This is a genomic window from Pararhodobacter sp. (assembly GCF_034676075.1).
In the GTDB taxonomy this organism is placed as follows: Bacteria; Pseudomonadota; Alphaproteobacteria; order Rhodobacterales; family Rhodobacteraceae; genus Pararhodobacter.
Map to the genome: position 1 here is coordinate 1 of NZ_JAUCCQ010000018.1, position 47,036 is coordinate 47,036.

At 64.8% G+C, this 47,036-nt stretch carries 42 protein-coding genes and 5 pseudogenes; 13 read left to right on the plus strand and 34 right to left on the minus strand.

The genetic code is table 11. From position 1 onward, the window contains the following. The 12 genes from VDQ18_RS08165 to VDQ18_RS08220 form a co-directional block, all read right to left on the minus strand. Nucleotides 1–946: ATPase, T2SS/T4P/T4SS family (locus tag VDQ18_RS08165; protein ID WP_323020482.1), on the minus strand; the 946-nt coding region annotated here is incomplete at its 3' end. Between the two features lies 1 nt (nt 947). Next, nucleotides 948–2,276 carry a TrbI/VirB10 family protein gene (locus VDQ18_RS08170; protein ID WP_323020483.1) on the minus strand — a complete coding sequence of 443 codons (1,329 nt, stop codon included), beginning with the start codon at nt 2,274–2,276 and terminating at the stop codon, nt 948–950. Beyond that, the gene (locus tag VDQ18_RS08175) at nt 2,273–2,968 is read right to left on the minus strand and encodes a TrbG/VirB9 family P-type conjugative transfer protein (RefSeq protein WP_323020484.1); all 696 of its coding nucleotides are present in this window, start codon (nt 2,966–2,968) and stop codon (nt 2,273–2,275) included. The genes VDQ18_RS08170 and VDQ18_RS08175 overlap by 4 nt, the downstream gene beginning before the upstream one ends. Then, complete coding sequence (locus tag VDQ18_RS08180; RefSeq protein ID WP_323020485.1) at nt 2,965–3,624, minus strand: type IV secretion system protein; 660 nt, start codon at nt 3,622–3,624, stop codon at nt 2,965–2,967. The genes VDQ18_RS08175 and VDQ18_RS08180 overlap by 4 nt, the downstream gene beginning before the upstream one ends. Before the next feature lie 14 nt (nt 3,625–3,638). Next, nucleotides 3,639–4,436 (minus strand): type IV secretion system protein, encoded by a 798-nt coding sequence (locus VDQ18_RS08185; RefSeq protein ID WP_323020486.1) that lies wholly within the window; start codon nt 4,434–4,436, stop codon nt 3,639–3,641. After that, entirely contained in the window at nt 4,433–5,626 is a 1,194-nt protein-coding gene (locus VDQ18_RS08190; protein WP_323020487.1) for a lytic transglycosylase domain-containing protein, read from the minus strand. Before VDQ18_RS08190 ends, VDQ18_RS08185 begins: the two co-directional genes overlap by 4 nt. Before the next feature lie 4 nt (nt 5,627–5,630). Continuing rightward, nucleotides 5,631–5,843, minus strand: coding sequence for a hypothetical protein (locus VDQ18_RS08195; RefSeq protein WP_323020488.1), 213 nt, complete (start codon nt 5,841–5,843; stop codon nt 5,631–5,633). Next, on the minus strand, nt 5,840–8,224 hold the full coding sequence (locus tag VDQ18_RS08200) for a type IV secretion system protein B4 (RefSeq protein WP_323020489.1): 2,385 nt from the start codon (nt 8,222–8,224) through the stop codon (nt 5,840–5,842). Before VDQ18_RS08200 ends, VDQ18_RS08195 begins: the two co-directional genes overlap by 4 nt. Continuing rightward, the gene (locus tag VDQ18_RS08205) at nt 8,214–8,492 is read right to left on the minus strand and encodes a type IV secretion system protein VirB3 (protein WP_018065947.1); all 279 of its coding nucleotides are present in this window, start codon (nt 8,490–8,492) and stop codon (nt 8,214–8,216) included. The genes VDQ18_RS08200 and VDQ18_RS08205 overlap by 11 nt, the downstream gene beginning before the upstream one ends. Nucleotides 8,493–8,517: 25 nt before the next feature. Then, nucleotides 8,518–8,796: a TrbC/VirB2 family protein gene (locus tag VDQ18_RS08210; RefSeq protein ID WP_394352146.1), complete on the minus strand. Its 279-nt coding sequence runs from the start codon at nt 8,794–8,796 to the stop codon at nt 8,518–8,520. A 32-nt stretch (nt 8,797–8,828) separates the two neighbouring features. Beyond that, entirely contained in the window at nt 8,829–9,482 is a 654-nt protein-coding gene (locus VDQ18_RS08215; protein ID WP_416235093.1) for a lytic transglycosylase domain-containing protein, read from the minus strand. A gap of 52 nt (nt 9,483–9,534) precedes the next feature. Continuing rightward, nucleotides 9,535–9,894 carry a hypothetical protein gene (locus VDQ18_RS08220; protein ID WP_323020490.1) on the minus strand — a complete coding sequence of 120 codons (360 nt, stop codon included), beginning with the start codon at nt 9,892–9,894 and terminating at the stop codon, nt 9,535–9,537. A 256-nt stretch (nt 9,895–10,150) separates the two neighbouring features. On the opposite strand from VDQ18_RS08220, the gene VDQ18_RS08225 reads away from it, so the two are divergent. The 5 genes from VDQ18_RS08225 to VDQ18_RS08245 all read left to right on the plus strand — a co-directional run bounded on the left by VDQ18_RS08225 (nt 10,151) and on the right by VDQ18_RS08245 (nt 14,449). After that, nucleotides 10,151–10,366, plus strand: a complete 216-nt coding sequence (locus VDQ18_RS08225) for a hypothetical protein (protein WP_416235094.1) — start codon at nt 10,151–10,153, stop codon at nt 10,364–10,366. A gap of 327 nt (nt 10,367–10,693) precedes the next feature. Continuing rightward, entirely contained in the window at nt 10,694–11,203 is a 510-nt protein-coding gene (locus VDQ18_RS08230; protein WP_026173653.1) for a TRAP transporter small permease, read from the plus strand. Then, nucleotides 11,200–12,543, plus strand: a complete 1,344-nt coding sequence (locus VDQ18_RS08235) for a TRAP transporter large permease (protein ID WP_323020491.1) — start codon at nt 11,200–11,202, stop codon at nt 12,541–12,543. The genes VDQ18_RS08230 and VDQ18_RS08235 overlap by 4 nt, the downstream gene beginning before the upstream one ends. Nucleotides 12,544–12,987: 444 nt before the next feature. Beyond that, nucleotides 12,988–13,815, plus strand: coding sequence for an IclR family transcriptional regulator (locus VDQ18_RS08240; protein WP_111772988.1), 828 nt, complete (start codon nt 12,988–12,990; stop codon nt 13,813–13,815). Between the two features lie 10 nt (nt 13,816–13,825). Beyond that, nucleotides 13,826–14,449, plus strand: a complete 624-nt coding sequence (locus VDQ18_RS08245) for an isochorismatase family protein (RefSeq protein ID WP_018065867.1) — start codon at nt 13,826–13,828, stop codon at nt 14,447–14,449. A 36-nt stretch (nt 14,450–14,485) separates the two neighbouring features. Here the strand turns inward: VDQ18_RS08245 and VDQ18_RS08250 are convergent, their stop codons facing one another. The 7 genes from VDQ18_RS08250 to VDQ18_RS08280 all read right to left on the minus strand — a co-directional run bounded on the left by VDQ18_RS08250 (nt 14,486) and on the right by VDQ18_RS08280 (nt 21,503). After that, nucleotides 14,486–15,007 carry a MarR family winged helix-turn-helix transcriptional regulator gene (locus tag VDQ18_RS08250; protein WP_018065868.1) on the minus strand — a complete coding sequence of 174 codons (522 nt, stop codon included), beginning with the start codon at nt 15,005–15,007 and terminating at the stop codon, nt 14,486–14,488. 171 nt (nt 15,008–15,178) lie between these two features. Beyond that, complete coding sequence (locus VDQ18_RS08255) at nt 15,179–16,939, minus strand: thiamine pyrophosphate-binding protein (protein WP_018065869.1); 1,761 nt, start codon at nt 16,937–16,939, stop codon at nt 15,179–15,181. A gap of 35 nt (nt 16,940–16,974) precedes the next feature. After that, nucleotides 16,975–17,904 (minus strand): DMT family transporter, encoded by a 930-nt coding sequence (locus VDQ18_RS08260; RefSeq protein ID WP_018065870.1) that lies wholly within the window; start codon nt 17,902–17,904, stop codon nt 16,975–16,977. A 22-nt stretch (nt 17,905–17,926) separates the two neighbouring features. Beyond that, entirely contained in the window at nt 17,927–18,370 is a 444-nt protein-coding gene (locus VDQ18_RS08265) for a hypothetical protein (protein WP_018065871.1), read from the minus strand. Nucleotides 18,371–18,383: 13 nt separating this feature from the next. Beyond that, nucleotides 18,384–19,376, minus strand: a complete 993-nt coding sequence (locus tag VDQ18_RS08270) for an ABC transporter substrate-binding protein (RefSeq protein WP_018065872.1) — start codon at nt 19,374–19,376, stop codon at nt 18,384–18,386. Between the two features lie 11 nt (nt 19,377–19,387). Then, a complete protein-coding gene (locus VDQ18_RS08275; protein ID WP_018065873.1) occupies nt 19,388–20,551 on the minus strand; it encodes a Gfo/Idh/MocA family oxidoreductase in 1,164 nt (387 codons plus the stop codon). 10 nt (nt 20,552–20,561) lie between these two features. Continuing rightward, nucleotides 20,562–21,503 (minus strand): PDR/VanB family oxidoreductase, encoded by a 942-nt coding sequence (locus VDQ18_RS08280; protein WP_323020492.1) that lies wholly within the window; start codon nt 21,501–21,503, stop codon nt 20,562–20,564. Nucleotides 21,504–21,615: 112 nt separating this feature from the next. Between VDQ18_RS08280 and VDQ18_RS08285 the strand changes: the two genes are divergently transcribed. Next, complete coding sequence (locus tag VDQ18_RS08285) at nt 21,616–22,893, plus strand: Rieske 2Fe-2S domain-containing protein (protein WP_018065875.1); 1,278 nt, start codon at nt 21,616–21,618, stop codon at nt 22,891–22,893. A gap of 100 nt (nt 22,894–22,993) precedes the next feature. Here the strand turns inward: VDQ18_RS08285 and VDQ18_RS08290 are convergent, their stop codons facing one another. Then, entirely contained in the window at nt 22,994–23,785 is a 792-nt protein-coding gene (locus tag VDQ18_RS08290) for an IclR family transcriptional regulator (protein WP_323020493.1), read from the minus strand. Between the two features lie 338 nt (nt 23,786–24,123). Between VDQ18_RS08290 and VDQ18_RS08295 the strand changes: the two genes are divergently transcribed. Next, nucleotides 24,124–25,110 (plus strand): 3-hydroxyacyl-CoA dehydrogenase family protein, encoded by a 987-nt coding sequence (locus VDQ18_RS08295; protein WP_018065877.1) that lies wholly within the window; start codon nt 24,124–24,126, stop codon nt 25,108–25,110. Nucleotides 25,111–25,171: 61 nt separating this feature from the next. Here the strand turns inward: VDQ18_RS08295 and VDQ18_RS08300 are convergent, their stop codons facing one another. From VDQ18_RS08300 to VDQ18_RS08330, 7 genes are all read right to left on the minus strand, one after another. Next, nucleotides 25,172–26,632: an aldehyde dehydrogenase family protein gene (locus tag VDQ18_RS08300; protein ID WP_323020494.1), complete on the minus strand. Its 1,461-nt coding sequence runs from the start codon at nt 26,630–26,632 to the stop codon at nt 25,172–25,174. A gap of 70 nt (nt 26,633–26,702) precedes the next feature. Then, the gene (locus VDQ18_RS08305) at nt 26,703–28,013 is read right to left on the minus strand and encodes a TRAP transporter large permease (RefSeq protein ID WP_018065879.1); all 1,311 of its coding nucleotides are present in this window, start codon (nt 28,011–28,013) and stop codon (nt 26,703–26,705) included. Continuing rightward, a complete protein-coding gene (locus tag VDQ18_RS08310) occupies nt 28,006–28,515 on the minus strand; it encodes a TRAP transporter small permease (protein ID WP_018065880.1) in 510 nt (169 codons plus the stop codon). Before VDQ18_RS08310 ends, VDQ18_RS08305 begins: the two co-directional genes overlap by 8 nt. Nucleotides 28,516–28,629: 114 nt before the next feature. Continuing rightward, entirely contained in the window at nt 28,630–29,631 is a 1,002-nt protein-coding gene (dctP, locus tag VDQ18_RS08315; RefSeq protein WP_018065881.1) for a TRAP transporter substrate-binding protein DctP, read from the minus strand. A gap of 189 nt (nt 29,632–29,820) precedes the next feature. After that, nucleotides 29,821–30,096 (minus strand): hypothetical protein, encoded by a 276-nt coding sequence (locus VDQ18_RS08320; protein WP_018065882.1) that lies wholly within the window; start codon nt 30,094–30,096, stop codon nt 29,821–29,823. 78 nt (nt 30,097–30,174) lie between these two features. Next, nucleotides 30,175–32,082 carry a TRAP transporter permease gene (locus tag VDQ18_RS08325; RefSeq protein ID WP_127109475.1) on the minus strand — a complete coding sequence of 636 codons (1,908 nt, stop codon included), beginning with the start codon at nt 32,080–32,082 and terminating at the stop codon, nt 30,175–30,177. Next, nucleotides 32,079–33,062: a TAXI family TRAP transporter solute-binding subunit gene (locus VDQ18_RS08330; protein WP_018065884.1), complete on the minus strand. Its 984-nt coding sequence runs from the start codon at nt 33,060–33,062 to the stop codon at nt 32,079–32,081. The genes VDQ18_RS08325 and VDQ18_RS08330 overlap by 4 nt, the downstream gene beginning before the upstream one ends. Nucleotides 33,063–33,495: 433 nt before the next feature. Here VDQ18_RS08330 and VDQ18_RS08335 point away from each other — a divergent pair. The 5 genes and pseudogenes from VDQ18_RS08335 to VDQ18_RS08355 form a co-directional block, all read left to right on the plus strand. After that, a pseudogene (locus VDQ18_RS08335) lies at nt 33,496–33,758 on the plus strand (IS110 family transposase); the annotation flags it as partial. A gap of 85 nt (nt 33,759–33,843) precedes the next feature. Further along, complete coding sequence (locus VDQ18_RS08340; RefSeq protein WP_107754761.1) at nt 33,844–34,872, plus strand: IS110 family transposase; 1,029 nt, start codon at nt 33,844–33,846, stop codon at nt 34,870–34,872. Nucleotides 34,873–35,145: 273 nt separating this feature from the next. Beyond that, nucleotides 35,146–35,916, plus strand: a pseudogene (locus VDQ18_RS08345) (IS110 family transposase); the annotation flags it as partial. A 312-nt stretch (nt 35,917–36,228) separates the two neighbouring features. Beyond that, nucleotides 36,229–37,160, plus strand: a pseudogene (locus VDQ18_RS08350) (IS5 family transposase). 194 nt (nt 37,161–37,354) lie between these two features. Then, the gene (locus VDQ18_RS08355; RefSeq protein ID WP_008335470.1) at nt 37,355–38,749 is read left to right on the plus strand and encodes a membrane protein; all 1,395 of its coding nucleotides are present in this window, start codon (nt 37,355–37,357) and stop codon (nt 38,747–38,749) included. A gap of 346 nt (nt 38,750–39,095) precedes the next feature. Here the strand turns inward: VDQ18_RS08355 and VDQ18_RS08360 are convergent. The 3 genes and pseudogenes from VDQ18_RS08360 to VDQ18_RS08370 form a co-directional block, all read right to left on the minus strand. Then, nucleotides 39,096–39,620 (minus strand): annotated as a pseudogene (locus VDQ18_RS08360) (IS110 family transposase); the annotation flags it as partial. 59 nt (nt 39,621–39,679) lie between these two features. Beyond that, nucleotides 39,680–40,531, minus strand: a complete 852-nt coding sequence (locus VDQ18_RS08365) for a TniQ family protein (protein ID WP_081731462.1) — start codon at nt 40,529–40,531, stop codon at nt 39,680–39,682. Beyond that, the gene (locus VDQ18_RS08370) at nt 40,468–41,346 is read right to left on the minus strand and encodes a TniB family NTP-binding protein (RefSeq protein WP_007803215.1); all 879 of its coding nucleotides are present in this window, start codon (nt 41,344–41,346) and stop codon (nt 40,468–40,470) included. The genes VDQ18_RS08365 and VDQ18_RS08370 overlap by 64 nt, the downstream gene beginning before the upstream one ends. Before the next feature lie 115 nt (nt 41,347–41,461). Here VDQ18_RS08370 and VDQ18_RS08375 point away from each other — a divergent pair, with 115 nt between their 5' ends. Next, entirely contained in the window at nt 41,462–42,490 is a 1,029-nt protein-coding gene (locus tag VDQ18_RS08375) for an IS110 family transposase (protein ID WP_323020495.1), read from the plus strand. A 308-nt stretch (nt 42,491–42,798) separates the two neighbouring features. Here VDQ18_RS08375 and VDQ18_RS08380 read toward each other — a convergent pair. The 4 genes and pseudogenes from VDQ18_RS08380 to VDQ18_RS08395 all read right to left on the minus strand — a co-directional run. Then, nucleotides 42,799–43,404: pseudogene (locus VDQ18_RS08380) on the minus strand (IS5 family transposase); the annotation flags it as partial. Between the two features lie 200 nt (nt 43,405–43,604). After that, on the minus strand, nt 43,605–44,384 hold the full coding sequence (locus VDQ18_RS08385) for a TniQ family protein (protein ID WP_323020496.1): 780 nt from the start codon (nt 44,382–44,384) through the stop codon (nt 43,605–43,607). Next, entirely contained in the window at nt 44,381–45,304 is a 924-nt protein-coding gene (locus tag VDQ18_RS08390) for a TniB family NTP-binding protein (RefSeq protein ID WP_416235095.1), read from the minus strand. Before VDQ18_RS08390 ends, VDQ18_RS08385 begins: the two co-directional genes overlap by 4 nt. After that, on the minus strand, nt 45,264–46,898 hold the full coding sequence (locus VDQ18_RS08395; RefSeq protein WP_323020498.1) for a Mu transposase C-terminal domain-containing protein: 1,635 nt from the start codon (nt 46,896–46,898) through the stop codon (nt 45,264–45,266). Before VDQ18_RS08395 ends, VDQ18_RS08390 begins: the two co-directional genes overlap by 41 nt. Nucleotides 46,899–47,036 lie beyond the last annotated feature (138 nt).

Sequence of the window (47,036 nt, forward strand, 5' to 3'; positions counted from 1 at the left end):
CGGTGATGCCGCGCGCGCCATCGTGGCGCCCAGCTTGGATGATCACGTCGATGGAGCCCTCGATGTAATCGACCATGTCCGCATAGGTCATCGGCACATCGGTCTTGAGCGCGGCAATGGCGAGGCGGCGGACCGCGAGTTGCGGGGTCTCGGCGTGCAGGGTCGTGAGCGAGCCGCCATGGCCGGTGTTGATCGCCTCGAGGAAGGTCATGGCCTCGCGTCCCCGGACCTCGCCCAGCACGATCCGGTCGGGCCGCATGCGCAGCGTCGAGGCCAGAAGCACATCGGCGCTGCGGGCGTCGGTATCCCGGTCGGCGATCAGCGTTACGGCATTGGGCTGTTCGGGGCGCAGTTCAGCCGCCTCCTCGATGGTGATGATCCGCTCTTCGGGTGGGATCAAGGAGAGGATCTTGCGCGCCGCGACGGTCTTGCCGGTCGATGTGCCGCCCGAGACGATCATGTTGAGCTTGTTTTCGACGCAAAACCGCAGGGCGGCGTCAATGTCGCCAGAGGCCACTACATCGCGCAAGGCGGCGTTTCGCTCAAAGCGCAGGCCTTCGAGGCTGCGCTCCTTGCCATAGAGGAACCCGAGCTTGATCGCCTCGAGCGGTAGGGAGGAAAAGAACCGCAGCGAGATGGAGAACCCGCCCTCGACGGCCGGGGGCTGGATCACCTGCGCCCGGATCGGACGATCCCGGTAGAGGATTGAGACCGAAACGATTGGCTTCTTGGTGCTGAGCGTGGTTGAGGCGGCCGAGGCGATCTGGTTGCCGAGGTCCTTGATCTCGGTCTGTGTCAGCGGCGTGCCGAGGCCCCGCATGAAATGATCGCCCTGGAACTCGCCCCAGACGTGGCCGTCGGGGTTGATGCAGACCTCGATCGTGTCATCGCGCTGCACTGTCGCGCCCAGCCGGTCGAGCGAGTCTTCAAGATAACTCGCCGCCATGTCAGAAAATCTCCAGATCGCGGTCGACCATGACGGTGATCCGGGTGCCCTGATCGACATGGATCACAGGCCGGATTGCGAGATAGTCCTGCATCACGCCTTGCGTCGCGTCGCGCAGATCGCCCGAGACATCGCGCGCGGCACCCGCAGTTGTTGTGTCCTCGATCTGGCCTGCGGCGACCGAAGGCAGCGCGCCGATGAGAGAAATCAGCGCGGCCGATCCAAAGCGCTGCGCGAAGCGCGTGTCGACAAAGCCGGTGGTGCCGGTGCGGCCGAGCTCGTCTCCGCCGAAAGCGCTGATCTCCACGGTCTGGTTGTCAGGCAGGATGATGCGATCCCAAGCTACCATGACGCGCGATTGTGCCAGCGCCACATCAGAGCGGTAGCGCCCGATCAGCCGTGCCCCGCGCGGGATCAGGATGCGGCTGCCGTCGAAGGAATGGACATCCTCAGAGACAATGGCCCGGATCGCGCCGGGCAACGTGCTGTCGAGGGCTGTTTCTGTCACAGCCTGGATCATCGTGCCCTGCACCACCGTGTGCGAAGGGTTCACGATCACCTCGGCCCTTGTGACCGGTGCCGGCCGTGCGCCTGCGCGCACGAAGGCCTCGTCCGCGCTGAGCCGCGCTTGCTCCTGCGCATCGCCGCGATCACCGGCCTGTCCGGCTCCGGACCAGGCGATCATCGGCGAGGCCACGCGGGCGGCCTGCGCTTCGGCCTCGGCCAGGCGACGGCGCTCAAGTTCGGCCAGACGCAGTTCCTCCTCGTCAGGTCCGATCCGGGCGGGGGTGGGCGGTGTCAGGCGCGCGACCTCAAGCTCCATGCGCAACTGGTCAAGCTGACGGTCGCGTTCGGTCAGCTGGCGTTCCAGCGCGCGCTGCGCATCGGTCGATGCCGATTGGAGCGCCGCGATCTGGGCTGTGAGATCCGCGATTGCGGCCTCGGTGCGATCATCGGGCACCTCGGTCGGGCGCGCGCGCAGCTCCTCGAGCTCAGCCCGCAGGGTTGCGAGGCTCTCCATCAGGGCAAGCTCGGCGCTTGACGGGCCGGTCTCGACCGGGTCCGGGGCGGGTGGCGGATCGGGCTGGCGCATCGGTGCCAGATCGCCGAAGCCTGAGCCGAGGGTCTGGAACTCGTCCGGGGCAGCGGTCACCAGCATGGCCTCGGGCTTGGGCTGCAGCGCGATCCACATCACACCGCCAAGCGTGGCGATCCCGCCGACCCCGAGAAGGGCCGTCAGAACGCTGGCACTGCCGCGCGCGCGGCGCTTGCCGGTCGCACCTTCCAGGGCTGCAAGGCGGGTGGCGAGGTCTTCGGTGTCCTGGCTCATGACGTGGGCGCCCCCATGTCCTGCACGCAGACTTCGTCATCGCCCAAGCGCAGAACCCATTGGGGGTTGACGCCGGAGACCCGGATCACACCATCGCTGAGGACGGTGCTGTTCACCGCGCGCTCGCCGCCATTGGTGTAGCGGAAGATCGCAGGGACGGGAGCGTTCCGCGCAAAGCGGAAATAAGTGAAGGTGCCGTCATCCCAGATGGCCGTGGGCGTGAACTCCCGGCTGCTGCTGACGGCATAGTTTGCGTTCGGGGCATCGGCCGCCACGGCGCGGGCGGGCTGGACCCGGGCCTCGGGGTAGCGGAACTGCACGACATAATGCGGCGTCTCGCGCGCCTCGACGACATGGAAATAGTAGGATCGGCGGTTGGTATAGACCGTGATGTTGGTGGCAACCCCCGAGGCCGCAGGCTTGATCGCGAATGCCCGCCCGCCGGGAACGCCGTCGAACTGGAAGCCCACCGTGTCGCCGGCGATGATCGAGCGGATGGTCTCGCCCTCGCCGAACTCGACTGTGGTCACGCGGGTGAGACTGGTCACCACGCGGTAGACCTGTCCCTCGGTCCAGGTTGCGATCCGGACGCGGTTGTCATGGGCACCGGGGTGCGGGGTCACTTCGGCGAGGGCTGCGGAGGCTGAAATCGCACTGGCGATGAGCACGGCGGGCAAAAGGGCACGGGTCATTCGGAACGGTCCGATCGGATGGCATATTGGGTGACGGTGAAGCCGAAGGGGTTCTGCCAGACATCATCGATCGAGCGGGTCCGTTCGGGGCGGAAGGCAAACATCAGCGTGGCCGTGAACATGCCAGCCTGCGCGCCCTGCGGGCTTGTCAGGCGCTTGCGCAAGCGAACCTGGGCGCGGTTGTCGCCGATCAGCGTGATCGAGGCGATCTCGACGGCCATCTCGGCCGAAGGGCCATAGCGCGTCGGGGGATAGCTCTCCTGACCCGAGGTCCACATGGCGCGCATGCTGGCTTCAGCCGCTCCGGTGGACTGGGCCAGCACCCGGCGCACGCGCAGGTCGTTGTCGAGTTGGTTATAGGCTTCGCGGTCGAGGATGTAGCGGTAGATCTGCGCCTCGATCACGGCGGGCCGCTCGGCGAGCGAGACGGCAGCGACCGTGGCATTCGGGAGCGCCATGCCCGTTTCCGGGTCATAGGGCACAACCACGGGCGGCGGGGTCTCGATCATCAGGGCGACGGCGGCGGCGGCGAGGCAGCCGATTACGCCGAACCCCGCGCCGCCGATCCCGATCATCTGCCAGAGCCGCTCGCGGCGCAGCGCGCCGTGGATCAGCTCCTCTTCCACGAGTTCGCGGGTGCTCAGGCCAGTGGTCATGTCAGGTGCCCCGCTCATGGCCGCAAACTCGGCAGGGTGAAGTCCATGTAGCGGCGTTCCTCGGCGATGGTGGCGGCATCGACCACCCCGGCATTGCCTGCGCCGAGCGTCTGGATCGCTTCAAGCTCCCACATCCGCGTCATGGCGATGGCGAGTTCTGCGGTGACGCGGGTGTTGTGGTCCATCGCGGCCTTCAGATCCTCCATCTGCGGGATCATCGTGACGAGCCGCTCGACGCGTTCGAGGGATTGGGCGGCCTCGGCATGGCTGTTCTGGGCCGCGGCCGACATGACGGCGCCGGTCGTGGCGCGCGTGGCGACACCTTCCGCGCCGGGATTGCCGCTGGTCGCGATCTCGCGCAGCGAGTCCTCGTCAAAGCCTGCACGTGCGAGCACCTGCTCCATCTGCGTGCGCATGGGGCCCGCAGTGATGCCCAGAAGGTTGCTCCAATCCCCGGTCTGGATGCCCCGGATCAGGCCGGGCAGATCGCGGAACTTGGCCTCGAGAAGGCCGTCGAGGCCGTCGCCCATGACCATGCCGAGGATGCTGCGCGGACCGGTGAGCGAGGCATACATCTCTTGCAACTGATCGAGCTGGTTCTGGACGACCTCGAGCTGCTCGAGCGCGTTGTCTAGAAGGTCAGTCTGGATCCCGAAATCCTGCAGCATCTGCTGCAACTGGCGGATTTCCTGGGCAATGTTCTGCGTGTCGACCGTGGGCACACCTTGCGCGCTCACAGGACCCGCAAGGGCGGTGGCCAGCGCGAGCGTTGCCGCACCGATGGCAAGGGAACGGGAAAAGCGCCTGATCATCGCAAACTCTCCAGGGTGAAATTCATGAACTGCCGCTCGGCGGCCTGGGCTGCGGCCATGGCGAGTTGCTCCTCGCTCAGCGGCTGGGTCTGGGCGGCCTTGATCCGGGTGCGGATCGCGACCAGCCGGGCAAGCTCGGCGCGCGCATAGGTGTTGAGCGCGATGGCCTCGTGGATGTCTTCGGTCTCACTGACGCGGCGGATGATGTCCTGAACCCGCAGGGCGGCGGCCTGGACCGAGACCAGCGAATAGTCGCCATAGACGCCTGCGCCATGGGCCGAGAGGCTGAAGCTCGCATTCGCCAGAAGAACCGGATCAATCGTGCCCAAGGCATCGATGCCCCCGACCGCGGCGAGGTAGCGGTTGTATTGCTGCGGGATCACCACGACGTAGTGTTGGGTTTCCGCGAAAGGAGGCACGCCGCCATATTGCTGCACCCGTCCCGGGCCTGCGTTATAGGCCGCGAGCGCGTGGATGATGTTGCCATCGAACATGTTCAGCATCTGCGCGAGGTAGCGCGCGCCGCCCGTGACCTGCAGCCAGGGGTCGCCGTAATAGGCCGGATAAATCCCGAGATCGCCCGCCGTGCCGGGCATGATCTGGGTGAGACCAAACGCCCCCACGGGCGAGCGCGCCCCCACCTGGAACCGGCTTTCCTGCCAGATCAGCGCCTGCAGCAGGCAACGCCATTGCACGAGCGTGAGACCTGCGCGGCTCACCCCGGGCAGGCTATGGGTGTGGCGTGCGGCGCGGATGATCAGCTCCTCCACCCCTTCCCGGGCATCGCCGAACATCCGTGCTGCCGCCGGGTTGTTGTCCTCGGGCGCATAGAGGCTGGCCGCGGCCGTGCTGACGCCCTCGGCCTCCCCCTGCCCTGCCTCAAGACCCGCGACCGTGCCTGCGACATCACCGGCGCGCAGGGTCATGGCGTCCATGATCCCGTTCAGCGCCGCGAGTTGCTGGCGCTCGATTTCGGCCAGTTCCTCCTCGCGGGTGAGGCGATCTTGCTGCAGCGCCAGATCCTGTTCGCGCTGATCGATGATCGCCTGCCGCCCCGCGAAAAGCCGCGCGTCAAAAGTCGGCACGCCCTGAGCGCTGGCCGTGGCTCCGAGCCAGACGCCGCAGGCGCCGACGGTCGCCCCTGTCAGGAGTGCGGCGCTTGCCAGGTTTCGGATGCGGGCGGTGGTCATCGGATCAGCCGCCCGCCCCCAGCAGCACGAAATCGCAGGACGTATCGCGCCGGGTCGCGATCTCGCCGCTGGTCGAGACCGTCACCGCGGAGGCGGAGCGGGCAGGCGCATCGCGGAAGTTGAAGCAATTGGCCTGTGCGGGATTGTGTTGCGCGCAGGCTGTCAGGGTCAGGCCGAGGCCAAGCAGCACGGCGCTGCGGGTGAGGATACGGGTCATGTCACTCTCCAGAAATCAGGGCGGTCACGGTAGTCAGGGCCGACAAGGGCCTCGCCTTTCTCCATGCCGCCAAGGATGGTCACGAGGGTGCCGAGTGCGCTGAGATCGGCGTCGATCACGACCGAACCCCGGTCATCGCGCATAAGCGCGAGCCGCGAGGCGGAGCCGACGCCCAGAAGCACATCGAGCTCCTTCTCGCTGAGGCCGAGCATCGCGTAATCCGCAGCCGAGGCGCGGATGTTGGGCAGAAGCACCTGGGTTGGCACCGCTTCCACGATGGTTTTGCCGGTCCGGGTGCGCTCGAGCTGACTGGCATATTGGGTCATCATCACGACGACAGCGTTTTGCTTGCGGGCGGTCACCAGCCAGTTCGAGAGCCGCTCGGCGAAATAGGCGTTGTCGAGGGCTTTCCAGGCCTCATCGATCACGATGATCGTCGGCTTGCGGTCCTCGATCACCCGCTCGACCCGGCGAAAAAGGTACGACAGCACCGCCATGCGTTCCCGCTCGCTCTCGGAGTCGAGGATGCCGGTCAAATCGAAGCCTGCGACGTCGCCATCGATGCTGAAACTGTCCTCGGCATTGGCCCCGAAGATCCACCCATAGCGGCCATCAGCGGTCCATTCCTGCATCCGCTCGAAAAGATCGCCCTCGTCATCGGTGGAGACGAGAAGCGAGGCGAAGTCCGACCAGTTCCTGAGCCCCGCATTCCCGGCGCTGGCGTTCTGGCGCACGACCTCCTGCAGGCGGTTGGTTTGCACCGGGGTCAGGGGCCGATCGCGGCGCTCGAGGAGGCTTGCGAGCCAGTCGGCCAGCCAGGCCTGTCCGCGCGGGTCGATCTCTGTCTGCAGGGGATTGAGGCCCGTGGGCCGTCCGGCCCGCACCGTCGAATAGCTGCCGCCAAGCGCGCGGACGGCCATTTCCATACCGGCACGATAATCGAAGACGAAAAGCCGCGCGCCTGCCCGCTTTGCCATGGTCATAAGGAACGCCGCCAGCACAGATTTTCCGGACCCGGGGCGGCCGAGGATCAGGGTGTGGCCACCCGTGGGCTCGCGATCCGGCGCGCCCTGTTCGTGGAAGTTGAAGCGGAACCCGCTGCGCTCCGGCGTCGGAAAAAGCGTGATCGGCACGCCCCAGGGCACTTCCTGACCAGTCTTGCCGAGCGGGGTGCGGTGGAAAGTGGCGAGATCGGCGAAATTGTGGTTCGTGATCGCGGCCTTGCGGCTGCGCGCCCCGGTATTGCCGGGATGCTGCGCCATGAAATGCGCCCGCGCGCCGAAGGCTTCCGAGATCAGGTTGATGCCGGAGGTGGCCGAGATGTTGCGGATCTCGGCCGCGATGTCGTCGAGCGCCGCTTTGCTGCGCGCATAGACAGCCACTGTCATGTGGTGTTCCCCGAAGATCAGGCGCTTGGATTCCAGATCGTCCTGGGCGAGTTCCAACTCCTGCGCGAGGCTGACGGCCCCGTCATTGGCCGCCTGCATGAGGCGCAGCTGCCGCTTGATGCGGCCTGCCATGATATTGGCGTTGATCGGCACGAAGGAGTGGGTGACCACCATGTCGACGGGCAGGTTCAGCTCGTCGAGCATCAGGCTGTCGGTCTTCGCGGGGTAGTTTTTCACCGCAAAGATCGCGCCGAGCTTGTCGCCCACAGCACCGTCGGACAGCCCGACGGTCGTACCCCGGAAGGTGACGCGGGTATTGGCAACATCTTCGGCGATCACGCCCAGGCGCGAGCGCGGGAAGAGCGGGTGTTCCTCGCCCGTGTTGAGTGAACCGAGGAAGCCCAGAAGCTCGCCGGTGCTGGCAGCAAGCAGGCGGGGCTTCAGCTCATCGAAAGACGACAGCAGAAACCCCACGACCTCGTCGAGCTTGCGCAAGCGCCGGGTCGTATCCGCCGCATGCCGGGCGCGGGATGCCCCCAGACCGAACGGCAAGCGGCTGCCGGTCTCTGGGCGCTTCAGGACCGTCAGGGTCAGTGTCTTGTCACGCAGGCCCGCTTGACCCAGATGCGCGCGCCAGCGCTGGTCGATGGCGGCGGCGAACCCTTCGCCCGGGATGGGCGGCAGGGTCACGTCGACCGCCTTTGACACCTTGTGCAGGTAGAAGGAGAACTCGGTCCCCACCTGCGCGACGATGCCTGCCAGGAGCCCGCCGATCCGGTCGAGATGCCCATCCTCGCTCGTGATGCTGTTCACCCCTTCGAGCCGGATGCACTGCATCAGCTCGTTGCCGCGCGTCCGGATCGTTCGGTCGGTCACGAGGCTGACGTAAGGCAGCATGGACGAGAGCCGCTTCTCGCCCTTGACCCATGCCGGCAGCGCGGTGAGCGGATCGAGACCCTCCGCCACCTCATCGGCAATTCCATCACGGGGCATAGCTGTCACCTCCGTGAAGCTTGCGGTTCGTCGTGGGCGGGGTTTCCTGCAAGGTGATGACCAGGACGTCGAGGAAGTTCGGATCCCAGTCCGCGGCTTTCCAAAGCGCCGGCCAGGCCAGCCCCGCGAAGACGGCCACCACCCAGCTCTGGACCCAGAGGAACAGGAGCGTCGAGCCGAAGAGCCAGACCATGGCATACATGATCGGCAAGCCCATCAGCTTGGGCGGCCTGAGAAGGCCGATGAACACGCGGGACTGGTCGGACATGTCCGAGACCTCCGGAAGCTCTGGCTCAGGTTGTCCAGATGGCGGCGACGATGGTGGGGGCTGCAGCGATGCCCGCGATCGCGACCACGACCCAGAGCGCCTGGCGGAAATCGAGGATGCCGAAGAGCCAGGAGAGGAACACACCGATCAGCGCCAACGTGCCGATCACGATGCCCAAGGGGCCGGTGATGGCGTTCACGATGCCCTGCAGCAAGGTCTGGACCGGCGAGAGATCGATACTCTGCGCCAGTGCGGGATCTGCGAGCACGATGAGGGCCATCGCGCCCATGAGCGTGCAAGTCACCGCGCGGGCGGCAACGGGGGAAAGTCTGGATGTCACGAGAGATCTCCTCTGAGCCGTTGGAACACGGCAGTCACACGGGCCACATGGCCCTGGGTTTCGCGGAAAGGGGGAATGCCGCCATGGCGGGTGACCGCCTCGGGTCCGGCATTGTAGGCGGCCAACGCCAGCGCAGGATCGCCGAAGCGCTCCAGCATCATCAGAAGGTACCGGGCCGAGCCGTCGAGGTTCTGCGCAATGTCATGAGGATCGACGCCAAGATCGCGCGCGGTTCCGGGCATGAGCTGGCCAAGCCCGATGGCCCCGACCGGGCTCAGCGCGCGCGGGTCATAAGCACTCTCAACCTCGATATTGGCGCGGTAGAACAGCGTCCAGTCGGTGACCGACAGACCTGCCTGACGCAGGGCGTCATGGCTGCCATAGCGCAGCGCCGTGGTCTCGATGGCGTGGAGGATTTCGGGGGAGGCGCGGATCGCGCGTGGTGTCGGGGCAAGTGCCGCAAGCTGCGCCAAGGGCGCTTGGGTGTCAGCGGTCTGTGGTCTTGCGAAAAGAAAGAGGCGGTCCGTCTGCGTCCCGTCGGGAGCGGCGTCCGAACTGTCGAACGCCCGCAGCGACTGCGTGCCGTTCGCGATATCGATCAGCTGTCCGTCGGGGCTGACCTGGAAGATGAAACCGTCTGCTAGGGCCAAGGGTGCGGAACAAACACCTGTACCCAATGCAACGACGAGCGCGAACGCGCGGTCAGTCGTCCTTGACCAGAACCGGGCCAGTCCGCAGCTGTGCCACGCGGCCGGGGGCGGCGTGACGCTCGCGTCCGCCTTCTTCAAGGGGAATGCTGGCGGTTGTGCAGCCCATTTCGGCGAGGAAGCTGACAAGACCGACGATGGTCTTGAACTCGCGCACCTTGAGGTAACTGCGGCTAGTGACAAGCATCTTGTCGGCCCGACCGTCTTCCGCGACGGCGCGCGCAACCCATGTGCCGTACCAGCTGTTGTGCCGTTTCTCGCCAGCTTCCTTGCAAACCACCTCGAGGAGGTAGCCATCTGCAAGCAGGCTTCGCAGTCCGTCTTCTGTAACCACATTCGGGGCTTCTTCTATCATGGCCTTCCCTTGGGTCCTTTCCTGCCTGGGGTGCAGCATCGGCCCGCGGGGTCGCAACACCGCGGTCGATACGAGACAACATGAACGATAGCAAGACAATAATAACGACTTGACGAAAATCGCCTTGCTCTGATAACGGTGCTACAGGACGAGATTGCAACATTAAAGGCGCAAAAGGAGTTTTGCCCTGCACATGTCATGTGCACGCAACGCTATTCTTGCGCTGATGATCGTGGCGACACCAGCGCAAGCCGCTGTGGCTGCACCCTGTCTCGCACCCGAACGCCCCTTCCTGCCGCAATCACGCGAGGACATGCGCCGCTACGCCGATCTGCTGCGCGCGGACTTCGAGACCTACATCGCCGAGGTCCAGACTTATTTCCGCTGCCTTGACGAGGAACGCGCGCGCGCCTTTGTCGAGGCGCGTGAGGTGGTCGAGCAGTACGGACAGTTCCAGCACGCTCTCGAATAGCGTCTGAAATCCGGTAAAGTCTGGCCCGGGCGCGGTTTTTCCGGTAACATGTCTGCAGTTTGCCCGTCTTGCGCTACCCGGATGCCCGTTGCGGATCGAGGCTAGGAAATCTGTTGCCTCTCAGGCCTCAACGGGAAAGTTCATGCGATTTCTTTTGCTCATCACGCTTCTGATCGCTCCGCTACTTGCACATGCAGAGACGCTACGGATCGCAAGCTGGAACATCGAGCATCTGGTCGCTGATACCGATCGTGGATGCCGACCGCGAAGTGAGGCGGACTTCCAGCGCGTACGTGATGTGATCGCGCAGGTGGATGCTGACATCTGGTGGTGGCGCGTCAGGGGGTCGACCTTCTGGTCACCCTCTCGGCCTGGGTCGGCGGCCTGGGATTGGCCGCAGGCCTCGGCGTCGTGCTATATGACGTGATCGCCCGGGCCTTCGGGCATCCGCTGTCCGGCTCGCCCGACATCGTGCAGATGTGCTTCGTGGTCATCGTCTTCGGCTGTGTGCCGCTGTGCGAACGCACCGCGGGCAATGTGCGGCTGGATCTGCTGGAAACCCTGTTCCCGCCCGCCCTGAACCGCGTCTTCGACCTGATCGCCACGGCGCTGGGGGCCGCGCTTTTCGTGCTGATCGGCTGGAAATGCTGGGAGGCGGCGCAGATTTCGCGGATGCTGAACCTCGGCACCAATGTGCTGCGCATCCCCAAGGCGCCGTTCCAGATCGCCATCACCCTGGCCTCGGGCATCGTCGCGCTGTCGATGGTGCTGCACCTGATCGAAATCGCGTTGGGTCGGGCCCAATCCCCCGCCGCGCAGCAGGAGCCCGCAACGTGACACCCGCAATGATCGGGGGGCTGGGGATCCTCGCCCTCTTCGTGCTGATGGCGATCCGCGTCCCCATCGCCTTTGCCATGCTGGCCGTGGGTCTGGCCGGAACCGCGGCGCTGAACGGGTTGAACCCGGCGCTGAGCATGCTGGCCACCGAGAGCTTCACCGTCGCCACCTCCTATGAGCTGATCGTGGTGCCGCTGTTCATCCTGATGGGCAATGTTGCGACACAGGCCGGGATGAGCAGTTCTCTCTACGACGCGGCCTACGCCTGGATCGGGCGGCTAAGGGGCGGGCTTGCCTCGGCCACCATCGTCGGCTGCGCCGGGTTTGCGGCGCTGTCCGGCTCGTCGATCGCCTCGGCGCTGACCATGGGCAAGGTGTCGATCGGCGAGATGGACCGCTTCGGCTATTCCCCGCGCCTGTCGACCGGCGTGGTCGCCGCGGGCGGCACGCTGGGGATTCTGATCCCGCCCTCGACCGGCTTCGTGCTCTACGCGATCCTGACCCAGCAGAGCATCGGCCGCCTGTTCCTGGCGGGGGTGGTGCCCGGGATCCTGCTGGCGCTGCTGTTCGTCGGCACCGTGACGCTTCTGTGCACGATCTTCCCCAGCTGGGGGCCCCGCGGCCCGCGCACCAACTGGACCGAGAAGGCCCGCGCGACCCTCGGCGCCCTGCCGATCCTGGCGATCATCCTCGTCTCCATCGGCGGGATTTACACCGGTATCTTCTCGCCCATCGAATCCTCGGCCGTCGGCGCGGGACTGGCCATCGTGCTGGGCTTCGCGCTGCGCCGCCTGACGCTGGCGGGGCTCTGGCGGGCGATCCTCGGCAGCGGCCGGACCACGGCGACGGTGATGCTGATCCTGATCTCGGCCTATATCCTGAACCCGTTCATCTCGCTCACCGGCGTGCCGCATGTGGTGGGCGAATGGCTGGCCGGGGTCACCGCCGGGCCGATCACCACGCTGGTGCTGATCCTGCTGTGCTATCTGGTGCTGGGCTGCTTCCTTGAGGGGCTGTCGATGATCGTGCTGACCATGCCGATCCTCTACCCCATCGTCATCGGGCTGGGCTTCGATCCGATCTGGTACGGCGTCATCATCGTCATCGTGCTGGAAATGGCGATGATCTCGCCACCGGTCGGGGTCAATGTGTTCATCGTCCGATCCATCGCGCCCCGGGTGCCGCTGGCTGAAATCTTCCTCGGCGTGTTGCCGTTCTGGGTGGCGATGATCCTGCTGGTGGGGATCCTGATCCTGTTCCCGGCGTTGGCCACATATCTTCCGGATAGGATGATGCAGTGGGGTTTTAAATGCTGTCTACGTAAGCATCGCTCCTTCTGACCTGAGCCCCACTTCTTCCTCCAGTTTGAGGTAGAGTCCGCCCCAACCAGGAGACGGACAATGAGGCGATCAAGGTTCACGGTGTCAACGGCGGTTGCGTGCGCGTCTCCGTCATCCAGAGCAAGACCCAACGCCCCGTTCAGTTCGAGGTCACAGAGAACACCTCGGCCAGGGTCTGGGTCCAGAACGGCATATCCCGCTCGGCATAGAGCGGCATGAAGCTGGCTGAGCCCGATGATGTTGAGATGCCCTTGGCTCAGCTCCTGCGCCAGCGCGGGGCCGGTGAAGCCACCTGCGAACAGCGCGGAAGAAAGCGCGGTGGTGAGAAGGGGCTTTCCGGTATGGCGGATCGTATTGGCCTCCAGTGTTCTATATTGTAGAAAATGCGTACCGGAATTAGAGAATAGTCTTTCACATTTCTTTCCGTCGAGTGAGGCGTGCAGCATGACCGACGAAAGCCCCGATCTGCCCTACAATAAGGCAGGTCTTGACAAGTCCTTCTCGAAGGGGCTGATCCTGTTGCGGCACCTGGCAACCTGCGAGGCGCCGGCGGGCATCAGCGACCTGTCGGCGGCTCTCGGCATGACCAAGAGCAACGTGCACCGCCTGTTGCAAACCCTTGCGGCGTATGGATTCGTTCACAAGAACGCCAAGTCCCGCTACAGCCCTTCGCTGCGCTACTGGGAGATGGGCTACGAGGTCTGGCTGCACTCGCGCGCGGGGCAAGTTGCGCTGAACGACGCGGACGGGCTCGCGCTCAAGGCGAACTGCCTCGTGCACATCACTTTGGCAGCCGAGGAAAGCCAGGAACTGATTCTCTATGATCGGATCGGTACGCCGATCGCCCATCCCATGCGCAGGCTTTGGCCCACGGGCACCCGCGTGCCGATCTGGCGAATCATCAACGGCTGGTCCGATTTCGTGGCCTTCCAGATCGCCTATATCGCCGCCAAGCCCGAGGTCGAGCTGACCTCGCGCCGCGATGAGATCAGCCGCCACCTGGAAGACAGCGGCCTGACCTACGAGGGTCTGGCCGAGCACGTCACCGCCGCCCGCGACCTGGGTTACGCCGAGAACCTCGGCAGCGGGCTGGAGAATATCGAGGGCACAGCATGCGCCTTCCGCGACGAGACCGGTGCGCCGGTGGGCGTGCTCAGCACGATCTACGACCGTGACGGCAGCCGCGACGGCCGGCGCGAGGATACCGGGCGGCTCAACCGCCTCTATGCCCATTCCATATCCCGATCCCTGGGCTTCCGGGATCCAAACTGAGAGAAACTTCATGGACGAACAAGCCTTCAAGGCCCGTGGATTCGGGCAGACCATCGGTTTCGGCCGCCGCTCGGCGCTGGTGGTGATCGATGTCATCAAGGGTTTCACCAATCCCGACCTGCCGCTGGGCGCGGACCTGTCGTCGCAGATCGTGGCGATCAACGCACTGATCGCCGATTTCGCGGCCCGCCGCGAGCCGGTGTTCTTCACCACCGTGCGCTACGACGAGCCGGATCTGTCTGACGCCGGGATCTGGCCACTGAAACAGGGCGGGCTGAAGACTCTGGCCGCCAGCGGCGATGGGGCCGAGCTGGACCCGAGGCTGAGCCTCGCGGCCGGAGAACGCACGCTGGTGAAGAAATACGCCTCGTCCTTCTTCGGCACCGACCTGTCGAGCCGGCTGGTGGCCGAGGGTGTCGACACGCTCGTGATCACCGGGTGCACGACCTCGGGCTGCGTGCGCGCGACGGCGGTGGACTCGCTGCAGAACGGCTTCCGTCCGATCGTCGTGCGCGAGGCGGTGGGCGACCGCAGCCAGCCCGCACATGAGCAGAGCCTGCTGGACCTGCAGGCGAAATATGCCGACGTGGTCTCGCTCGACGCGGCGCTGATGCGCGAGATGGCGGGCGCCTGAACGGCGCCCTGCCCCACCAACCCGCCTGCGACCCGGTCAGAAGCTCGACCGGGTCGCGGGCACCTTGATCCCCTGCTCGGCGGCGGCGTTCTCATCGGCCTCGAGATTCGTGATGATCGCCAGGAGACCCTTGCGCAGCACGCGCACCTCGTCCTCCTCCAGCCCCTTCAGCGAGATCAGGTTGACGTCATGCGCCATCGGCTCCAGCCGGTCGCGCAATTCCCAGCCCTTGGGCGTCAGGAATATCCGCAAAGTCCGCTTGTTGCCGTCCATCTTCTGCCGCGTGATCACGCCCTGCTTCTCCAGCTTGGTCAGCGCGGCATGCGCGGTGGGTTCGGTCAGATGCGCGCGCTGGCTCAGCTCGCGCTGCGACAACCCGTCATTGTACCAAAGGATGCGCAGGAAGATCCATTGGCCGAAGGTGATCCCCTCGTCCTGAAGGCGCATCTGCAGCGAACGGTTGAAAGCCCTGGCGGCGAGACGAACGAGACGCGCGAGGCGCTCTTCGGTCAGCTTGGGATCGAAGTCTTCATGCCCCGAGGGCGCGGTTTCATCCATGTGGAACGGTCTCAATCGGCCAGAAACGAAAGCCCCGTCGCCAGCGCGATGCCGGCGACGGGTCGCTTCCATTTGTGCTGATTTCCCGTGCAGGACGCAAGGGTTAGATGTCTTTTCAACCGTTTCGTGTCACCCGTTGCCCATCCACGACGCCCCGCATAGCCATTCTGTTCAGCCGTCCTGTTCCGCGGTCATGCCTTCGGCCATCTCCTTGACGTAGCCGCGCAGGATGCGGGCGTCGATCACCACCGACTTGCCCGCGCGCACCTGCGCCACGGCATCGGCCAGCGCGGCCTCGAAGGCGGCCACCGTCGCGACCGGGCCGATGCCCACCGCGCCCTGCGCCCGCGCGAGGCCGGCGATGTCGATATCCGGCTCGTCGATCGCCTGGCCGATATGCTTGTTCTCGACCGGGCGGTCGCGGTCGCGGGCGACGCGTTCCTGGTGGATCTCGTCGTTGAAGAACGAGCGGTTGTTGGCCACCACGATCAGCATCGGCACGCTCTGATGCGTCCCGGTCCACAGCGCGGTCGCGCCCATGATGAAATCGCCGTCGCCCAAAACCGCGACCGGCATGCGGCCCGTGTCCTTCAGTGCCAGCGCCGCGCCCACGACCATGCCGGGGCCCGAGCTGATGCCTGCGCCGCCGTCATAGCCCAGATAATCGAGCGGCCCGGTGAAATCGCAATGGCGACCGTCCCAACCCAGGGGCAGACGCACCAGCGTGTGCGGATCCTCGGCCAGCCCCGCGCGCAGCACATGCGAGAGCGCGTCGAGCGACAGCACGGCATCGGGCTCCTGCCCGTGCGGCGCGGGTGCCGTGCGGGGCGCGGGTGCGGCGGGTTCCAGCCCCAGCCGTTCGCACAGCGCCGCGACCAGCGCATCGGCCTCGGTCAGGATGGTGAGATCGCTCGCCACCACGTCCTGATGATCCATCGACCAGCCGTTCGTCAGCATCGGCTCGAGCGTGGCGTTGACCACCTTGGCCCCGGCGCCCAGCTTGCCCTGCGCCAGCGTGCCGGCCGGGTCCACCCAATCGAGGCACAGCACCAGATCCGCGCCCGACAGCGCCTCGACCGATTCAGCCGACAGGAAGAACCCGGGCGCGCCCGCGTGCAGTTTGTGGCGCGTCGGGAAGGCGGCGCCGGTCTTGATGTCGGTGATGACGCGGGCGCCGAAATACTCGGCCAGCGCCACGCGCCGCGCCCAGTCCCCTTCATCGCGCGAGACGCGGCCCATCAGGATCACCGGCGATTGCGCCTCGGCCAGCATGTCGGCCAGGGCCGAGACCTGCGCGGCACTCGCACCCGGGGCCTGAGGGGCTGCGAAACGCGCGGGATCGGGCAGCGCGGGCATGGCTTCGATGGCGGTTTCCTGCACCGTCACGTCGAAGCAGACATAGGTGGGCGCCATCGGGGCCGAGGTGGTAATCTGCATCGCCCGCATCAGCGACGACAGCGAGGCGGCCAGCGACGCCGGTTGATCATCCCATTTCACATAGGGCCGCACCACCGCCGCCTGATCGCGCGAGGTATGCAGCCAGTCGATCCAGGGCCGACGCTTGGCCGCGTCGACCGGGCCGGTCGCGCCGAGGATCAGCATCGGCACGCGGTCGCACCAGGCGTTGTAGATGGCCATCGCGGCGTGCATCAGGCCCACATTCGCGTGCAGCACCACGGTCATCGGCTTGCCGGTGATCTTGGCCCAGCCATGGGCGATGGAAACCGCGTGTTCCTCATGCAGGCACAGCAGCATGTGCGGATCCTGGTTGCCGAGGTAGTTGACCATGCTGTCATGAAGGCCCCGGAAGCTCGAGCCGGGGTTGAGCGCGACGTAGGGCGTGTCGAGCCGGCGCAGCATCTCGGCGATGGCGTCGCTGCCGTAGAGCGTCTTCACCTCGCAGGGTGTGGGGCGGTCGGTTTCCCTGGTCATCTGTCTCTCTCCCGTTTCGGAATTCTTGTGTTATTTCAGGTGCGCACCAGCGCCAGCACGATCACGCCTGCCATCGCCATCAGCGAAGCCAGCGCGAAGATCGGGCCGGGGCGATCCTCGGTGCGCAGGACCCAGGCGGCCAGCCAGGCCGCGAGGAACATCTCGATCGTGCCGATGATCGCCACGGCGGTGACGGTAGTGAAACTGAGCGCCACGAATTGCGCGGTCTGGCCCAGCGATACGAAGGCGGCCGCCACCAGCTGCCAGCCGGTCGGGCGGCGGAACAGTTCGCTCAGGTGGCGGCGATAGGCGGCGCTGAACAGGGCTGCGACGGCGAACCACACGAAGGCGGCTACCGCGCCAATGAAGGCGCCGATCAGCGGATCGGGCAGCCAGCGCATGGCGAACTTGCGCGCCACGTAGGATCCGCCATAGCTCGCCGCCGACATCAGCGCCAGGACACGGCCGGTGTTGCGCTCGCCGGCCGCTCGCCGGGCGTCCTCGTCATCGGCGACGATCTGGCCCCTGTTCGACAACACCACCAGCGCCACGGCGGCGAAGACCAGCACGAAGGCCAGCGCGCTGGCGATGGTCAGGCTCTCGCCCAGGAACAGGATCGCCAGCACGGCGGCGAACACCGGGATCAGCCGGCGGATGAGCCCGGTCTCGATGGCGCCGGCCAGCTCGATGGAGCGGAAGAAGAAGATCCGCCCCAGCACCGTGGCCAGCATGCCGGCGACGACGAAGATCGCCACGCCGATCCAGAAGCCTGTGTCAATCGGCGGCAGCGACGGCCCCATGATCAGCCACAACCCGCCCGAGAACAGCGCCGTCAACACGATCGACAGCAGCACGGCATTGCCCCGCCCGCCCTTTTCGCGCGCGTTCTTGGTCGCGGCGACCGAGCCGAAGGCATAGCAAAAGGCGGCGAGGATGGCGAAGATCTCGCCGATAAAGGGGATCATGGGGACCTGTCGTGTTTCGTGCTCAGGCCGGGGCCTGCAATTCCTGCAGCAACCTGGCTGAGGACATCACCTCGCGCAGCGGCAGGCTGTCCTGGATCGCGTCCAGCTCGACCGAATAGCTCAGCCCTTGCCCGTCCCAGAACCACCAATAGACAATCTCGCCCTGCTTGTCGCGGATCGGCATGCGGAAGGTGGGGAACTTGCGCTCGTCCTCGGGCAGCGCGGCGCTGCCCGCCTTTTCATGCGCCAGCCCCAGCCGGTCCAGCGCCTGTTCCAGCGGGATCATCGCCGTCAGGCGCGGAGCCTGCGCGACATGCGCCTCCAGATCGGAGGGGCGGCTGTCGCTCAGCCCCCGGAACAGGCGCACGACGGGCGGGTAGCTTTCGTGCTCATGGGTCAGCTGGGCATAGGCGAGGCCCTGCTCCAGCCGGATCTCGACGATATCGCCGGGTTGGTAACGGCTCATGGGGCCTCCTTGCTCACAGGCTGTAGGCTTCGAGGGTCGAGGGGTGGAACAGCTCGTCGACCTGCACCCGGCGCGGCGAGAGGCCCTGCGCGAAATGGTAGTCGAGGAATTTGTCGAGCACATGCGCATTGGCGCCGACGCCATAGCTCCAGGGATCGGGGCCCATCAGCGCGCGGGCACGGTTCAGCGTGTCCTCGACGAAGGGCATCGTCACCTTGGTGGCCGAGGTGTCGTTCAAGGCCTCTTCGGCCAGCTTCTTCGACTCCGAGAACGCCTTGAGCAGCGCTGCGGGCAGAAAGGGGTATTCCTCGACCAAGGTCCGGCGCACGCCCAGAACGTGCATCACCGGGAAGATGCGGGTCTGGCGGAAATACTCCTCGGCCGCGCCGATGCTGTCGCGGAACAGGCGGCCGACATGGGGATGGCCCTCGGCAAAGCAGCGCGGCCAGCGCGGGCCGATGAAGCCGTCGATCTCGCCCGCCGCCAGCATGCCGTTCAGCGTGGCACCCTCGGGCGCCTGCTCGATGGTGATGTCGTCGGGCAGCGTCAGCGCGATCTTTTCCGGGCGGCCCGGCGTGTCCATGCCGCCGCGCACCCAGGTCACGTCCGAGGGTTTCACGCCGAAATGCTCTTCCAGGATGCCGCGCACCCAGACGTTGGCCGACAGCTGGTACTCGGCGATGCCGATGCGCTTGCCCTTCAGATCCTCGGGCCGGTCGATGCCGCGGTCGGTGCGGATATAGACCGAGGTATGACGGAACGCGCGGCTCAGGAACACCGGGATCGCGACGTAATGCGGGTTCCCGCGCGCGACCGAGATCGAATAGGACGACAGCGACAGCTCCGAGATGTCGAAGGCCTCGTGCCGGAAGGCGCGGAAGAACATCTCTTCGGGCGACAGCAGCATCGGCACGGGATCGACGCCGTCGATCTTGACCCGGCCGTCGACGATGGCCCGCGTGCGGTCGTAATTCCCCATGGCGAGGGAGAGTTTCAGATCGGACACGTGTTCCTCCTTTACGTGATGCCGCATTGGCGCTGCAGATCCACCGGCTGGCCCGAGGCCGCCGATTCCAGGATCGCGTGACAGATTTCGAGGCTCGCGCGGCCCCAGGCGCCGGTCTGGGCGGGCGCGCGATCCTCGCGCACGGCGCCGACCAGCGCGTCGATGACAGGTCCGCGCGGGGCGGGGCCGAAGGGCACCTCGACGAAGCGGCGCTCGATGTCGCCGAAGACATCCAGCCCGGCAGGCGTCAGCCGCAGGTCGGCGCGGTCGCACAGCGCGATCACCGGGCCGAAATGCTCGTTGTTTTCCGCCTCGATAAGCCCGGCCCCGCTGCCGTAGGTGCGGGTCTGCTTGAGCGCGGCTTCGGCCTCGGCGTCGAGCCCCTGCAAGGCGCGACGCGCCTTGCCATAGGCGGCGGGGTCCTTGCGCTGGCCCAGCTCGCCCACATTATCCATCCAGACGTCGCTGTCGAAATGCGCGTAGCCGGAATAGGTCAGGCTGGCGAAGGATCCATTGGCAAAGGCGATGAGCGCGCTGAACGCGCCTTCCGTCGGGCGCGCGGGATCCCAGGCGCCGGTCATCGCGGTGACTCGGGTGGCAAGGCCACCGGCCAGCCGGCGCACCACGTCGATCTGGTGGATCGCCTGGCTGAACAGGATGCCGCCGCCCTCTTCGGTGCGCAGTTCCTCGGGGCGCCGGGGGCGGTAGAGGAAATCGGTGTAGTTGAACGCCTGGATCATCCGCAGGGATCCCACCTCACCGCTCTCGATCAGGCGCGCCGCGGCCTCGACTGGCGGGTCGAAGCTGTGGCTGGGGCCTACGATCAGATGCTTGCTCGAGGCCTCGGCGGCCGCGACCATGCGGTCGGCATCCGCCATCGAGATGGCGATCGGCTTGTCGACCAGCACATGCTTGCCGGCGGCCAGCGCGGTGCAGACGTGGTCGGCGTGCATCTGGTGCGGCGTGGCGATATAGACCGCCTCCACCTCAGGATCGGCGCAAAGCGGCACGATGTCGTCATAGGTCCGACCGCCGAACTCGGCCTCGAACGCCGCGCGGCTTTCGGCGCGGGGGGCGGCGGCGGCGACCAGTTTCACGCGCGGATCGGCGGTGAAGGTCGGGATCATCAGCATGAAGCCGCGACCCAGCCCGACGACGCCTAGCCTGACGGGCATTTGCGCGGGCTCAGAGGTCAAGGACCAGCCTCCCGCCCGAACAGGCGCGCGAGACGCAGATCATGATCTTGTCGACCTTTTCCTCGTCCATCAGCACCATGTCGCGGTGATCGGCCTCGCCCTCCAGGAGTCGCGTCTTGCAGGTGCCGCAGGTGCCGCTCTCGCACGAGCTGACGGTCGGGAACCCGGCATCGCGCATAGCCTCGAGGATCGAACGGTCGGCGGGCACGGTCAGCGTGATGCCGGTCTTCTTCAGCTCGACCTCGAAGGCCTCGTCATCGGCGCGCACAACGTCGACGGGCTTGAAATCCTCGAAGTTGACGCGGCCTTCCGGCCAATGGCCCGAGATCGCCTCGATCTCGTCCATCAGGGGCTTTGGCCCGCAGCAATAGACATTCAGCTTCTGCGGCTCGGCAAAATGGTCCCAGAAATCGTAGATCTTCTCGGGGTCGCCCTCGTCGTGATGGGCCAGGACACGGTCGCCGTAAGCGGTGGTCAGGTCTTCCAGGTAGGCCGCCTCTTCCGCGCTGCGGCTGAGGTAGATGATGTTGAAATCCTTGCCTTCGCGCTCAAGATGCGCGGCCATGGCCGAGATCGGCGTGACCCCGATGCCGCCCGCGATAAGCAGGTAGCGCGGCGCGTCGGCCATGGGGAAGTCGTTTTCCGGCGCCTCGACGTTCAGCTCGAACCCCTCGACCGCCTCGTCATGCATCGAGGCCGAGCCGCCCCGGCTGGCCGGCTCGCGCTTCACGGCGATCTTGTAATGGTCCGGCGCGGTGCCGTCGTTGACCAGCGAATAGCGCCGCATTGCCCCCGAGGGCGTCTCGACCGTGACATGCGCGCCGGGCGTGAATCCGGGCAGCGCGCCCTCTTCCATCGGAACCAGCGTGAATTCGGTGATCTGCGGGGTCAGCGCGCGTCTTGCACCGACGCGCATCCTGATGAGCTCCATTCGCCCCTCCCAAAAAACGTGTATCTGCCCTTGCTCATTTAGATAGCTAAGTATATGTTGTCAAGCATTCGAGATTGGCCTTCACGGGCCCGGGCCGCAGGAGGAGTACGAGATGCTGACCCCCGAAGAGAACGAAGTCCTGACCCGCGTGACGGGTGACGCGCCGATGGCGAAACTGATGCGTCAGCACTGGACGCCGGTCTGCCTGATGGAAGAAGTGGCGGAGAACGACGGCAAGCCGCTGCGCGTCGAAGTGCTTGGCGAATCCTACGTCGCGTTCCGTGATACCAAGGGCCGTCTCGGCATGCTCGACGAGCTCTGCCCGCACCGCAAAGCCTCGCTGGTCTACGGTCGCAACGAGGATTGCGGCCTGCGCTGCCTGTACCACGGATGGAAGATGGATGTGGACGGCAACGTCGTCGCCATGTCGTCCGAGCCCGAGGGCAGCCCGCTGATGGACAAGGTCAAGGCCCGTTCCTACCCGGTGCGCGAATGGGGCGGTTTCGTCTGGGCGTGGCTCGGCGACAAGACCGACATGCCGGAGTTCCAGCCCCCCGCCTTCGCCCCAACCGAAGACACCCCGGTCGCCATCCTGAAGATCCGTGTCCCCGCCAACTGGGCGCAGATCCACGAAGGACAGATCGACAGCGCGCATTCCTCGTCGCTGCATTCATCAACGATGAAACCGGCCCGCGTGGAAAGTGCCGCAGCCGATGACAAATCGTGGTACCGCCCGTCGACCGACAAATCGCCGCGCATGCAGACCGAGACCACCAGCTACGGCTTCCACTACGCAGCGATCCGCAAGCCGATCAAGAACGCAGCAACGCATCATTACCTGCGCATCACCGAGTTCGTGGCGCCATACTACTCGCTGATCCCGCCCAACAACGCCTACAAGGTCGCCAGCGTCATCGTGCCGATCAACGACGACGAGACTGCGTTCCACTTCCTCGCCTTCGGCGGCCCGAAAGTGCCCTCGACCGAGGAATGGCGCGCCTTCAACCACGCTGTTCCGGGCAAGGACCTGGATGAGAAGTGGCGCACGCTTCGGACGCTGGACAACGACTTCAAGCAGGACCGCGAGCTGATGAAGGAAGGCCACTTCACCGGCGTTCCGGGCATCCCGAACGAGGACATCATCATGTGGGTGTCGATGGGCAGCCGCGTGCAGCGCCATACCGACGTGCTGGGCGCCTCGGACCTCGCCATCGTCGAGTTCCGCCGACTGATGACCGACGCCGCGCAGAAGGTGGCCGAGGGCGGCCCGGCGATCGGCACCGCGAGCTTCGCGCTGCAGTCGCGCATCGCCTCGCACGAGGGGGTCTATCCCAAGGATGTCGACTGGCGCACGCTGGTCGCCCATGACCCGGCCGAAGCGGCCGAGTGACGCGCTGGCGCTTTCCTCCCAAGGCGCACGCAGGGAAGGCCCGCACGAGCAATCGTGCGGGCCTTTTTTCATGGTCTTGTTCAGAGTTGCGCGCGCCTCTTCAGACGGTTTCGAGGCGCGCCGCCAGCTCCGCCGACGTCCGGCGCAGCAGCTCGGAGAGTTCATCCGCGCGGCGTGATATGCGCTCCGTCGGCCCATGAATCCCGATGCCCAGCGGGCGTGCGTGCCCCGGCGGCACCGGGATCAGCGTCGACATCATAGACGCATCCCAATGCACCGTGCGGTGCGTCGGAATGTCCAGCAGGTCGCGCGCGTGCAGGATCGACACGTCGGTATCACGATTGGCGTCGAGCACCGCCTCGAAGGCCGCCTGGGGGTAGTCGCGCGGCGAGATCAGCCCCTCGGCCACGGTGCGGCGGTAGATCTGCAGCGCCACCGGCCGCGGCGCGCGCGCCAGCATCAGCCAGCCGGTGCCGTTCTGCACCATCAGCCGCCGGTCGCCCGCGCGGATATGGGTGTTGCGCCCCTCCTGCCGGTGCAGCGAGGTGACGTAATCGACATGCAGGTCGGCGGGCGCGGCCAGCACCACCGGCTCGCCCGCAGCCTCGCGCAGACGGCACAGGGCATCGAACAGCACGGTCTGCTCATAATCGTCGACCTGCATCCAGCCCGTCAACGTCTGCAGCCGGGGCCCGGGGAGATAGCCATGGGTCGCGGGATCGAGCGTCATGTAACCCATGTCCAGCATTGTACGCAAAAGCGCGGTCAGGCTGGAAACCGGATAGCCGAGCGCGGCGCCCAGTTCGTGCAGCCGGGCAGGCTGTCGGTGACTGGCGAAGAACTCGAGGATCTCGAACACCCGCGCGGCGGATTTCACCTTGTCTGCGGTCATCTCTCCTGCCCTTCCGATTCACACGACTCGGCGACCCGTACCGGCCAGCTCCGTCCTGTCCCAATCTAGGCGAATCGGCGCGCTGCGGAAAGGGTTCGCGACGCGGCCCCGGCGGATGTCCCGCAGCCGGCGCACGGGACTACGGGCAGAATTCACATCCTCGAAATATCCGCCGTGCGGGGCGGTTGGCGTTGACCGGAGGCCCGATTTCGCAAGGCTGTCGGCAAGGGAGACGGCGGGATGCGCGCGCGATGGCGCAGCGGCACGGCCCTCCCCGTTCATCCCTTTCGGCAGGCGGCCGGCACGCCCCGACCGCCCCTGACACCAGACGAGGTTCCATGCCCGACACCGCCCCCTCCATCCCCCGCCCGCCGTCGTCCGGCACGATCTGCGTCGTCGGCGCGGGCTTCATGGGCTGCGTGATCGCCACGCTCTATGCCCACCACGGCCATGATGTCGCGCTGTGCGACATGAATACCGAGTTGCTGGCCAGCTTTGCCGAGCGCGCGCGCCCGATCGCCGCGACCTTCGCAGACGACCCGGCCGCCGTCGACGCGATGCTGGCGCGTGTGCGCACCGAGCCCTCGCTGGCCGAGGCCGTGAAGGGCGCATTCATGGTGCACGAGGCGGTGCAGGAGAAGCTCGAGACCAAGCAGGCGCTGTTCGCCGAATTGGACGCGTTCTGCCCGCCCGAGGTGGTGCTGGCCACCAACACCTCGTCGCTGTTGCTGTCGGACATCGGCGCCAAGGTGAACGGCAAGCAACGGATCCTGGGCCTGCACTATATCACGCCCGGGCACATCATCCGCTCGATCGAGGTGATCCACGCCGATTTCACCCCGGCGTCGCTGGTGGAATGGGGCCGGGCCTTCGTCGAATCCATCGATCACGTGGGCGTCGCCTGCGGGGAGCGGCCGGGCTTCCTGATCAACAAGATCCAGTTCGCCATGCTGACCGAGATCTATCGCCTGATGGACGAAGGCATCGCCAGCCGCGACGATATCGACGCGGCCGTGCGGCTGAGCATCGGGCCGCGCCTCGCGCTGTGGGGGCCGCTGCTGACCGAGGATCTGATCGTGTCGAAGGCGACGGCGCTGGCCGTCACGGATTCGCTGTACCACCAGACCGGGGACGAGAACTACAAGGGCCGCAAGGCGCTGCGCGACCTGGTCGAGGCCGGGCACATGGGCGCGATCACCGGACGCGGCTGGTACGAGTACGACGCGCCCTATGCCGAGATCGTCTTGGAGCGCGACCGCCAGCTGACAGACCTCCTGGAGTGGCTGCGGGAGCGCGACCCGGTGGGCCGGCTGGCGCCCCGCTGAGACACGAAAAAGGGGGCGGATGATCCGCCCCCTTTCCTTTTGCCACAGTCCGGATAAAGGCTTACTGGCCGCCCAGGTTGATGTGGATGTTCTTCTCCTGCGTGAACGAGATCAGCTCGCCGATCCCCTCCTCGCGCCCGAGGCCCGACTGCTTGTAGCCGCCGAAGGGCGCACCCAGGAAGTGCCGCCCGACCTCGTTGATCCAGACGAAGCCGGCCTCCGCGCGGGCCGCCGCGCGATGCGCCGTGGCCAGGTCCTTCGACCAGATCGAGCAGGTCAGGCCCACGTCTAGGCCATTCACCTCGTCCATCATTGCCCCCTCGTCCGACCAGCGGCGCAGCACCAGCACCGGGCCGAAAATCTCCTCCCTGGCGACGCGCATGTCCGGTGTGACATCGGCGAAGATCGTCGGTTCGACGAAGCAGCCGTCCGCCATCGCGCCCTCGGTCACCGCGTTGCCGCCGGTGACGACGCGCGCGCCCTCTGCCTTGCCCGAGGCGATGTAGCCCATCACCCGATCGAAATGCTCGCGCCCGACCAGCGCGCCCATTGTCGTCGCGGGGTCGGTCGGCATGCCCGGCTTGAAGCGCGACACATCCGCCGCCAGCCGCTCGACGACCGCGTCGTGCAGGTCGTCATGCAGGAAGGCGCGGCTGGTCGAGCCGCAGCTCTGCCCGCACCAGCTGAAGTTCATGCCCGCGACGATGGCGTTGGCCACCTTGTCGGGGTCGCTGTCCGGATAGGCGATCAGGGCGTTCTTGCCGCCCAGCTCCAGCAGCACCGGCTTCAGCGTGTCGCTGGCCGCGCGCATCACCGCGCGCCCGGCCCCCACCGAGCCGATCAACGTGACCTTGTCGACACCCTTTTGCGAGGCCAGCGCCGCGCCCGCCTCCGTCCCGCCGGGGAGCACGGTAAAGACACCCTTGGGCAGCAGGCCGTCGATCAGCTCGGCCAGCCTCAGCGCCGAGAGCGGCGCCTGCACCGGAGGCTTGATGATGACCGCGTTGCCCGCAGCCAGCGGTGCGCCCATCTTGCCGCCGCAGAACATCAGCGGGTGGTTGAACGCCAGGATCCGCGCCACCACGCCCAACGGCTCGCGCAGGGTCATGTTGATGCGCTCGGGGCCCATCGGGATGGTGTCGCCCTTCATCTCGGTGACGAGGCCGGCAAAGAATTCCATCTGCGCCGCGGCGACACCCGCGTCGCCGCGCATTTCGGTATAGGGGTTGCCGCAATTGGCGGAATCCAGCAGCGCCAGCTCGTCGCCATGCTTGCGGATGATGGCGGCGATCTCCTTCAGCACGCGCGCGCGCTCCAGGGGCGCCACGTCGCGCCATTCGCGGAAGCCCGCGCGGGCGCTGGCCACGGCCGCGTCCACGTCCGCTTCGCCCGCCGTGGCGACCTGCGCCAGCACCTTGCCGGTGGCCGGATCGAAGGTGGGATCGGTGCGGCCGGATTGTGCCGCGTGCCATGCATTGCCGTAGTAGAGCCCGAGGTTCGCGGGCAGGGTCGGTTCGAGCATGGAGCCCTCCTAGTCTTACAGATGGCGTCTCAGGAAAGGCGGGCGACCGGGGCCGCCGCGCCGAGGGTTGTCACAGCATCGACGGCAGCAGCGTCGACAGCCCGGGAACCAGTGCCAGCACGATCATGCCCAGCAGGTACAGCAGCACAAAGGGCCAGGCCGAGGAGAAGACCTTGCCGAGGCTGGCGTCTTCCCACGCGCTTTTCAGCGCGAAGAGCGTGTAGCCGAAGGGCGGGGTCATGCCCCCCACGGTGATGTTCACCAGGAACAGTAGCCAGAACCAGATCGGATCGAATTGCAGTTCCTCGATGATCGGCAGGTAGATCGGGATGACGATCAGCATCAGCGCGATCTGGTCGATGAACATGCACAGCACGAAAGGCAGCAGCATCAGCAGGATGAGCATCACCCAGCGCGACTGTTCCAGCCCCACGACCCATTCGGTCATCGCCGAGGCACCGCCGGTGAAGGCCAGCAGCTGGCTGAACAGTTTCGAGCTGGCCATGATGAACAGGATCATCGCCGCCACCTTGGCCGAGGAAACCAGCGACTCGCCGATCATCTTGAACGACAGGTTGCGATAGATCGCGGCGATGATCAGCGAACCGATGACACCCATCGCGCCGGCCTCGGTCGGCGTGGCGATGCCGACCAGGATGAGCCCCATCACCATCAAGATGATGATCGAGAACGGCACCACCCGCAGCAGCGCCCAGCCCTTGTCGGCCAGCGTGGCGCGGGTGCCGTCGTCGGGCTCGTCGGGCGCCAGCGACGGGTTCAGCCAGACGCGGATGAAGCAATAGCCCAGGAAGATCGCGGCGAACATCAGGCCGGGAATGATCCCGGCGATCAGCAGCCCGGCGATGGAGACGCCGGCCAGCGTGCCGATGATGATGACCAGCACACTGGGCGGGATCAGCGGCGCCAGGCTGGCGCCCGCCAGGATCGTGCCGGCCGACAGCCGCGCGTCGTAGCCGCGCGCGACCATGCCCGGCAGCAGCGAGCGGCCCAGCATGGCCGCCACGCCCATCGCAGCACCCGACAGGGTGCTGAACACCGTGGCCAGCAGGATCGACAGCACGTACTGGCGCCCTTTCACCCGACCGACCAGAGTGTCGATGGACCGGAGCAGCACCTCGACCGAGTTCGAGCGGAACAGGATCTCGCCCATCAGGATGAACAGCGGGATGGTGACCAGCGATTGCGTGGTCGTCGTCTCGTAGAGCGAGTTGACGAACATGCCGTAGCCCATCGGTCCCATGATGACCGCGACGGCCAGCAGGTTGACCAGCAGGAAGGCCGCGAAGACGGGCAGGCCTACGGCCATGAAGCCCAGGAGCAGCCCCACGCCGGTCGCGACGGCGGCGATACCTTCAACCATGGGTCACCTCGGGTTGGGAGTCGGTCTCGGAAAGCGCCTGGCCGAAGGCGAGGCGCAGAAAATACAGGCCGGAATTGGCCACGCCATAGGTGATGAAGGCCACCAGGATCCATTTCGGAATGCGCACGGTGGTCAGGGTCGCCGTCCCGCGCGAGGCCAGGTGCTGCACCTCGCCGATGCAAAGCCAGGCAGCCCAGAGACAGGTCGCCGCCGCCACCAGGAAGCCCGCGCGCAGGATCACCTGGCGCAGCCGGCCGACCAGGTCGGGCAGGATAGTCACGGCCACGTGCCCGCCTTCGCGGGTCAGCCAGGGCGCGGTGCTGAACACCGTGATCAGCAGCAGGAAGGAAACGAAATCGCTCGCCCAGAGGGTCGGCGCGCCGAAGGCATAGCGCGAGACGACCTCGAAGGCGTAGATGAGCACGATGGCTGCCAGCGCACCGACGCCGATGAAGAACATCAGCCGGGTCAGCACGTCCTGAAGCGTCAGGATCGGTCGCATGGAGGGAAGCTCCTGGAACGGAAAGGCCGAAGAGAATGGGCCGAGAAGGAGGACCGGGGGACGGAAAGACGCGCGGCACCAAGCGGCCGCGCGTCGGAAGGGGCCGGGCCCCGATCAGCCGTCGAGATCGGCTTCGGTCGCCAGACGGCGAATTTCCTCGATCGCCTCGCCCGATTGCGTGGCCGCGAGGTCCATCACGCCCGAGAACCAGGCCGAGCTGAGCGTGCCCGCCAGTTCCTCGGACAGCTCGGTCACGCTCATGCCCTCTGCTTCCAGGGCGGCGCTCTCTTCGGCGACTAGCGTGTCGAACAGGCCATTGGCTTCGATCTCGAACTCGCGCGCGGCGGTCTCGATCTCGGCCCGGGTTTCCTCGGACAGGTCGTTCCAGGTGTCAAGGTTCATCAACACCAGATGGCCGACCTGGCCGAAGGTCGGGCGCATCATGTAGTCGGCGACCTCGAACCAGCGGTAGGACAGAGCGCCGATGGTCGGCCAGGCCGCACCGTCGATCACACCGCGTTCCAGCGCCGGGTAGATCTCGCCGCCCGGCAGCACCACGGGCGAGCCACCCAGTACGTTGATCGCCGGGTGGTAGATCGGCGTGCCGCGCACGCGACGTCCTTCGAGGCCGTTCTCGCCGACCGGCTCGTTCAGCATGATGTGGTAGCCATTCAGGTCGTAAAGCACGGCGATCAGCTTCAACCCCTGCTCCTGGTAATCGGCATCCACCGCGTCCCAAATTCCGGCTTCGCGCAAGGCCTCGGTATCGCCCGACAGGCCGTCCAGCGCCATTCCCACCGAAGTCTGGTTGAAGTGATAGGCACCATTGGTGAACAGCAGGTCGAACAGGCCGCGCGACACCGGGTCGAACTGCTCGAACGGGGGCACGGTCTCGGGGCCCATGACGTTGACGCCGAAGCCCTCGGTCACGGCTTCGTCGAGCGTCTCGATGAACGACGTCAGCACGTCGACCGCAACATAGCTGGAATCCCAGCCCGACAGCAGGCGGAAGTCGCGTGCCTCGGCGGCACCAGTCAGGCCCAGCGTCGCGGCCGACAGCGCCGAAGCGCCCGCAAGGGCACGCAGTTTGTTGGTGAATGTGGTGGATGAAGTCATGTCGCTCGCTCCTCCCGTAGCGTTCCGACTGCGCCGCCCCTGGGCGGACAGTCTGGTCTGGATTGGCTGCTCAACCTAAAGGGTAAGCTATCTAAGCTTATTTGGCGGAGAGCACCTTGTCTTGATTGCCGGCGGGATCATTGCGACATTTCACATATATGAAATCGTACCGCCCTGCCCGTTCCGGCCTCAGCGCGCAGCCAGCCAGCGCCCCAGCTTCCTGTTCAGGAATGGCAGGATCAGCCCGACATTCAATCCGGTCAGCAGCAGCGCCACGATGAACAGCGAGACCGCCATTGGCATGCCCTGGGTGAAGGGCCGCGTGGCCAGCACCAGGACGATAAGCGCGGGATAGACGGCCAGCATGCTGACCGCCCAGCGCTTCCAGAACTTCGGTTGTTGCGGCGGCACGGCGGAGGGGCTCTGCGTCGTGAGTCGGTCGGCGGTCTGGGTCGGATGGGTCACGTCGGTCTCTCTTGCAAAAGGACGCGCGGCCCGGAGGGGTCCGGGCCGCGCGATCTGTTAGGCTGCGCCAGAGTGGCATCAGCCGGCGGCGTTCTGTTGCACGCTGGCCCGGCGCCCCGCCACCAGGTGACGCGCCAGCAGAACCGCCCCGATCGCGATGCCCGCCACCGCGAACAGCTGGAAGGGCGAGACAGCCGCAATCGCACTGCCCAGCATAAGCAGCCGCTCCGCCGGCGACACCGGCTTGCTGGCGAAGGCCTCGACCACGGTGGCCACGGCCAGCGTGGCAATCACGCCTCCTACCACGGCCAGCGTATTCGACAGGGGGTCGGCCAGCAGCATCAGCGCCGGGTTCCAAACGAAGGCGAAGGGCAGCATGAAGCCGATCGAGGCCAGTTTCACCGAGGTGAAGGCGATCTTGAACGGGTCTTCATGTGCAATCGCCGCCGCCGACAGGGCCGCCACCGCAATCGGCGGGGTCAGCGCCGAGAGAACGGCAAAGTACAGCAGGAACATGTGGCTCTGCAGCACCGGATAGCCCAGTTGCGCCAGCGCCGGACCGACCAGCACGGCAGCCAGGATGTAGGCGCTCGGGGTCGGCATGCCGAGACCCAGGATGATCGTCACGACAGCGGCGATAACCAGCGTCAGGATCGGCTGCGAGTTGCTAATCACCAGGATCAGGTTCGCGGCCTTCATACCCAGCCCCGTCATCGACAGGCCCCCGATCACCAGACCCGCGGCGGCACAGGCGCCAGCCACCGGCAGGATGCGCAGCGTGGTCTCGCCCAAGCCCTCGATCACCTGCCACGGCGACAGGCGCGTCGCCTTCAGCAGCGTCGAGGCGATGATGACACCCATCACGCCGATCCCGGCGGTGAAGGTCGGAGAATAGCCCGAGAGCAGCGCCACCACGATGCCGATGATCGGCAGCAGGAAGACCCAGCCCGTGCGGAACGTCTGCGCTACGGTCGGCATCTCGTCCTCGGACGGGCGCAGGTCTTCGCGCACGGCGCGCAGGTGGACCTGACTAAAGACGCCGAGGTAGTAGAGCAGTGCGGGCACCACGGCGGCGACGACCACCGCCTTGTAATCCACGCCGGTATATTCGGCGAGAATGAAAGCGGCCGACCCCATCACCGGAGGCATCGCGCTGCCCCCCGTCGAGGCCGCGACCTCGACCGCGCCGGCGAAGCGCGCGCTGTAGCCCAGTCGCTTCATCACCGGGATGGTGATCGAGCCCGTCGCCACCACGTCCGAGGTCGGGCTGCCCGACATCGTGCCGTAGAGCCCTGAGGAAATCACCGCGATCTTCGCCGGACCGCCGCGGGTGCGCCCGGTCAGAAGCGCCGCGAGGTTGAAGAAGAACTCGCCCCCGCCCGCTTTCGACAGAAAAGTGCCGAACATCACGAACAGGAAGACGTAGCTGGCGACCACCTGGATCGGCACCCCGAACACGCCATCCGTGGTGAAGACCAGGATATCGAGCAGGTAGGTGAAATCGTCGACGCCATGCCCGAAGGGCGGCGGCAGCAGGTAGCCGAACCAGTTGTACGCCAGGAAGGCCACGACCACGATGGTAAGTCCCATGCCCGTGGTCCGGCGCGTCGCTTCGAGGGTCAGGAGGAGTAGCGAGATGCCGAAGAAGAGCTGCGCGGGCGTGAACGGATCCAGCAGGCTGATGCGGTCCGCAATGGCGGTGGCGTTCACGAAGAAGAAGATGCCCGCTGCCAGGCTGAGCAGCGACAGGGCGATATCATAGAACGGGATGCGGTCGGGAGCGTTCGGCGTGGCACCGATCGCCGCGAACATGATCGCGTAGATCCCCGAAACGAAGAGGATGCCCAGAACTAGCGGATCCGAGATGGTGAAGAGGTTGGCGTAGATCACCCAGGCCGAGAAGATCGCGGCCACCACGACGATGGCCCGTTGCTGGCCGGCCGCAAGATCCCTCCTGCGGCCGGTGGAGACGAGTGTCCCGATCATTGCGACAGCCCTGCCTCACTGTAGGCACGGGCGGCGCCGGGGTGGAACTCGAGCACGCTGGGCGTGGCGAGCAACTCGGGCGTCAGGGATTGCATGGCGCTGTGAACCGCGCGCACCTCGTCGATGTTGGTGATGAGGGCGTTGGTCAAGGCATAGGCGTCGTCGTCGCTCATCGCGTCGGTCGCGGCCAGCAGCGCCCCCAGCGTCACGGTGTTCACGTCCGCCTGCTGGTTCGAATAGCTGCCAGCGGGAATGACCATCTGGCCGGTGCCGAAGCGCTCGTTGGTGGCGTCGATGACCTCCTGCGGGACCGACAGCAGCACAACGTCAGCATTCGTGTCAACCGCGCGAAACGACGAGTGGTTGATGAAGATGCCGTTGGTAATCATGTCGAGCCGTCCGTCCTGCAGCAGCTCGCCCTGCTCATTGGCGCCGGCGCGCACGAACTGGCCGCCAGCTTCGGCCAGGGATTCGTCGGTCACCCCCACCAGCTCGAACATCATCAGCGCGATGTTCGAGGTGATGTTCCCCGAGCGGTTGATGCCGATGCGGATCGGCGCGCCGCTGCCGGCGATGTCGTCCAGGCTGTCGATGCCGTATTGCTCGGCCATCGAGCGGTCGAGGAAGAAGTGCATCGGCGCCCAGTTGTACATGTAGCCGATGGCCCGCATGTTCGTGATCGGCCCGCGGAAGGGCTCTTCGCCTCCCAGCGCGAGCTGCGCCTCGGCGTCGTGCACCAGGCCCAGATCCGTGCGCCCGGCGCCCAGCAGGCCGATGTTGGCGAACCCGCCGCCCGTAGCCTGATAGGTCACCACGGCCGAGGTGTCCGCCACCTGCGCGGCGCGGTCGATGCCGGCGCCCAGCAGCGACCAAAGGCCGCCCGGGTTCCCGCCTGAAAGAGTGAGGTTGAGCGATTGGCCGTGACCAGCCGTCGCCGAGACGGCGAGGCCGGCAGCCATCGCGATTGCAGTGAAACGCATAATCATGTCCTCCCGTTTGGCCCTGCGTCGCGCCCCTCTCCCGTCCGACATCCGGAACACGGGGGCCGGATCGGTGGTTTGCGAAACATAGCTTAGACATCTATCTTTAAAGCCCTCGCTAGGAGATTGTCAACGATTAGATACCAAAGCTTGCTATCCCCCCACTCAAGCTCGACGCGGAAGGCGTTACGGTCCCCCGCGGCGCTGGAAACCGGGTAATGCCGACACTCACGAAAGCAACATACATCATGACGAAGACCCTGTGCGGGCGGGCGCCCTCGCCCATCCTGCAGCAGCACTATTGCGCCTACCGGTGCTACGACGCCGAGGCGGGCCGCGCATTTCATGAGGATTTGCGGCTTTGATGGTGTGCCCCCCCGACGGCATCGATGTGCCAAGGTGGGTCTGCAAGGATCCACAAAGGAGAGCGGTCATGTCGGAGATTATCACGGTCGGGCTCGATCTGGCGAAGAATGTGTTTCAGGTCCACGGTGCCGACGCTACGGGCCGGGCGGTGCTGCGCAAGAAGCTGCGAAGAGATCAGGTCTGGCATTCTTTGGACAGCTGCCGGCCTGCGTCGTCGCGATGGAAGCCTGCGGTGGCGCCCACTTCTGGGGGCGCGAGATCGGGAAGATCGGGCATGACGTGCGGTTGGTCCCTCCGGCCTACGTGAAGCCCTTCGTCAAACGGCAGAAGATGGGATGGTTGCCGCCCTCCCCCGACGGCATCGCGATGTGCCAAGATCGTGGTGTTCAACGCCACGAAAAGGAGAGGACGGCAAATGAAAGATACAATGATCGGCGTGGACCTGGCAAAGAGCGTTTTCCAGCTTCACGGGGCCGACATGGCCGGGCACTTGAAGTTCCGCAAGAAGATGACGCGAGTCCAGTTCCGGGATTTTCTGGCAAAGCACGAACCCGCCGTTGTGGTGATGGAGGCCTGCGGCAGCGCGAGCTATTGGGCGCGGGAAGTGGCCAAGCTTGGCCATGAGGTCCGGCTGATCGCGCCGCAATATGTCCGGCCCTTCGTGAAACGGCAGAAAAACGATGCTGCTGACGCCGAGGCGATCGTCGTAGCGGCACAGCGCCCCGAGATGCGCTTCGTCGAGCCGAAGTCGGAAGACCAGCAAGCTTGCGCGGTGCTTTTCCGGGCGCGTGAACGACTTCTCCATCAGCGCACCGAACTCGTGAATGCCCTGCGTTCAGTGCTCTACGAATATGGCCATGTGTTTCCGAGAGGTCTCGCCCATCTCAAGCGGATCGAAGCAGTCCTTGCAGAGCCTGCCAGCGACTTGCCTGCGCTGGTGCGGGAGGAGTGCCAGGATCTGCTTGAGCAGATAGCCGAGCAGACAACCCGGATCGAAGCCAAGACGGCAAAGGCCCGGAATCTTGCTCGGACAAATGATACGGCGCGGCGGCTGCAAACGATGCCCGGCGTGGGGCCGCAGACGGCGTTGGCCATCAACAGCTTTGCTCCGCCCATGGAGAGTTTCAAGCGCGGCCGAGATTTTGCGGCCTGGCTCGGCCTTGTGCCACGCCAATACACCTCCGGCGGGAAGGAACGCCTGGGGCGCATCTCGAAAGCCGGCCAGACCGACATCAGATATCTGCTGATCATCGGCGCCATGTCGCGCCTGACAGTGCTGGCCCGGAAGTCGATCCAAGAGGGCTCATGGCTGGCACGTATGCTGCACCGCAAGCCCCTCATGCTGGTCGCCATCGCATTGGCCAACAAGATGGCACGGACTATCTGGGCGATGATGACAAGGAAGGAGGATTATCGAGATCCGGCGTCGGCAGTTCCCGCATGAGGGCCGCAAGCCCCGTGCGCGCTGAGCGCCGGTAAAGGAGGTGTGAGAAGTCGATGACCTGAATGGGCACAATGATCGAAAAGATCTGGGTTGGGAAAACCAGACATCGTTCTCGAGCGGCAGAGCTCTTGCAGAAGATATGGACCCGATCCGCAGATCGCCATCCCGGCCAGCGGCTTCTCGAACGGCCGCACTCAAAAGGCCTGAGAGAAGAACGCATTCGATCACCTGCCCCGACCGGCCAAAAGCAACTTGCACCAAGGGCGGCAACCAGAGAAGAATGATATGGCTGATGCCGAGGCGATCTGCGAGGCGGCGACGCGCCCGACGATGCGCTTCGTGCCGGTGAAGAGCGAGGAGACCCAAGGCGCGGCGATGGTCTTTCGCATCCGCGAGTTGCTTATCCGGCAGCGAACCCAGACCATCAATGCCCTGCGCGGGCATCTGGGCGAGTTCGGAATGATCGTTCCGCAGCGCGCGGCCAACATGTCGAAGCTGATTGCCATTGTGGAAGACCCGGAAAGCGGTCTGCCTGCCGATGCCATCCCCACGCTCAAGGTGTTGGTGGCGTCACTCGCCCATCTCGGAGCGGAAATCGGCAAGCTCGATGCCGAGATCGCCCGGTGTGCCAAGGAGAATGAGGTGGCGCGGCGCCTGATGACAGTCCCGGGGATAGGTCCTCTGATTGCCACGGCCATAGCGGTTCTGGCTCCGCCCCCCGAGACGTTCCGCAAAGCGCGCGACTTCGCGGCCTGGCTCGGGCTCACGCCCCGTCAGCATTCCACAGGAGGCAAGCAGCGTCTCGGGGCCAACACGAAGATGGGCGAACGGTCGTTGCGGCGATTGCTGATCATCGGGGCCAACAGCGTCATCATCAAGCGGCATGTTCATGCCGCTGCCCGGCCGGGCACATGGCTTGGCGAGATGCTGACGCGCAAGCCGCCGATGCTGGTGCGGGTCGCGCTGGCGAACAAAATGGCGCGGATCGTCTGGGCGCTGATGGCCCGAGGCGGCGCCTACCAGTCTCCGACCGCTGCGGCGTAAGCCGTCACTGGTCGCGAGGACGTCGGAGCGGAAGAGGGCAAGGAGACGTTTGGCGCACGGTCGTGAGACGGGATCGGGAGAACCAGAGCGCAACAGAGTGCCATCGAGCACGCGGCTTTGATCTGGACCCGACCTGCGAACACCATACGGGCCCGCGGCGTGATGATGGCCGCAACAGAGGCCGGATACATGTCAGCACCCGACACCGCGCGAAACTGATCCAGAAACCCTCTTGCGCAAGGGGCGGTTATACATGTTGCGCAAATGCTGTGAAGGTTTCACCTTGCGAATCCAGTCTGTTAGTCAGGCTGCATGAGCAGACCCATACCCCCGACCTACAAGACCAGGAACTGGCCAGCCTACAATGAAGCAGTCAAGCGCCGGGGCTCGCTGACGATCTGGTTTGACCCCGAGATGAGCTGGGATGCCGCGCCGACAGGCAGGCGTGGCCGCCAGCAGACCTACAGCGATGCCGCTATCCAGACGTGCCTCTCGATGAAAGTGCTGTTCGGCATGGCGCTCCGGCAGACGACCGGGTTCGTCGAGAGCCTGCTACGGCTGGTCGGCCTGAACTGGACGGTGCCCGACTTCAGCACGCTATCTCGCCGCCAGAAGACCTTGGCCGTGAACATCCCCTACCGCGGCTCCAAGGGGCCGTTGCACCTGCTGATCGACAGCACCGGGATCAAGGTCGAAGGTGAAGGCGAGTGGCACGCACGCAAGCATGGCGGCCCGAAACGGCGCGTCTGGCGCAAGCTCCACCTTGGGATCGATGAAGAAACGTTGGAGATCCGGGCCGTCGAAGTCACCGGGAGCCACATCGGTGATGCGCCCATCCTACCCACCTTCTCGACCAAATCCCGCAGGACCAGGAAATCGGTAGCGTTACGGCTGATGGCGCCTACGACACGCGCAAATGCCACGATGCGATTGCAGATCGCGGTGCCCATGCCGTCATCCCGCCCCGCAAGAACGCGAAGCCCTGGAAGACGATCACCGCCGGAGCCGTGGCGCGAAATGAGGCCCTGCGCGCGGCGAAATACCTGGGCCGCGCGCTCTGGCGACGATGGAGTGGATACCACCGCCGAAGCCGCGTCGAGACAAAGATGCATTGTATCAAGTTGCTGGGCCAGCGGCTCATGGCACGGGACTTCGACCGACAGGTCGCCGAACTCCAGGTCCGCATCGCCGTCCTGAACGGCTACACCGCGCTCGGAATACCCGTCACGGAAGCTGTGGGATAAGTCCGTCCGGGGAAAGGGGAACCTCGGCCTTAAGCCGATTTGTGCATCAGAGCCCTTGACACTAATAATTAGCTATCTATGTTTTTCCCGGCGATGGTTCCCCGGAAGAGGAGCCGGATTTCATCGCTGCATCAAACTGGAGGAAATTCATGTCACGGACAGCCAATTTGGCCGGCCCGCGTTCGCGGACCGGAATGGTGGTGCTTTGCCTCGCTCTGACCGCGGGCTTCGCCCCGCTCGCGTCGGCGCAGGAGCAGCCCGCCTTCAACGAACATGCGGGAACCCTGCCGGACGGGACGGCATGGCTGATCCGCGTGCCCGAGAACTGGAATGGTCGACTACTCAGGGATCTGGATTTCGCCAGCAACGTTTCGGTCGCGTCAGCGGTCCAGCGGTATGACGACCTGCTCGGTCGTGGCTATGCCTTCGCCGGGCTCGCCCGGCACCCGCTGCGCCTGTGGCAATACGATCCGCAGCGTGAAATCCTGAATCTACAAGCTGTTCAGGACATTTTCACGGACCTGGAGCGCGCTCCTGACATGGTGCTGCAATACGGCTGTTCTGGCGGAGGGCTCGACAGCCTCGCTTCGGCCGAGGATTACCCGGACAGGATCGACGGTGCCGCCGTGCTTGCCGCCCATACGCCGGTCTGGATCATGAGCAGTTTCCTGGATGGCTGGTTCGCCATGCAGACCCTGCTGGGCGAAAGCTATGAGGCCGCTGGGCACGGTCCGGCCAGCGATCTCGCCATCGTCGGCCTGCCCAATGCCGGAGCGGGTGGCGAGCGCAGCCTTGACGCGATCCGTGCGTCCTGGATGGCCGCCATCGAAACGGCGGGCGAAAGCCCGGAGGGCCGCGCGCGGCTGGCGCTTGCCTTCGCCATCGGACAGTGGTCGCCGTGGATGGTCGAGGGGACCGAACTACCCGACACCGCGGATGCCGGCGCCATGGCCGACATGATCGTGGCCTCGGCGCTGCGCATCGGCGGTAATGTTGGCGGGACCTCGCGGCTTCTGTTCGAAAACGCCGCATCGGGGCAGCAACTTTCCGGGAACGAGGGGGTCGACTATGCCGCCTTCTACCAGAATGCCGCACCCGCGATGGCGCGGACGGTTGAGGCGCTCTACGAACAGGCCGGTTTGGACCTTCAGGCCGACATTGCCAGGATCGACGCCGCCCCCCGCATCGCGGCCTCGGATTATGCGCGCGATTTCTGGGCCGCAGACGGGCGCACGACGACCGGCGATCTGCAGGTTCCGGCGATCCGCATCCACATGCTGGGCGACTGGGCCATTCCCTACACGCTGATGGAAGGCTACGGCGCGCTGGTGCAGGAGCAGGGTACCGGCGATCTGTATCGGCAGTCGCTGGTCCAGGGCACGGGCCATTGCGAGTTCACGGCTGCCGAAAGCACGGCCATCGTCGAGACCCTGGTCGAACGGATCGAAACGGGCGCCTGGCCCGAGACATCGCCCGAGGCGCTGAACGCCGCAGCCGAGGCGCTGGAAACCGGGAGCGCCCCCCGGTTCATCGAACACGGTGATTGGCGCGTGGCAGCCTATAACCGGCCCTGGGTTCCGGCAGAATGAGCCGATGGGGAACTGGCGCTGCGCCGGTTCCCCCACAGGTCCGGTGGCGCAAGTCATTGGTGGACCGTCGCCAACGCGCAGTGGGCATCTCTGGCGAGGGCAAGTGTTCCCATGTCTGGACGACCCCTGCTGCGCAAGCTGGGAATTGACGCGCCTATGCCGAAAGCAGTCATGTCTACGGCCTTTGTGGTGCGGTCTAGCCGCTGGCCCAGATGAAGTCCGCGGATCGGGTCCCAATCAAAATTGCGCGCTTTCTGCGCCTTGACCCCCTGGGGTGTCCCGATCCCCGGTTCGACCGGTTTGTCATCTCTTCTCAGCTTCACGCATTCCGTCAGCGGTTCCGCGCTCAGGAGACAGGGGCCGCGTAGATCTCGTTGCGGCGCAGGAGCGCCCAAGCGATCCGGGCAGTCTTGTTGGCGAGCGCGACCGCAACGACTTTCGGTCGCTTGCGTGCTTTAAGCCCAAGCATCCAAGCCTTGCCGGCATCGCCCTGCCTTGCAAAGCGAAGCACCGCAGTCGCGCCGGAAACGAGCAGTCGCCGGATATATCCATCACCCTGCTTGCTGATCCCGGTCTGTCGATCCTTGCCACTGCTTGAGTTCGCCCGTGGCGTCAGGCCTAGCCAGGCCGCGAACTGTCGTGCCGAGCGGAACAGGCTCGGATCCGGAACATTTGCAGCAATTGCGCTGGCGGTGATCGGTCCGATACCGGGAATGGTCGCCAGTCGCCGGCTCGTCTCGTGCGTCCGGTGCCACTCGAGGATCCGTTTCTCCAGGGCCTCAGCCTGATCGGCAATCGCCTCCGCTTGGCAGATCAACGCATGGATGGCAGCCGCAGCATGGTCAGGCAACCGTTCCTGGTTCTCTCGGAAGTGGGTGTCGCCTTGCCCTTAAATCCGAGACACGGCGCGTTTTCCGGCCTTTCTTGCCCTTAAATTTGAGATGAGGTGGCTGAACCGCCGACGCGTAGTCGCATCCGCTGAGCAATCTGGTCGACGGTTGCAAGCAGTCGGGGCTCCTTATCGTAGGCGCGAAGCAGGGCAACTCGTGCGTAGACGTCGATGTCCATGCTGCACAACGCAGCCTTTACCAGTGGACGCGATTGGGCGGAGGCAATGGCGGCAAGGCAGAAGAGCCTTATGTTCGGGCGGGGGCTTTGAAGCGCGAAGAAAGGGTCTCCACATAAAGCTTTGAGTCCCATCGCGAAGGTGACCGCCCGCATGGCTCGGCGTAGTTGACGCGCGCTGCCCGACACCGCGACACGCTCCAGGATCCGTGCCCCCCGGCGGGCACGATCAACCAGCTTTTCGGAGACCGCTGCGCCATTTTGCCTGTCGGCCTTTGGAAGAAGCCGGGCACCACAAATCTGGCAGTCGAACGCCCAGGCCCTACGCCAGTGCCTGAGCTCAAGGCCGCCATCAGCGCAGCTTGTGCAAGCCTGGAACGGCACCTGTGCGGTCAACCGCATCTCTGCTTCCGGCATCGCCGCGAAAGTCATCGACGACACGAACGCTGGATCGAAGCGCGCCGCAACGGAAATCCTATCCGCGGCCAGCATGTCGAGATCAAAATCAAGGGCTGCAGCATATTTTGCGTCGATCCCGATATGGGCGAGCAGGTCTGCTACCTCGCAATGATTGGAAGCGGCCAGTCGCGATAACCAACCAGAAAGCAACTCGTCCGGCACTGGCGTCACCGATATCGGCAGCGGGATACACGTCACGCCCCAGATTTCTCGAGCCGTCGCTGAGCGTTTGCATGGCGCGACCAGACCGGTGTCCATTTTGCGATGGCATCATCAGTGACGCACTCGTCACCGCTGATGATCGCGTCGATGGACAGATCCTTGACCAAGGCAAAGATGCGGGACGTCACCCCGCCAGTTAATGCGAGGATCTGCTTGAGCGACCGCACTTGCAGATTGGATTTCTTCTCCAGCGGCATGGCCGCGATCAATGTCTGGATCATATCCGAAAACTCGGCATCATCGCGCCAATTCGGCAGGTGGTGTTCATCAAGCCGACGGGCCAGTTGGACATCGCCGCGAATGGCATCGACGGCTTCGCTGACACCGTAGCAGACCAAAGATGCCTCCAGCTCGTTGCTGAGATACCTCAAGACATTGAGGAACCGGCGCTGTTCCCTATGCGTGCCCGCAAGAAGGTTGTGGACTTCGTCGATCATGATCATCCGCAGCCCGAGGTCGCGCAAAAGGCCCACGACCCGAACTTCCAGCGAGGCAACACTCTGCGCCTTCAGGCTCAGCGTCGACGACGGGGCTCCGACGGCTGCGAGGATGTGCATATAGAACCGCCGCTCATCAGGAGCGGGTGGCGCCTGCAACAGAAGTAACGGGGTGTGGGTGACGCCCGACTCCGGATCATACTCCGGCGCATAGCGTCGCGACAGGTTGCGGGCGATCATTGTTTTGCCGATGCCGGACGCCCCATGCACCAGAAGGCCAGGCATGCGGGTCTGCCGCGACATCTCAATCAGACCATGCAGCCGGTCCAGCACTTGCTCCGCTCGGGGAAAGCCGATCCAGATGTCCGATTGAATGAGGGCGATGCGGCCGTCGTCTTCAGTTTCTGCCCTCAATTCACCAGCGCTCCACCTTGAACATGGGGCGCGATGGGCGTTGATGATGTGACCGCCCCCCGACGGCATCGATGTGCCAAGGTGGGTCTACAATGATCCACAAAGGAGGACGGTCATGTCGGAGATTATCACGGTCGGGCTCGACCTGGCGAAGAATGTGTTCCAAGCGCACGGGGCTGACGCCTCAGGTCGGGCAGTGCTTCGCAAGAAGCTGAGACGGCATCAGGTCCTTGAGTTTTTCGGACAACTGCCAGCCTGCGTCGTCGCGATGGAAGCCTGTGGCGGTGCGCATTTCTGGGGTCGCGAGATCGGGAAGCTCGGCCACGACGTGCGGCTCATCCCGCCCGCCTACGTGAAGCCCTTCGTGAAGCGTCAGAAAAACGATGCGGCCGATGCCGAGGCGATCTGTGAGGCCGCACTGCGCCCGACGATGCGCTTCGTGCCTGTGAAGAGCGAAGAGACGCAGGGCGCGGCGATGGTGTTTCGCGTGCGCGAGCTTCTGATCCGGCAGCGGACCCAGACCATCAATTCACTTCGAGGGCATCTGGGCGAGTTCGGACAGGTCGTGCCACAAGGGGCGGCCAACGCGACGAAGCTGATTGCAATCATCGAAGATCCGGAATGCGATCTGCCTGCCGACGCCATCCCTACGCTCAAGGTTCTGGTCGTGGCACTGGCGCAGTTGGAGGCAGAGATCGGCAAGCTCGATACCGAGATCGCCCGTCGCGCCAAGGAGAACGACGTCGCGCGGCGGCTGATGACGGTGCCCGGTATCGGCCCGCTGATCGCCACGGCCATTGCGACCCTTGCGCCGCCGCCCGAGACCTTCCGCAAGGCCCGGGATTTTGCTGCTTGGCTCGGCCTCACGCCCCGCCAGCATTCGACGGGCGGCAAACAAAGGCTCGGGGCCACGACGAAGATGGGCGAGCGATCACTGAGGCGTCTGCTGATCATTGGCGCCAACAGCGTCATCATCAAACGGCACGTCCATGCCGCAGCCAGACCAGGCTCGTGGCTGGCCGGGATGCTGACGCGCAAGCCGCCAATGCTGGTGCGGGTGGCGCTGGCGAACAAGATGGCGCGCATCGTCTGGGCCCTGATGGCCCGGGGAGGCGTCTACCAGTCTCCGGTCGTGGCGGCATAAGCCGACCATCGGTCGCGAGGACGTCGAAGCGGAAGAGGGCAAGGAGAAGTTTGGCGCAACGGTCGTGAGACGGGATCAGAGGAACCAGCCTGCAACAAAGTGCCACCGAGCACGCGGCGTTGATTTGGAGCCTGATCCGCGAACACCATACGGGCCCGCGGCATCTGTGAGGTCGCATCATGAGGCCGGACATATGTCAGCACCCGACAACGCGTCATAAAATGCTTCAAAATCCCTCTTGCGCTTGGGGCGGTTACATATGTTGCAGAAGTCAGCGGCGGAGCGAGCAGCCCCTTTTCCCTTTTGGTTCAGGCAACGCGTTCGATCTCGGCGGTGCCGAGCGCGTTAAAGCGGTTCATGAGGGCAATTCGGATGTGGATTTCGGCGGTTTGGCGGTCCGGGTCACGTGATGCGATCCTCTCGCCAAAAGCCTTCAAGCATCGCATCTTCGCCTCGACCCGACTTCGGGCATGATAGCCGGTCCAGCGCTTCCAGATGGTTCGGCCGAGACGTTGTGTCGCGCGACGGATCTCGTTGCGGGCTTTGGCAGCGGGGCAATCCTCCCGCCATCGCCGCCCATTCTTGCGAATGGGGATGATCGCGGTGCCGCCGCGCTCCAGGATCGCGGTGTGGCAGCGGCGCATGTCGAACGCGCCGTCTCCGGTCACGGTGCCGATCGTCTCATTGGGCGGGATCTGGTCCAGGAGATCCGGCAGAACGGGACTGTCACCCTTGTCGCTGGAGGTGAACTCCACCGCGCAGATGTCCCCGGTGGCGGTATCCATTGCCAGATGGACCTTGCGATACTGGCGTCGGCGGTGGGTGCCATGCTTGCGCGCCAGCCATTCCCCATCGCCTAAGAACTTGATCACTGTGCTGTCGACCAACAGGTTGAGGGGGCCTGCCGCGCGACGGCTCAGCTCAATGAAATGCTGACCTGGATGGAAAGCCACCCGTTCCCCTTCCTTTGGACAGCCAACTTCGTCGAAAAGCAGGCATTTTTCACAGAATGACTGTTCCAAAAATCAGCGCTATCTACCTCGGCAGTTGTCGCGTTGCCCTTAAATCTGAGACGAGTCACTTTCGGCGTCGAGTTTTGCCCTTAATTGCGAGATTAGGCTGTCATGGGGCCTTTGCTTCTCGCGCGCCTTTGCGCGATGTGATCAACCGCAGCAAGCAGGCGTTGTTCCTTCTCGAAGGCGCGCAAGAGAGCAACCTTTGCATAGTCGTCGATGCCGGAGCTTGAGATGGCCGCTTTGATCAGTGGACGAGATTGGGCTGCATCAATGGCAGCAAGGCAAAACAGCCTCACTTCCGGTTTGTGGCTGTGAAGAGCAAACAACGGCTTCCCGTGGCAGCCCTTAAGTGACATGGCAAATGTGACTGCGCGCATTGCGCGCCGAAGTTGTCTGGGCCCGCGTGATCGCGCGGCGTGTTCCAGAATCTCTGCCCCGCGGCGCGCTCGGTACTTCAATTTTCTGGATATTTGTTCCCCACCGGTTTTGCCAAGGGTCTGCAAAAGTCTCGTCCCGCAAACTTGGCAGTCGAATGCCCAGGCCCGCCTCCAATGCCTGAGCGAAAGACCCTCTCGGGCGCATTGCGGGCAATGCTGGAATGGTATCTGGGCCGTCAGCAAGGCTTCTCGTGGCGTCATTGCCGGAAAGGTCAAAGATCGCACAACATCTGGGCCGACACGTGCGGTGCTGGCAATCTTCTCTGCCGCAGCCGCGTCGATGCTGAAGTCCAAGGCGGTGCCATGCGTGGTGTCGATCTCGATATGAGCCAGCAGTTCGGCGTGATCACAGTAGTTGGCCGCCGCCAGCCGAGATAACCAACCTGACAACAACTCGTCTGGCAGCGGCGCGACAGTCTTCGGGAGCGGTCGCGGCGTCACACCCCGGACTTCTCGAGCCGCCGATGTGCGTTTGCATGGCGCGACCAAACCGGCGTCCATTTCGCGATTGCGTCATCAGTGATGCATTCATCACCAGTGACAATGGCGTCGATGGAGAGATTCTTGATCAGGGCGAAGATGCGCGAGGTCACTCCGCCGGTCAGCGCAAGTATCTGTTTGAGCGACTTGACCTTCAGATTGGATTTCTTCTCGAGGGGCATTGCCGCGATGAGTGTCTGGATCATGTCCGAGAACTCGGCATCGTCGCGCCAGTTTGGCAGGTGATGTTCGTCCAGCCGCCTGGCAAGCTGGATATCACCACGGATGGCATCAACGGCCTCGCTGACGCCAAGGCAGACCAGCGACACTTCGAGTTCATTGCTGAGATACCGAAGGACATTGAGAAAGCGGCGCTGTTCACGGTGGGTCCCGGCCAAGAGATTGTGGACCTCGTCGATCATGATCATCCGCAGGCCAAGATCGCGCAGGAGCGAGATGACACGGACCTCAAGGGAAGCCACATTTTGAGCGCGGGCGCTCAGTGCCGTCGCCGGGGCGCCGACGGCGGCAAGGATGTGCAGGTAGAACCGCCGTTCGTCGGGTGCCGGTGGCGCTTGCAAGAGCAACAACGGTGTGCGGGTGATGCCTGACGCCGGATCGTATTCTGGTGCGTATTTGCGCGACAGGTTTCGGGCGATCATCGTCTTTCCGATCCCGGACGCGCCATGCACAAGAAGCCCAGGCATACGGGTTTGCCGTGGCGCTTCGATCATACCCTGCAAGCGGTCCAACACCTGTTCGGCCCGCGGAAAGCCGATCCAGATATCCGATTGAATGAGGGCGATCCGACCGTCTTCCTCAGTTGCCCCTGCCCTCAATTCACCATCTCTCCACCTTGAACAATGGGCGCGATGTATCACCCGTATCGATCGGGCGCAGCCCTTCGGTTGTCGCGACAGCCGAGTTGGTGCCGTCCAATGTCCCTTTTCTTTCACGGGATCGGCGTTCTGCTTTCGTCAGGCCCCGGCTCTCAGCCTCGATCTGGCGTTGTTGTCGGATCAGCTCAGCCAGGACCAGTTCATTGGACCCGGACTTGCCAAGTGCACGAGCCTTCCTCATCGCATCTCGATATTCCCATAGTGACACGGGCGGAATTTCCAGGTTTCTGTACCGCGCCTCAACATATCGGCCATCTTCCAGTTCAACCCAGATCATTGAGATATCGCGAGGGTCGTAGCGAACAACCACCTTTCCATCGCCGCGCCCAATGTGGCCAGCAAGGGCATCGGACCAGTACCGTATCTGGAACAGATGGATGCCGTCACGCCTGACTTTGCGCAGTTCGCTGGGCAGGAAGCTCACCTGAAAGGCTTCCATCTCGAAAGGGATGTCGCCCGTCATTTGCTCTGAGAGCGCTTCCCATTTGGCAACGGGCGTACAGCCAAGGCTTGAATGAATGCTGTTGTTGTAACGGCAGATTTCCAGAGCAAACCAGTGATCGAATTCGCTCAAGGTCATCGTGGCCATTCCTTCGGCGTCATAGTCGCCCTTGGCCGCGATCGAGGATTGCGTTGTTCCCGGCAACAGGTGAACGGCCCCCATCATCGTCCCGATCAACCGTTCGATGTGACCTCCGAAGTGAGGGCTTCCCGGCGGTCGATAGACCAGATCGATCCCCCATTCCGCACAGGCCGACCGAAAGGCCCGTGACCTGAAATCGTGGCCATTATCGACGTGGATGCTGTGCGGTTTGCCCTGTGCGGGCCAAGGAACACTGCACACCAATTCAGCCAGAAGTTCCGCCTTCGGGGCCACCGCCTGCGTCAGGCAAAGCGCCACTGACAGACGCGAAGGTGCCTCGAGAGAGGCGTAGTATCCGGTTACCATCCGCGTTGCTATATCGATCGCCAGCGTGACCCAAGGCCGGCCAATTGGTTGACGCTCAAAACTGTCGACAAGAATGATGTCCGCAGGCGTATGGTCGATTTGCACGATCTCCAGTGGCTGAATGGCCTTGTTCTCGCCTGTGACCGGCGCAAGCTTCTGGCGTGCCGCCTTTGCGCCTTCTCGTGCCTTCACAACTTCGCGGGCATCCATTGCGTCAAGACGGCTCTGAACCGTCCGCCGTGTCGGTGGCTGCAAGCCCTGTTGCCAGCAGGCGCTGCGGATCTCTGTCACGACGCGTGAGAGGCTGGATCGTTCCCGGCGCAAGAAATAACGGCGAAGATGCTCTTCGATCACCGCTTCGACCTTGCTGGATATCAAGGTCGTACCGGCCGGGCGGCCCCGTTTTCGCGGAGCCAGAGCGCTGGTGCGCCCACCCTCTTCCGCCAGCCGCTTTATCCAACGCCAGACCGTCGCCCTGCTGACACCAAGCTCCCAAACGGCGTCCTTGATGCCACTTTCCAGCCTGCCAGTACCTTTGAGATATGCCTGAACAAGCGGACGCAGAACGGCGGCCCTGCGTGCCTCTTCAGCACCAACGGCAACGGAGTCTTTGCCATCATCATCCATCGATACTTGCCGCACATGTCTGTGAACCCTGTCGCAGGTTTAAGGGCAAAAGTATCGGAATTAAAGGCGAAATCTCATATTTAAGGGCAAAGTATAGCCGCTGATTTCGTTGGATTTCGCATCTCACAATTAAGGGCT

Bases quoted from the DNA above. Each gene is read 5' to 3' on its own strand.
- VDQ18_RS08245 (WP_018065867.1), top strand. From the start codon at position 13,826: ATGGACGAACAAGCCTTCAAGGCCCGTGGATTCGGGCAGACCATCGGT.
- VDQ18_RS08280 (WP_323020492.1), bottom strand. From the start codon at position 21,503: ATGGAGCTCATCAGGATGCGCGTCGGTGCAAGACGCGCGCTGACCCCG.
- dctP (WP_018065881.1), bottom strand. From the start codon at position 29,631: ATGACTTCATCCACCACATTCACCAACAAACTGCGTGCCCTTGCGGGC.
- VDQ18_RS08365 (WP_081731462.1), bottom strand. From the start codon at position 40,531: ATGGACACCGGTCTGGTCGCGCCATGCAAACGCTCAGCGACGGCTCGA.
- VDQ18_RS08195 (WP_323020488.1), bottom strand. From the start codon at position 5,843: ATGACCCGTATCCTCACCCGCAGCGCCGTGCTGCTTGGCCTCGGCCTG.
- VDQ18_RS08330 (WP_018065884.1), bottom strand. From the start codon at position 33,062: ATGCGTTTCACTGCAATCGCGATGGCTGCCGGCCTCGCCGTCTCGGCG.
- VDQ18_RS08185 (WP_323020486.1), bottom strand. From the start codon at position 4,436: ATGATCAGGCGCTTTTCCCGTTCCCTTGCCATCGGTGCGGCAACGCTC.
- VDQ18_RS08355 (WP_008335470.1), top strand. From the start codon at position 37,355: ATGGTGGTGCTTTGCCTCGCTCTGACCGCGGGCTTCGCCCCGCTCGCG.
- VDQ18_RS08260 (WP_018065870.1), bottom strand. From the start codon at position 17,904: ATGATCCCCTTTATCGGCGAGATCTTCGCCATCCTCGCCGCCTTTTGC.
- VDQ18_RS08310 (WP_018065880.1), bottom strand. From the start codon at position 28,515: ATGCGACCGATCCTGACGCTTCAGGACGTGCTGACCCGGCTGATGTTC.
- VDQ18_RS08200 (WP_323020489.1), bottom strand. From the start codon at position 8,224: ATGCCCCGTGATGGAATTGCCGATGAGGTGGCGGAGGGTCTCGATCCG.
- VDQ18_RS08295 (WP_018065877.1), top strand. From the start codon at position 24,124: ATGCCCGACACCGCCCCCTCCATCCCCCGCCCGCCGTCGTCCGGCACG.
- VDQ18_RS08275 (WP_018065873.1), bottom strand. From the start codon at position 20,551: ATGCCCGTCAGGCTAGGCGTCGTCGGGCTGGGTCGCGGCTTCATGCTG.
- VDQ18_RS08190 (WP_323020487.1), bottom strand. From the start codon at position 5,626: ATGACCACCGCCCGCATCCGAAACCTGGCAAGCGCCGCACTCCTGACA.
- VDQ18_RS08285 (WP_018065875.1), top strand. From the start codon at position 21,616: ATGCTGACCCCCGAAGAGAACGAAGTCCTGACCCGCGTGACGGGTGAC.
- VDQ18_RS08305 (WP_018065879.1), bottom strand. From the start codon at position 28,013: ATGGTTGAAGGTATCGCCGCCGTCGCGACCGGCGTGGGGCTGCTCCTG.
- VDQ18_RS08170 (WP_323020483.1), bottom strand. From the start codon at position 2,276: ATGAGCCAGGACACCGAAGACCTCGCCACCCGCCTTGCAGCCCTGGAA.
- VDQ18_RS08265 (WP_018065871.1), bottom strand. From the start codon at position 18,370: ATGAGCCGTTACCAACCCGGCGATATCGTCGAGATCCGGCTGGAGCAG.
- VDQ18_RS08220 (WP_323020490.1), bottom strand. From the start codon at position 9,894: ATGATAGAAGAAGCCCCGAATGTGGTTACAGAAGACGGACTGCGAAGC.
- VDQ18_RS08375 (WP_323020495.1), top strand. From the start codon at position 41,462: ATGTCGGAGATTATCACGGTCGGGCTCGACCTGGCGAAGAATGTGTTC.
- VDQ18_RS08205 (WP_018065947.1), bottom strand. From the start codon at position 8,492: ATGTCCGACCAGTCCCGCGTGTTCATCGGCCTTCTCAGGCCGCCCAAG.
- VDQ18_RS08395 (WP_323020498.1), bottom strand. From the start codon at position 46,898: ATGGATGATGATGGCAAAGACTCCGTTGCCGTTGGTGCTGAAGAGGCA.
- VDQ18_RS08180 (WP_323020485.1), bottom strand. From the start codon at position 3,624: ATGACCACTGGCCTGAGCACCCGCGAACTCGTGGAAGAGGAGCTGATC.
- VDQ18_RS08325 (WP_127109475.1), bottom strand. From the start codon at position 32,082: ATGATCGGGACACTCGTCTCCACCGGCCGCAGGAGGGATCTTGCGGCC.
- VDQ18_RS08340 (WP_107754761.1), top strand. From the start codon at position 33,844: ATGAAAGATACAATGATCGGCGTGGACCTGGCAAAGAGCGTTTTCCAG.
- VDQ18_RS08250 (WP_018065868.1), bottom strand. From the start codon at position 15,007: ATGGATGAAACCGCGCCCTCGGGGCATGAAGACTTCGATCCCAAGCTG.
- VDQ18_RS08290 (WP_323020493.1), bottom strand. From the start codon at position 23,785: ATGACCGCAGACAAGGTGAAATCCGCCGCGCGGGTGTTCGAGATCCTC.
- VDQ18_RS08300 (WP_323020494.1), bottom strand. From the start codon at position 26,632: ATGCTCGAACCGACCCTGCCCGCGAACCTCGGGCTCTACTACGGCAAT.
- VDQ18_RS08240 (WP_111772988.1), top strand. From the start codon at position 12,988: ATGACCGACGAAAGCCCCGATCTGCCCTACAATAAGGCAGGTCTTGAC.
- VDQ18_RS08175 (WP_323020484.1), bottom strand. From the start codon at position 2,968: ATGACCCGTGCCCTTTTGCCCGCCGTGCTCATCGCCAGTGCGATTTCA.
- VDQ18_RS08255 (WP_018065869.1), bottom strand. From the start codon at position 16,939: ATGACCAGGGAAACCGACCGCCCCACACCCTGCGAGGTGAAGACGCTC.